The sequence below is a fragment of the Alteraurantiacibacter aestuarii genome, assembly GCF_039523595.1.
Taxonomy (GTDB): Bacteria; Pseudomonadota; Alphaproteobacteria; order Sphingomonadales; family Sphingomonadaceae; genus Alteraurantiacibacter; species Alteraurantiacibacter aestuarii.
The window spans coordinates 621,280-675,500 of sequence record NZ_BAAAFP010000001.1; the positions used below are offsets into that span (position 1 = coordinate 621,280).

59 protein-coding genes (2 of these 59 only partly in view) are annotated in these 54,221 nt (G+C 62.5%); 32 read left to right on the plus strand and 27 right to left on the minus strand.

Annotated features, from left to right (window positions below):
- Nucleotides 1-1,930, minus strand: partial view of an adenylate/guanylate cyclase domain-containing protein gene (locus ABDZ98_RS02940; protein WP_237437508.1) — the 5' portion only. Its footprint begins 74 nt before the window's first position; the window shows 1,930 of its 2,004 coding nt (coding positions 1-1,930); it begins with the start codon at nt 1,928-1,930; its stop codon lies off the left edge, out of view.
- Between the two features lie 321 nt (nt 1,931-2,251).
- Between ABDZ98_RS02940 and gdhA the strand changes: the two genes are divergently transcribed.
- The 5 genes from gdhA to ABDZ98_RS02965 all read left to right on the plus strand — a co-directional run bounded on the left by gdhA (nt 2,252) and on the right by ABDZ98_RS02965 (nt 7,512).
- A complete protein-coding gene (gene gdhA / locus ABDZ98_RS02945; RefSeq protein ID WP_160591817.1) occupies nt 2,252-3,607 on the plus strand; it encodes an NADP-specific glutamate dehydrogenase in 1,356 nt (451 codons plus the stop codon).
- Nucleotides 3,608-3,622: 15 nt separating this feature from the next.
- Nucleotides 3,623-4,408: an enoyl-CoA hydratase-related protein gene (locus ABDZ98_RS02950; protein WP_160591819.1), complete on the plus strand. Its 786-nt coding sequence runs from the start codon at nt 3,623-3,625 to the stop codon at nt 4,406-4,408.
- 94 nt (nt 4,409-4,502) lie between these two features.
- A complete protein-coding gene (locus ABDZ98_RS02955) occupies nt 4,503-6,554 on the plus strand; it encodes a pilus assembly protein TadG-related protein (protein ID WP_160591821.1) in 2,052 nt (683 codons plus the stop codon).
- 5 nt (nt 6,555-6,559) lie between these two features.
- Entirely contained in the window at nt 6,560-7,075 is a 516-nt protein-coding gene (locus ABDZ98_RS02960) for a TadE/TadG family type IV pilus assembly protein (protein WP_160591823.1), read from the plus strand.
- Complete coding sequence (locus tag ABDZ98_RS02965; RefSeq protein WP_160591825.1) at nt 7,072-7,512, plus strand: TadE/TadG family type IV pilus assembly protein; 441 nt, start codon at nt 7,072-7,074, stop codon at nt 7,510-7,512. The genes ABDZ98_RS02960 and ABDZ98_RS02965 overlap by 4 nt, the downstream gene beginning before the upstream one ends.
- A gap of 61 nt (nt 7,513-7,573) precedes the next feature.
- Here ABDZ98_RS02965 and ABDZ98_RS02970 read toward each other — a convergent pair whose 3' ends face one another.
- From ABDZ98_RS02970 to ABDZ98_RS03010, 9 genes are all read right to left on the minus strand, one after another.
- The gene (locus tag ABDZ98_RS02970) at nt 7,574-8,377 is read right to left on the minus strand and encodes a class I mannose-6-phosphate isomerase (RefSeq protein WP_160591827.1); all 804 of its coding nucleotides are present in this window, start codon (nt 8,375-8,377) and stop codon (nt 7,574-7,576) included.
- 76 nt (nt 8,378-8,453) lie between these two features.
- The gene (locus tag ABDZ98_RS02975; RefSeq protein WP_160591829.1) at nt 8,454-9,581 is read right to left on the minus strand and encodes an oxidoreductase; all 1,128 of its coding nucleotides are present in this window, start codon (nt 9,579-9,581) and stop codon (nt 8,454-8,456) included.
- 116 nt (nt 9,582-9,697) lie between these two features.
- Nucleotides 9,698-10,915 carry an APC family permease gene (locus ABDZ98_RS02980; protein ID WP_343805624.1) on the minus strand — a complete coding sequence of 406 codons (1,218 nt, stop codon included), beginning with the start codon at nt 10,913-10,915 and terminating at the stop codon, nt 9,698-9,700.
- A gap of 94 nt (nt 10,916-11,009) precedes the next feature.
- Complete coding sequence (locus tag ABDZ98_RS02985) at nt 11,010-11,897, minus strand: TauD/TfdA dioxygenase family protein (protein ID WP_160591833.1); 888 nt, start codon at nt 11,895-11,897, stop codon at nt 11,010-11,012.
- A 45-nt stretch (nt 11,898-11,942) separates the two neighbouring features.
- On the minus strand, nt 11,943-12,140 hold the full coding sequence (locus ABDZ98_RS02990) for a helix-turn-helix transcriptional regulator (RefSeq protein WP_160591835.1): 198 nt from the start codon (nt 12,138-12,140) through the stop codon (nt 11,943-11,945).
- Nucleotides 12,140-12,562, minus strand: coding sequence for a hypothetical protein (locus ABDZ98_RS02995; protein ID WP_160591837.1), 423 nt, complete (start codon nt 12,560-12,562; stop codon nt 12,140-12,142). Before ABDZ98_RS02995 ends, ABDZ98_RS02990 begins: the two co-directional genes overlap by 1 nt.
- A complete protein-coding gene (locus ABDZ98_RS03000; RefSeq protein ID WP_160591838.1) occupies nt 12,559-13,149 on the minus strand; it encodes a hypothetical protein in 591 nt (196 codons plus the stop codon). The genes ABDZ98_RS02995 and ABDZ98_RS03000 overlap by 4 nt, the downstream gene beginning before the upstream one ends.
- Nucleotides 13,146-13,331, minus strand: a complete 186-nt coding sequence (locus tag ABDZ98_RS03005; RefSeq protein WP_160591840.1) for a hypothetical protein — start codon at nt 13,329-13,331, stop codon at nt 13,146-13,148. Before ABDZ98_RS03005 ends, ABDZ98_RS03000 begins: the two co-directional genes overlap by 4 nt.
- A 217-nt stretch (nt 13,332-13,548) precedes the next feature.
- Nucleotides 13,549-15,603 carry a TonB-dependent receptor domain-containing protein gene (locus ABDZ98_RS03010; RefSeq protein ID WP_160591842.1) on the minus strand — a complete coding sequence of 685 codons (2,055 nt, stop codon included), beginning with the start codon at nt 15,601-15,603 and terminating at the stop codon, nt 13,549-13,551.
- Nucleotides 15,604-15,801: 198 nt separating this feature from the next.
- Here ABDZ98_RS03010 and ABDZ98_RS03015 point away from each other — a divergent pair, with 198 nt between their 5' ends.
- Both ABDZ98_RS03015 and ftsH read left to right on the plus strand, forming a co-directional pair.
- Nucleotides 15,802-17,019: a helix-turn-helix domain-containing protein gene (locus tag ABDZ98_RS03015; RefSeq protein WP_160591844.1), complete on the plus strand. Its 1,218-nt coding sequence runs from the start codon at nt 15,802-15,804 to the stop codon at nt 17,017-17,019.
- A 105-nt stretch (nt 17,020-17,124) separates the two neighbouring features.
- Nucleotides 17,125-19,068: an ATP-dependent zinc metalloprotease FtsH gene (ftsH, locus tag ABDZ98_RS03020; protein WP_160591846.1), complete on the plus strand. Its 1,944-nt coding sequence runs from the start codon at nt 17,125-17,127 to the stop codon at nt 19,066-19,068.
- 66 nt (nt 19,069-19,134) lie between these two features.
- Here the strand turns inward: ftsH and ABDZ98_RS03025 are convergent, their stop codons facing one another.
- Nucleotides 19,135-20,205, minus strand: coding sequence for a DUF3667 domain-containing protein (locus tag ABDZ98_RS03025; protein WP_160591848.1), 1,071 nt, complete (start codon nt 20,203-20,205; stop codon nt 19,135-19,137).
- A gap of 172 nt (nt 20,206-20,377) precedes the next feature.
- Here ABDZ98_RS03025 and ABDZ98_RS03030 point away from each other — a divergent pair, with 172 nt between their 5' ends.
- From ABDZ98_RS03030 to ABDZ98_RS03045, 4 genes are all read left to right on the plus strand, one after another.
- The gene (locus tag ABDZ98_RS03030) at nt 20,378-20,779 is read left to right on the plus strand and encodes a hypothetical protein (RefSeq protein WP_160591850.1); all 402 of its coding nucleotides are present in this window, start codon (nt 20,378-20,380) and stop codon (nt 20,777-20,779) included.
- Complete coding sequence (locus tag ABDZ98_RS03035; RefSeq protein ID WP_160591852.1) at nt 20,779-20,982, plus strand: helix-turn-helix transcriptional regulator; 204 nt, start codon at nt 20,779-20,781, stop codon at nt 20,980-20,982. The genes ABDZ98_RS03030 and ABDZ98_RS03035 overlap by 1 nt, the downstream gene beginning before the upstream one ends.
- Before the next feature lie 107 nt (nt 20,983-21,089).
- Entirely contained in the window at nt 21,090-21,905 is an 816-nt protein-coding gene (locus tag ABDZ98_RS03040) for a hypothetical protein (RefSeq protein WP_160591854.1), read from the plus strand.
- A gap of 1 nt (nt 21,906) precedes the next feature.
- Nucleotides 21,907-22,173: a hypothetical protein gene (locus ABDZ98_RS03045; protein WP_160591857.1), complete on the plus strand. Its 267-nt coding sequence runs from the start codon at nt 21,907-21,909 to the stop codon at nt 22,171-22,173.
- A 15-nt stretch (nt 22,174-22,188) separates the two neighbouring features.
- Here ABDZ98_RS03045 and ABDZ98_RS03050 read toward each other — a convergent pair whose 3' ends face one another.
- Nucleotides 22,189-22,923, minus strand: a complete 735-nt coding sequence (locus ABDZ98_RS03050) for a ParA family protein (protein WP_160591859.1) — start codon at nt 22,921-22,923, stop codon at nt 22,189-22,191.
- Nucleotides 22,924-23,109: 186 nt separating this feature from the next.
- Nucleotides 23,110-23,454, minus strand: coding sequence for a DNA-directed RNA polymerase subunit omega (gene rpoZ / locus ABDZ98_RS03055; RefSeq protein ID WP_160591861.1), 345 nt, complete (start codon nt 23,452-23,454; stop codon nt 23,110-23,112).
- Nucleotides 23,455-23,560: 106 nt separating this feature from the next.
- On the opposite strand from rpoZ, the gene ABDZ98_RS03060 reads away from it, so the two are divergent.
- Complete coding sequence (locus tag ABDZ98_RS03060; protein WP_160591863.1) at nt 23,561-24,760, plus strand: phospholipase D-like domain-containing protein; 1,200 nt, start codon at nt 23,561-23,563, stop codon at nt 24,758-24,760.
- Between the two features lie 21 nt (nt 24,761-24,781).
- On the opposite strand, the gene ABDZ98_RS03065 is transcribed toward ABDZ98_RS03060, so the two are convergent.
- Entirely contained in the window at nt 24,782-26,299 is a 1,518-nt protein-coding gene (locus ABDZ98_RS03065; RefSeq protein WP_160591865.1) for a replicative DNA helicase, read from the minus strand.
- A 165-nt stretch (nt 26,300-26,464) separates the two neighbouring features.
- On the opposite strand from ABDZ98_RS03065, the gene ABDZ98_RS03070 reads away from it, so the two are divergent.
- The 4 genes from ABDZ98_RS03070 to ABDZ98_RS03085 all read left to right on the plus strand — a co-directional run bounded on the left by ABDZ98_RS03070 (nt 26,465) and on the right by ABDZ98_RS03085 (nt 28,591).
- Complete coding sequence (locus ABDZ98_RS03070; RefSeq protein WP_160591867.1) at nt 26,465-26,968, plus strand: UPF0262 family protein; 504 nt, start codon at nt 26,465-26,467, stop codon at nt 26,966-26,968.
- A 25-nt stretch (nt 26,969-26,993) separates the two neighbouring features.
- Nucleotides 26,994-27,692 carry a glycoside hydrolase family 25 protein gene (locus ABDZ98_RS03075; RefSeq protein ID WP_160591869.1) on the plus strand — a complete coding sequence of 233 codons (699 nt, stop codon included), beginning with the start codon at nt 26,994-26,996 and terminating at the stop codon, nt 27,690-27,692.
- A complete protein-coding gene (locus tag ABDZ98_RS03080; RefSeq protein ID WP_160591872.1) occupies nt 27,689-28,099 on the plus strand; it encodes a cytidine deaminase in 411 nt (136 codons plus the stop codon). Before ABDZ98_RS03075 ends, ABDZ98_RS03080 begins: the two co-directional genes overlap by 4 nt.
- 69 nt (nt 28,100-28,168) lie before the next feature.
- A complete protein-coding gene (locus ABDZ98_RS03085) occupies nt 28,169-28,591 on the plus strand; it encodes a hypothetical protein (RefSeq protein ID WP_160591874.1) in 423 nt (140 codons plus the stop codon).
- Nucleotides 28,592-28,619: 28 nt separating this feature from the next.
- Here ABDZ98_RS03085 and ABDZ98_RS03090 read toward each other — a convergent pair whose 3' ends face one another.
- Nucleotides 28,620-29,750: a M14 family metallopeptidase gene (locus ABDZ98_RS03090; protein WP_160591876.1), complete on the minus strand. Its 1,131-nt coding sequence runs from the start codon at nt 29,748-29,750 to the stop codon at nt 28,620-28,622.
- Nucleotides 29,747-30,358, minus strand: a complete 612-nt coding sequence (locus ABDZ98_RS03095; protein WP_160591878.1) for a DUF4136 domain-containing protein — start codon at nt 30,356-30,358, stop codon at nt 29,747-29,749. Before ABDZ98_RS03095 ends, ABDZ98_RS03090 begins: the two co-directional genes overlap by 4 nt.
- 77 nt (nt 30,359-30,435) lie before the next feature.
- On the opposite strand from ABDZ98_RS03095, the gene galE reads away from it, so the two are divergent.
- The 4 genes from galE to ABDZ98_RS03115 all read left to right on the plus strand — a co-directional run bounded on the left by galE (nt 30,436) and on the right by ABDZ98_RS03115 (nt 33,071).
- Nucleotides 30,436-31,449, plus strand: a complete 1,014-nt coding sequence (gene galE, locus ABDZ98_RS03100; protein ID WP_160591880.1) for a UDP-glucose 4-epimerase GalE — start codon at nt 30,436-30,438, stop codon at nt 31,447-31,449.
- A gap of 111 nt (nt 31,450-31,560) precedes the next feature.
- Complete coding sequence (gene ykgO / locus ABDZ98_RS03105; protein ID WP_007165381.1) at nt 31,561-31,686, plus strand: type B 50S ribosomal protein L36; 126 nt, start codon at nt 31,561-31,563, stop codon at nt 31,684-31,686.
- A gap of 75 nt (nt 31,687-31,761) precedes the next feature.
- The gene (locus ABDZ98_RS03110; RefSeq protein ID WP_160591882.1) at nt 31,762-32,379 is read left to right on the plus strand and encodes an HAD family hydrolase; all 618 of its coding nucleotides are present in this window, start codon (nt 31,762-31,764) and stop codon (nt 32,377-32,379) included.
- Nucleotides 32,380-32,594: 215 nt separating this feature from the next.
- Nucleotides 32,595-33,071, plus strand: coding sequence for a winged helix-turn-helix transcriptional regulator (locus tag ABDZ98_RS03115; protein WP_160591884.1), 477 nt, complete (start codon nt 32,595-32,597; stop codon nt 33,069-33,071).
- 23 nt (nt 33,072-33,094) lie between these two features.
- On the opposite strand, the gene ABDZ98_RS03120 is transcribed toward ABDZ98_RS03115, so the two are convergent.
- Nucleotides 33,095-33,589: a GNAT family N-acetyltransferase gene (locus ABDZ98_RS03120; protein ID WP_160592067.1), complete on the minus strand. Its 495-nt coding sequence runs from the start codon at nt 33,587-33,589 to the stop codon at nt 33,095-33,097.
- Nucleotides 33,590-33,591: 2 nt separating this feature from the next.
- On the minus strand, nt 33,592-35,088 hold the full coding sequence (locus ABDZ98_RS03125; RefSeq protein WP_160591886.1) for a YifB family Mg chelatase-like AAA ATPase: 1,497 nt from the start codon (nt 35,086-35,088) through the stop codon (nt 33,592-33,594).
- Between the two features lie 127 nt (nt 35,089-35,215).
- Between ABDZ98_RS03125 and ABDZ98_RS03130 the strand changes: the two genes are divergently transcribed.
- From ABDZ98_RS03130 to yihA, 6 genes are all read left to right on the plus strand, one after another.
- The gene (locus ABDZ98_RS03130) at nt 35,216-35,989 is read left to right on the plus strand and encodes an alpha/beta hydrolase (protein ID WP_160591888.1); all 774 of its coding nucleotides are present in this window, start codon (nt 35,216-35,218) and stop codon (nt 35,987-35,989) included.
- Nucleotides 35,990-36,056: 67 nt separating this feature from the next.
- A complete protein-coding gene (rpmH, locus tag ABDZ98_RS03135) occupies nt 36,057-36,191 on the plus strand; it encodes a 50S ribosomal protein L34 (protein WP_160591890.1) in 135 nt (44 codons plus the stop codon).
- 345 nt (nt 36,192-36,536) lie between these two features.
- Complete coding sequence (gene rnpA, locus ABDZ98_RS03140) at nt 36,537-36,917, plus strand: ribonuclease P protein component (protein ID WP_337190198.1); 381 nt, start codon at nt 36,537-36,539, stop codon at nt 36,915-36,917.
- Nucleotides 36,914-37,123, plus strand: coding sequence for a membrane protein insertion efficiency factor YidD (gene yidD / locus ABDZ98_RS03145; protein ID WP_160591892.1), 210 nt, complete (start codon nt 36,914-36,916; stop codon nt 37,121-37,123). Before rnpA ends, yidD begins: the two co-directional genes overlap by 4 nt.
- Nucleotides 37,124-37,159: 36 nt before the next feature.
- The gene (yidC, locus tag ABDZ98_RS03150) at nt 37,160-38,929 is read left to right on the plus strand and encodes a membrane protein insertase YidC (protein WP_160591894.1); all 1,770 of its coding nucleotides are present in this window, start codon (nt 37,160-37,162) and stop codon (nt 38,927-38,929) included.
- A complete protein-coding gene (gene yihA, locus ABDZ98_RS03155) occupies nt 38,926-39,567 on the plus strand; it encodes a ribosome biogenesis GTP-binding protein YihA/YsxC (RefSeq protein WP_160591896.1) in 642 nt (213 codons plus the stop codon). Before yidC ends, yihA begins: the two co-directional genes overlap by 4 nt.
- Before the next feature lie 328 nt (nt 39,568-39,895).
- Here yihA and ABDZ98_RS03160 read toward each other — a convergent pair whose 3' ends face one another.
- Nucleotides 39,896-42,184: an EAL domain-containing protein gene (locus ABDZ98_RS03160; protein WP_237437510.1), complete on the minus strand. Its 2,289-nt coding sequence runs from the start codon at nt 42,182-42,184 to the stop codon at nt 39,896-39,898.
- A gap of 246 nt (nt 42,185-42,430) precedes the next feature.
- On the opposite strand from ABDZ98_RS03160, the gene ABDZ98_RS03165 reads away from it, so the two are divergent.
- From ABDZ98_RS03165 to ABDZ98_RS03175, 3 genes are all read left to right on the plus strand, one after another.
- Nucleotides 42,431-43,096, plus strand: a complete 666-nt coding sequence (locus ABDZ98_RS03165; RefSeq protein WP_160591900.1) for a glutathione S-transferase family protein — start codon at nt 42,431-42,433, stop codon at nt 43,094-43,096.
- Between the two features lie 144 nt (nt 43,097-43,240).
- Nucleotides 43,241-44,389, plus strand: coding sequence for a succinyl-diaminopimelate desuccinylase (gene dapE / locus ABDZ98_RS03170; RefSeq protein WP_160591902.1), 1,149 nt, complete (start codon nt 43,241-43,243; stop codon nt 44,387-44,389).
- 2 nt (nt 44,390-44,391) lie between these two features.
- On the plus strand, nt 44,392-45,705 hold the full coding sequence (locus ABDZ98_RS03175) for a dicarboxylate/amino acid:cation symporter (RefSeq protein ID WP_160591904.1): 1,314 nt from the start codon (nt 44,392-44,394) through the stop codon (nt 45,703-45,705).
- Here the strand turns inward: ABDZ98_RS03175 and ABDZ98_RS03180 are convergent.
- The 3 genes from ABDZ98_RS03180 to dapB are packed head-to-tail and all read right to left on the minus strand — an operon-like array spanning nt 45,702 to nt 47,519.
- Nucleotides 45,702-46,097 (minus strand): DUF6491 family protein, encoded by a 396-nt coding sequence (locus ABDZ98_RS03180; RefSeq protein ID WP_160591906.1) that lies wholly within the window; start codon nt 46,095-46,097, stop codon nt 45,702-45,704. The genes ABDZ98_RS03175 and ABDZ98_RS03180 overlap by 4 nt on opposite strands.
- A gap of 35 nt (nt 46,098-46,132) precedes the next feature.
- Nucleotides 46,133-46,780: an endonuclease III gene (gene nth / locus ABDZ98_RS03185; protein ID WP_160591908.1), complete on the minus strand. Its 648-nt coding sequence runs from the start codon at nt 46,778-46,780 to the stop codon at nt 46,133-46,135.
- Nucleotides 46,781-46,790: 10 nt separating this feature from the next.
- The gene (gene dapB / locus ABDZ98_RS03190) at nt 46,791-47,519 is read right to left on the minus strand and encodes a 4-hydroxy-tetrahydrodipicolinate reductase (RefSeq protein ID WP_160592071.1); all 729 of its coding nucleotides are present in this window, start codon (nt 47,517-47,519) and stop codon (nt 46,791-46,793) included.
- A gap of 117 nt (nt 47,520-47,636) precedes the next feature.
- Here dapB and ABDZ98_RS03195 point away from each other — a divergent pair, with 117 nt between their 5' ends.
- Complete coding sequence (locus tag ABDZ98_RS03195) at nt 47,637-48,347, plus strand: NAD-dependent deacylase (RefSeq protein WP_160591910.1); 711 nt, start codon at nt 47,637-47,639, stop codon at nt 48,345-48,347.
- Here ABDZ98_RS03195 and ABDZ98_RS03200 read toward each other — a convergent pair.
- The gene (locus ABDZ98_RS03200; RefSeq protein ID WP_160591912.1) at nt 48,320-49,813 is read right to left on the minus strand and encodes a tetratricopeptide repeat-containing sulfotransferase family protein; all 1,494 of its coding nucleotides are present in this window, start codon (nt 49,811-49,813) and stop codon (nt 48,320-48,322) included. The two genes, ABDZ98_RS03195 and ABDZ98_RS03200, sit on opposite strands and share 28 nt — an antisense overlap.
- A gap of 329 nt (nt 49,814-50,142) precedes the next feature.
- Here ABDZ98_RS03200 and ABDZ98_RS03205 point away from each other — a divergent pair, with 329 nt between their 5' ends.
- Nucleotides 50,143-50,358, plus strand: a complete 216-nt coding sequence (locus ABDZ98_RS03205) for a hypothetical protein (protein ID WP_160592073.1) — start codon at nt 50,143-50,145, stop codon at nt 50,356-50,358.
- 82 nt (nt 50,359-50,440) lie between these two features.
- Here ABDZ98_RS03205 and ABDZ98_RS03210 read toward each other — a convergent pair whose 3' ends face one another.
- Entirely contained in the window at nt 50,441-51,307 is an 867-nt protein-coding gene (locus ABDZ98_RS03210; protein WP_160591913.1) for a dioxygenase family protein, read from the minus strand.
- Nucleotides 51,308-51,512: 205 nt separating this feature from the next.
- Between ABDZ98_RS03210 and ABDZ98_RS03215 the strand changes: the two genes are divergently transcribed.
- A complete protein-coding gene (locus tag ABDZ98_RS03215; protein WP_160591915.1) occupies nt 51,513-51,983 on the plus strand; it encodes a GreA/GreB family elongation factor in 471 nt (156 codons plus the stop codon).
- Nucleotides 51,984-51,989: 6 nt separating this feature from the next.
- Here the strand turns inward: ABDZ98_RS03215 and ABDZ98_RS03220 are convergent, their stop codons facing one another.
- From ABDZ98_RS03220 to dnaA, 3 genes are all read right to left on the minus strand, one after another.
- Entirely contained in the window at nt 51,990-52,250 is a 261-nt protein-coding gene (locus ABDZ98_RS03220) for a hypothetical protein (protein WP_160591917.1), read from the minus strand.
- Between the two features lie 48 nt (nt 52,251-52,298).
- Nucleotides 52,299-53,090, minus strand: a complete 792-nt coding sequence (locus tag ABDZ98_RS03225) for a HesA/MoeB/ThiF family protein (protein WP_160591919.1) — start codon at nt 53,088-53,090, stop codon at nt 52,299-52,301.
- A gap of 474 nt (nt 53,091-53,564) precedes the next feature.
- Nucleotides 53,565-54,221, minus strand: partial view of a chromosomal replication initiator protein DnaA gene (gene dnaA / locus ABDZ98_RS03230; protein WP_343805798.1) — the 3' end only. It continues 738 nt past the right edge of the window; only the last 657 of its 1,395 coding nucleotides appear in the window; its start codon lies off the right edge, out of view; its stop codon occupies nt 53,565-53,567.

Consider the following 54,221-nt stretch of genomic DNA (forward strand, 5'->3'; position numbering starts at 1 on the left):
CGTCATCGGGATGGCGGGCGCTGATCTCCTCCAGCATGGCAAGGCCGGCGGCCTTGCTGTCTGGCATGACGACCATTTCCAGCGCCTCGGCCAGCGCTTCCCGGTCTTCCCTGGGGAAATCGGGGGCCGGTTCAAACAGGGCCACGGGGCTGGAGCGGCCTGACAGGACCACGCTGCCCATCGGTCGCCACCAGTCGAGCGAGGTGCGGCTGGCGATTTCCTGGCTGGCCATGACCGATGTCTTGAGTGCCTTGTTGGCCGATTCGAGCCGCGCGGCGGTGTTCATGGAATCACCCAGTGCGGTATATTGAATGCGGTTCTCGCCGCCGAAATTGCCGACCACCGCTTCGCCGAAATGCATGCCCACGCGGGTCTTGCCGATCTTGGGCAGGTCCGGGTCCATCGCCGCCACTTCCTGGCGGAAAGTCTCGCCAGCCTGCCACATCGCATAGCCGGCCTGTGCGGCGCGGTCCGCATCGTCCGGGCGGGCGATCGGCGCACCCCAGAACGCCACCACCGCATCACCCACGAACTTGTCCAGTATCCCGCCATGATCGAGCACCACGGCGCTGAGCATCTCGAGATAGCGGTTGAGCAGCTTGGCGACCATTTCCGGCTCTATCGCATGGCTCATCTTGGTGAAGCCTTCGAGGTCGGAGAAGATCACATAGATCTCCCGCTTGGCGCCGCCCAGAGCCAGCAGTTCGGGCTTTTCGATGATCTCCTCGGCAATGCTCTGCGGCAGATATTTGCCCAGCGCGCCTTGTGCGAACTTGCGCTGTACCGCGCCCGCAGCCCGGGCGGCTGATACCACGGCGGAGAACGCCAGCACCCAGCCCAGCGCCGGGCCGATGCTGGGGAACAGATAGGTGTCCACCCCGCGCGCGTGCAGGAAGAAGGGCAGGCCGATGAACAGCGCCAGCTGCGCCACCAGCAGGGGTATGAACTTCCAGCTCTTCACTTCCAGCAGCGCGGTCAGTCCGGCTGCCAGCACCACCACCCCGGCGAAGAACCACAGGAACAGCGGCGAGGGATGCGGCAGGCGCGCGCCATCCAGCATCTGGGCAATGGTGTGGGCGTGGATTTCAATTCCGGGAGGGCGCACATCGCGCGCACCGCCCGCCACCGCATCATCGTCGAAGCCGGAAAGCGGCGTCAGCGCACGGTCGTAATCGATGATGTCCCCGCCCAGCAGCACATAGGCGCCATTTACCTGCTCCTCCAGCGGAGCGCGCACTTCGGGTATGGCCAGCAGCTCATCATTGGCGAACAGGTCGATCTGCAGCGTGGTGAACACCGGCCGGTCTACCAGCGCCGGCTTGCGATAGCGGATGGCCCCTTCATAACCGGGCATCGCCAGATGCGCGTCATCGGCGTTGCTTTCCACCATCGAGCGGCCAAGCAGCGGGGGCAGGCCTTCCTCTATGGTTGGCCACACGCGGGTGACGCCCGAAGATTCGGCCAGTCGCACGCTGGCGGGGTAGGCATTGCTGCCTTCCAGCTGGGCCATGAATTCATCGAGAAACTGCTGCTGCTGATATTGGATATCGAGCGAATTCGTCGCCGTTTCGGCATAGGCGATGGACACCGGGGTGTTCATCGATCGCAGCGCGTCGATCAGTTCGCCGTCTTCATCCTGCGGCTGGTCGAACAGGATATCGATGCCGATGGCCTTGGCGCCCATGCCATCGATATTGCGCAAGGCCCGGGCCAGCAGGCCGCGATCGAGCGGGGAGCGCTTGCGCAGGTTGATCAGCGTCTGATCGTCATAAACGATCATCAGCACGCGGTCGTCCTGCTCCACCTGCTCGGCCAGGATATAGCTGCGATAGTCATACAGCGCGCGTTCGGCATTGTCGGTGAACGGCAGGTTCCAGCTGAAGCGCGCCAGTATCAGCGCGGCGATCAGCAGGAAAACCGTTATCGCCAAGCGCTGCGACCCCGCTTCGCGCACAGAGCGCCAGCCGGCAGAAAACAGATTTTTGGTAGCCTGTCTGGGCATCGCTTAGCCGCAATACCCCCGAAGCCGATCCTGGCTTGTCATTCCACCCCCTCCTGGAACGTTGCTTTGCCCTGAAAGGACGTTGGGGCATCGTCCGCTCCAAGGCAAGTGATAAGGGGATTGCACCAGCAGCCTTTATTTCACTCCCCCGAAGTGGTCTGATTGCGGCGAGTACATGTCGGCGAGTCGCATCAGGAACTGGAAAGTCCAGTTCCTGCCATTCGCCGTTACTATTGGGGGGATATACTCATGGCAGTTTCCGATCACGTTGACTTCGATACCTTTATGGCGGGGGTAAAGAAGCGCAATCCGGGGCAGACCGAATTTGTTCAGGCAGTCCACGAAGTGGCAATGGACATCTTTGATTTCATTGAAGACAAGGAACAATACCATGCCGCGCAGATCCTGCGCCGCATGGCCGAGCCGGACAGGGTGATTTCCTTCCGCGTGTGCTGGGAAGATGACAATCACAACATCCGCGTGCAGCGCGGCTGGCGGGTGCAGAACAACAACGCCATCGGCCCGTACAAGGGCGGCATTCGCTTCCACCCCAGCGTGACCGAAAGCGTGCTGAAGTTCCTGGCGTTCGAACAGACCTTCAAGAACTCGCTGACCGGCCTGCCGATGGGCGGCGGCAAGGGCGGTTCCAACTTCAACCCCAAGGGCAAGAGCGATGCCGAAGTCATGCGCTTCTGCCAGAGCTTCATGACCGAACTGTACCGTCACATCGGCCCTGAGACCGACGTGCCTGCGGGCGACATCGGCGTGGGCGGGCGTGAAATCGGCTACATGTTCGGCCAGTACAAGCGCATCACCAATCGCTGGGAAGGCGTGCTGACGGGCAAGGGCATCGAATATGGCGGCTCGCGGATGCGGCCGGAGGCGACCGGCTATGGCGCGGTCTATTTCATGCAGAACATGCTCAAGCATCAGGGCCAGGACATCGAAGGCAAGACCGCCGTCATCTCCGGTTCGGGCAATGTGGCCACGCACGCTGCGGAAAAGATCGTCCAGCTGGGCGGCAAGGTGCTGACCCTGTCCGATTCAGGCGGCTTCATCCATGATCCCGACGGCTTCACCCAGGAGAAGATCGACTGGGTCAAGCATCACAAGACGCACACACGTGGCCGGATCAGCGAATATGCCGATCACTACACCAGCGCGACTTTCCATGGTGATGGCGCCCGTCCGTGGGACGTTCCGGCCGATCTGGCGCTGCCTTGCGCAACCCAGAACGAGCTGGACGAGGACAATGCCAGGTCACTGGTCGCAAACGGCGTTATCGCTGTGTCCGAAGGCGCCAACATGCCGACCACGCTGGACGGGGTGAAGGTCTTCCACGATGCCAGGATCATGTATGGTCCGGGCAAGGCGGCCAATGCCGGCGGCGTGGCGGTTTCGGGTCTGGAGATGAGCCAGAATTCCGAACGCATCAGCTGGAACCATGAACGCCTGGGCGAAATGCTGACCGATCTGATGGAAGGCATCCACGGCAAGTGCGTCGAATATGGCGACCAGGGCGGCTATGTCGACTATGTGAAGGGCGCGAATATCGCGGGCTTCAAGAAAGTCGCCGATGCCATGCTGGCTTTCGGGGTCGTCTGATTATAAACGGTCTGCATGGCCGAATATGAAAACCTGATAGTGGAACAGCGTGGCGGGGTTACCCTCGTCACGCTGAACCGCCCGCAAGCCCTCAATGCCCTCAACTCCGCCGTGCTGGAGGAGCTGATTACTGCCTTCGCCGCTTTCGAGGCCGATGACACGCAAGGTTGCGCGGTCATAACCGGCTCTGGCGAAAAGGCCTTTGCCGCCGGGGCGGACATCAAGGAAATGGCCGACAAGCCGCTTTCCGAATTCTATTCCCAAGACATGTTCAGCCGCTGGCAGAGCCACCTGGTCTGTGCCACGCGCAAGCCGTGGATCGCCGCCGTGAACGGCTTTGCGCTGGGCGGCGGGTGCGAACTGGCGATGATGGCGGACTTCATCATCGCATCGGACAAGGCGAAGTTTGGCCAGCCCGAGATTACGCTGGGCGTCATCCCCGGCATGGGCGGATCGCAGCGCCTGACCCGCGCTGTGGGCAAGGCCAAGGCGATGGACATGGTGCTGACCGGCCGCATGATGGACGCCGCAGAGGCAGAAAGCAGCGGACTGGTGGCGCGTGTGGTCCCTGCGGATGACTTGCTGGCAGAGGCGATGAAGACCGCCGCCAAAATCGCCGCAATGCCTCCTCTGGCGGCAAAAGCAGCCAAGGAAGTGGTTAATGCTGCTTTCGAGAACACGCTGGAATCCGGCATCAGGCATGAGCGGCGGATGTTCCACATGCTGGCGGGAACGGCTGACAAGGCAGAAGGCATGGCCGCTTTCGTCGCCAAGCGGGAACCGCGCTTTTCCGGGCGATGATTCAACGCTAGAGCATTGTACTTATGGTAAAGTTTAGCCCACGTTAACCATACATCTAGAGCTTGCCTTATCTCTGATCCGGCTAACTGGGCTCATGTCCACAATCCGTTTCCTCCGACTCGGTTACAAGCGCCTCCTCCGCGATGTTTCGGGTGGCGTCACGACTATCGCGACACTGGCGCTGCCGGTCGTTATCGGAGCGGCCGGGCTCGCATTCGATCTCAACCGCGGATATCAGACGCGGGAGATCAACCAGCGTGCCGCCGATATGGCCGCCCTGGCTGCGGCCATGGCTTATTCTACCGCCGGAAACGAAGCGGTCCTCACGCCCACGGCGCGCGACATCGCGCTTGCCAATGGAGTCAGCGCGGCATCCGTAAGTGCCCAGCTGGTATCGGATTTCCCCAATGCCGGGGACCAGTCCGTGCGGGTGACGATTACCCGCGCCCTGCCATTTTCTCTTGCTTCCGTGCTCGGTTTTTCCGGGACCTTCGATGTGTCCGCCGGCTCGCTCGCCAGCCTCAGCTCCAGCGTCAATTATGCTGCGCCCTGTTACCTGGCGCTGGATGGCGGCAATGCCGCGATATCGGTGACCGGCGGCGCCTCGATCGATGCGCCCACCTGCTCGATCGCGGCCATTGGCACGGTGGAGAACAAGGGCCAGCTGATCCGCGGCGCCGATATCATATCGGGCGGCGGGGACATTACGGTGAATTACGGCACGCTGGATGCCAATACGCTGCGCTTCGCGGGTGTCTTTTCCAAGCCGGCATGGAACAATAATGTGCCGCCGGTTGAGGATCGCATCAATGAAGCCACACCGCTGGCCGATCCGTGGGCGAATGATCCCGCATTGATCAGCGCATATGGCCTGCTGGGCAATTACAGCGCGCCCGCGACCATTCCCATGCCCACCATCAGCGGTGGCAGCGATTTCAAGATCAAGCAGAACGGCGCCAGCAACAACGTCAAACCCTATCAGCAGTCCAACAGCAGCGTCTATGTCTTCCCGGCGGGCACATATAACATTGCCGAGCTGAACATTGCCGGCGGCATGAACGTCAGCTTCGCCAACGGATCAAGGATCAACGTTTCGGGCAATGTCGTGATTGGCGGCGGATCAACCGTCAATTTCGGCAACAGCGATGTTGTGGTGAAAGGCAATTTCGGCAGCGGATCGACCGGCGTCACCATTGGCGCTGGCACCTTGTGGATTGGCGGCAGCGCAAAGTTCGAAGGCACCAACACCAAGGGCAACGGCGATGTGTTCATTGTCGGCGATGTGAATTTCTGGGGCGGATCGCGCATGACCATGGGCGCGGGCCAGCATCTGTTTGGCGGTAATGTGGATGTTGGCGGCGGCGCGGATGTGCTGCTGGGCGCGGGTAATTTTCAGGCGACAAACGGCCTGAACATGAGCGGCGACAGTGAACTGGCACTGGGCGCGGGCAACGTGGTGATCGGCCCGGGCAATGGCGGCAATGCCATCAAGATGATGGGCTCTGCCCGTTTCTTCATGGGCAATGGTGCGTTTTCCGCCAATGGCGATATCGATACCGCTGGCGGCACCAGGCTGGTGTTCGGCGTTACCGGCAATCATTACATCAACGGCGATCTCAATCCCAAGGGGTCGGTGCTGTTCGGTCGCGGGCGCTATACCGTGAACGGCGATTTCGAAAATGGCACGGGCGGCACGACCTGGCCCTATTATTCCGACCTCACCGGCCAGACCTATGGCAATGTGGTTGAAGGGCAGAGCGGCAGCGGATTCGACATGGTCGGGATTGAAGTGACCTTCATCCTGAATGGCGTGATCAAGCTTGCGGGCGGTGCCAAGACCAAACTCGAAGCGCCGTTCTATAATGTCACGGGTGCACAGATTTCCGAACTGCTGGTTTCCAGCGAAAGCGCCAATGACGCAAACTGGACTGGCGGATCGGTCAATGCCTTTGCCGGCACCATCCATTTCCCCAATGCACAGGTGAAGATGGCCGGCGGCAACAGCACCGCAGGCAATGGCAAGTGCATGACGCTGATTGCAGACACCATCCGCGTGAATGGCGGTGCTGCAACGGGAACGGCCTGCAACCGGATGGACCCCAACGCCGGTGGCGGTGGCAGCGCCAGCATCAGGCTGGTCGGGTGACCGGTATGCTCAGGATTATTCGTCGACTGTCTGGCCTGAAGGCGGACAACAAGGGCGTGGCCGCGGTTGAATTCGCGCTGTGGACCACCGCATTCTTCTTTTCGGTGATGGTGGCGATCGATTTCGGCACGTTCTTCCTCGAACGCGGCAAGCTGAATGGCGCAGTGGGCGCCGCTGCCGTGTCCGGCTTCAACACCGCTGACAACGTCAATTTCGGCAGCATGCCAGGCTATGTCCGCAGCCTTACCGGTGAACCGGCAACCGCTGTCACCATATCCTGCAATGGCACCGCCAACAGCTGCACCAACCTCAATCGCACCTGCGCCTGTCTGAAATCCAACGGCACCTATGTTTCCGCGAGTTGCGGCAATACATGCACGGGCACCGGTGTGACGGCCGGGTCCACGGCGGGTTATTACATGACCATCAATGCCACCAATCCCTTCACTCCGATGATCCTGCCCAACAGCGCTCTGGCTGACACGGTCTTGTCCCAGCAGGCCACGGTGCGCCTGCAGTGAACCCTTTCAAACGCCTGAAACGCCTGCAACGCACGGGCGGCCTTATGCGCTGCGAACTGGGCGCGACGATTGTCGAATTCGCGCTGGTGGCGCCGGTGTTCTTCATATTCCTGTTCGGCACGATCGAAACCAGCCGGCTGGTGTGGATGCAGCAGACGCTGGATGAAGTGGCCTATTCCACGGCGCGCTGCATCTCTGTCAGTTCATCCTGCGATACCGCAACCGAGCAGCGCGACTATGCTGTCAGCCGGGCATCGGGATATGGCATTGGCGTGGCCAACGGCAATGTGGCGCCGCAGGTCGATGTGACCTGCCGCGGATTTCCCGGCTCCAGCAGGGTCAAGATCACCCATGCATTCGATTCGGTAATGGGCGGACTGGTGCCGGTATTCCCGTCACAGATCGTGGTTGAGGGCTGTTACCCCACGCTTTCTTGAGGTTGGGGCCCTGAAACTTGGGGGCCTGAAGCTGCGATCATAAACGGCCGGACTGGCTGGTTCAGGCCAGCGCCCGGGCAATCAGGCAATCCCCATCACGGGCCAGATGCACGTCCGCAAGCGAGGGCGCGAAGGCACATTGGCCGGGGCTGATTGCCTGTCCATCCACCGCAATATCCCCCACGCGCGGTATGGCCAGCAGCGGGCCGTCATAGCGCGCCAGCAGTTCAGGCGAAGCCAGACCATCGACCCTGTCCAGAGTGAAGAAGGGGCCGTCCACCAGCGGCACGCTGCCCGATGGCGGCAGGTGGCGACGAAGCTGCGCATCATGCGGCGTGCCGCTGGCCACCTCTATCGCCTGATCCAGATGCAGCTCACGCGGGCGCCCGTAATCATACAGGCGATAGGTCAGGTCTGAATTCTGCTGAATCTCGATAATGGCCACGCCCGGCCCGATGGCATGCACCGTATTGGCGGGGATGTAGAAGAAATCGCCCGGCTTCACCGCATGCCACACCAGCATGTCTTCGATCGATCCGTCCAGCGCGGCGGCGCGCATGGCCGCCTGATCCAGATCGCCTGCAAAACCCACGCCCAGCACCGCGCCGGGCTGTGCATCGATCACCAGCCAGCATTCCTCCTTGCCCTGCCGGCCAAGTCCGGCGGCCTGCGTCTGCTCATCCGAAGGGTGCACCTGGACAGACAGTTTCTCGCTGGTGAAGATATATTTCACCAGCAGATCGGGCAGCTGGGCGGGCGGTTCAAACCAGATCTCGCCAATCCGCTGTCCGGCAGGCACGGTGAACGGCGCAGGCAGGCTGTCACGGCCCCAGGGCTTTTCAACACTGCGTGTGGGAAGCAACATCGGCGCTCAACTCTCGCGGCAGGACAGATCGGTGCAATACAGCACAATCATCTGCGAATTATGAAACGGGCGGCGGTTATGCGCCATGCGCTTCCTCGACAATCGACAGGTCCCATTCCAGCTGGCCCAGATCGTCGCGCCGGAAGGTGCGGATGGCATCGTAATCGCGGGCCTGCACCTTGTTGACGAAATCGGGATCGCCGATCAGCGCGCGGCCTACCGCCACCATGTCAAATTCACCCGCGCTCATGCGCCGGGCCAGCTCGTCTATTGCCACTTCCACGCGCGGCCCGGGGTCCAGCCCTTCCATGAACACCGTCATCACATCGATATCCAGCCCGACAGAGCCGACGGTGATGACCGGCAATCCGCCGCCTGCCCTGGTCCATCCGGCCAGGTTCCGGCCATCGCCTGCCCATTCGGCATCCCAGAAGCGGCGGGTGGAGGCATGCAGGACATCGACGCCAGCCTTACGAAAGATGGTGGCCATCTGCGCCAGATCTTCAGGAGAAGGGGCGACCCTGGCCTCAAAATCCACTTCCTTCCATTGCGAGAAGCGCAGCGAGATGAGGAAATCCGGTCCGCATTCCGCGCGGATGGCGCTGACGATCTCCGCCGGAAAGCGCGCGCGGTGGGCGATCAGCGGGCCGCCATAGCCATCATCGCGAATGTTGGAGCCGTGCCACAGGAACTGATCGAGGAAATAGCCGTGGGCGGCATGCACCTCCACCCCGCAGGCGCCAATGTCCTGCGCAATCCGGGCCGAACGCACGAAACCATCGCGGATCTGTGCCAGCTCATCCACAGTGGCGGCGCGCCCGCTTTCCTTGCCGGGATGGGCCAGGCCACTGGCGCTGAGGGCGTGGCCATCCGTGCGCATCGCCCCTTCGTGCCACAATTGCAGCATCATCTGCCCGCCGCCCTGGCGCACCTCGTCCACGCAATGCGCCCAGGCATCGCGCGTGGCCGGGTTGATATGCGCCGATGTCGGCTGGACGGTGGCGGAAGGGTGATCGATCGCCGCGCTTTCCCCCACGATCAGCGCCGTGCCGCCTTCCGCGCGGCGGCGGTAATAGGCGGCCAGCTCCGCGCTGGGCGCGCCGTTGCTGCACATGCCGCGCTGCATGGCGGGCATAACCCAGCGATTGTGGAAGGTCACCGTGTTCAAGGTGATCGGGCTGAACAGGATATCGTGATCGCTCATCGGGCGGGCATAACACTTTTTCCGTAGCAGTTACTGGTTCCGTAGCGGTTACTGGTTCCGTGGCAGTTACTGGCCAGGCGGCAGATACTGGCAATCAGCACGCCGCGCGCAGCCTATCACCCGGCATTGGATGATTCCACGTCATTCCCGAACAATACGATCATCGCGCCCAGTGCCACCAGCAGGCAGAATCCCAGCTTCCTGTGCCATGGCGTGCCGGGGATGATGAAGGCGCGCCTTGCGGCGATGGCGGATTGCAGCGTGTAATACAGGGCAAAGGCGCGGCTGGCATAGGCGATGATCTGGAAGACATCGGCCTCCCACGTCATCACGATCCCGATGAAGACCAGCAACACATAGCCATAGCGGGCAGTCATGCGGCCGCGGGTCAGCTCCTCCACCAGCCCGCCGGAGCCGCTGGTATCGGCAATGGCCGCGCTGAACTGTGCCGCCAGCGCCGCCAGCACCAGCATCACCGTCAGCAGCGGCGTGATCAGTGCCATCAGGTCGATGATCGCGGTCTCGCTGAGCTGGAACTCGCTGCGGTCAAAGGCATAGGCGAACAGGCCGATATAGATCATGTAGATCGCCGTGCAGACCAGCTGCGCAAGGCGCATGGAGCTGATCCGGGTCTGCGGATCATATTCCTGGCCAAGATAGCGCGAAGTCTCGAAGCCCTGCACGGTGATGACCAGACCAAAGGCGAGCGTGACGGCGGGCCAGCCGGACAGCTGTGCCTCATGGAAGAACAGCTCCCCCGCGCTGGCGCGCTGATAGAAATACCACGTCAGCCCGATCAGCAGCCCGGCAATCACCGCCAGCTTGATCGTCACTGCGGCATATTCCATCCGCTCCAGCGCCTTGAAACCGTGGAACCAGCCGACCGCCAGAATCAGGATGTACACCGCCGATGTCAGCAGCCTGGCATTGACCGGATTGTCATAAGGGGTCTGGCTGATGGCGAAGGCGCCGAACAGGTTGAGGTAATATCCGACCGAAATCATGAAGGCGAAAACCAGCGCCCATGAAGCGCCCAGTTCCAGCCGTTCGACCGCCATATCCTCCACCGGTCGGGGCACGTTGCGGGCAAAGATGTTGAAGCGGATCGCCTCGCCGAACAGATAGGCGCCAATGCACAGCCCAGCCATCACCAGCGGCGCGCTTCGTCCGTATGCTGACACCAGAATGGGCGCGAGCACCAGGAATCCGCTGCCGATGATCGATGCAAGCGGCGTCACCGTTGCCCGCCAGACCGTGGACTTGGCAAAGCGCGGAGAGAGCAGCAGCAAGCCTGCCATGACAACGGACAACAGGATCGCGATATTGAGTGCCAAGGCGTTGTCCGATCAAGCGGCTGCGGGCGAGGGAGGCGCTATAGCTGGCGCGCCGCACAATGTTGCAGGCAAAATGCGCGCGCGATCCGGTTTCTCACCCCGCCAGCGCCGCTTCTCCCCTCCACAATACGTCCGAGGTGACGATGGGCGTGCCATAGAGCAGGCGGCGTTCGTCCGGGTCGAAGCTTTCGCGGCGGTGGGCGCAGGCGCGGTTGTCCCAGATGAGGATATCGCCCGCGCGCCATTGGTGCAGATAGTTGAACGCCGGCAGCGCGACATGATCGTAGATCGCGTCCAGCAAGGCGGCGCTGCCATCCTTGTCCAGCCCGGTGATGCGCGGCGCGGTATCGATGTAGGAGAGGATGCGCCGTGCCCCCAGGAACAGGAATTTTGCCCCGGTCACCGCATGGCGCTGCACCAGCGGAACCTTGCGGAACAGCGCCGGGTCTTCGATATCGGCATCGTCCAGCTCGCCTTCGAAATCATTGACCTTGAGCGGGAAATGGATCGATCGCCCCTCGATCCGCGCCAGCAGGTCTGCGGGCAGGGCGTCATAGGCGGCGACGAGGCTGGCGATCCCGGTGCGCCCGCCTGACTTGGTCACCTCCACCCCGTGCAGGGCGGTGGCGGGCGGCGGGACGGCATCGGTCCAGCGGTCCTGATGCCAGCCCATCTCGTCATTGCCGAACTGGCCGACATTCCTGCCGCCGCTCTCGATATTGGAGACCAGCCGCAGGCCCTTGAAACCGTCAATATCGATCGGTTCGTGATAGCGCGAAGTGTCGGAGGCATCGGGCTGCCCGAACTTGCGGATCAGATCGACATACTGGCGCGGCGTCAGCACCGTGCCGCGGATCACCAGCGCCAGATGCTGGTGGAACAGATCGACCAGAGCGTCTCGTGTGCCCTCATCCAGCGGGGCGGTGGTATCCAGTCCCACCACCTCAATCCCCAGCGCATCGGCCAGCCTGCGTGTCTGCATCCTTGTTCTCCCGCACCGGAGAATGCCGCAAGCCGGGGGCTTTGCCTAGGCCTCGTCGCGCAGGAAGATTTCCTCGATCGGCAGTTCGAAAACATCGGCAATGCGGAAGGCCAGCGGTAGCGAGGGATCGTATTTGCCAGTCTCGATGGCGTTCACGCTCTGGCGCGAAACACCCAGCTGTTCAGCCAGGTCCTGCTGGCTCCAGTCGCGCTCTGCCCGCATAACCTTGAGACGGTTTTTCATTATTCGCCGCCCGCCGTGCCCATGGTGAACTTGTTGTAGATCCCGCCAATCGCGGTGGCGAAGCACCAGATCGTGGGCCACCAATAGGCGGTGACATGGCCGACCAGCATATATTGTTCCAGAAATCCCCACACGGCTGCCGCAGTCAGGGCAATACCTGTGGCGACCATGATCTGGCGGACAAGCAGCAGGCGCAGGAACTCATCGGTCTGCTCGGTCACCAGCCGCACCAGAATCCAGAATATCGATGCCAGGCACAGGCCCGGAATGGCGGCGAGCAGATAGGCGAGCGGTCCAGCAACCTGTTGCTGTTCGATCAGCCAGTCGGCGCTGAACAGCGATACCAGATAGATCGCCATCGAAATGCCCATGCGCACATAATAGCGGCGCATCTCCGGCGTCTTGGTCAATGACGTGGTCATTCTTCCTCTCCCTTGGCGCGCTGGAAGCACATGCCGATCCCCAGCCCGATGGCCCACACGGGGAAAACCCACCAGCTCCAGATATGGCCGACCAGCCCGTACATCTCCAGAAAGCCCCAGATCGTCCCCAGCACCAGAATCAGCGCGAGGCCGAACAGCGCGCCGGTAGTGGCCCGGTGGCGCAGATATTCGTCATCCTCTTCCTGAAGGTAGCGATACATGGTCCAGATCATGCCCATCAGCGGCACCAGCGGGGCGATGGCCAGCGCCCACATGGCGGGCGAACCATCGGCCACCAGATGAGACAGGTTCCCGCCGCCGATCATCGCCACCATGTAGATCACCATCACGAACAGCACGCGCCGGTTATAGACGCGCAGGGCCGGGCTCATCGCGCCCTTCAGTTCCTGCCTTGCCTTGGCCGCGCGCGTCATCGGCACCAGCAGCCCCATGTTCAGCGCGATCAGGATGATCGGCACCGGCTGTTCGATCACATCGAAAATATGGGCAGCTGCGATCAGCGCCATATTGATGATGAACAGCGCCGACCACAGCAACGGGCGCGGCATCGCCTGCTGCGCGGTCATGCGTCATGGGCCTTGCTGATGCAGCGATTACCGCCGTTCCGGCCCAGTGAGAGGACCCACATCACCGGCAGCACGATCAGCAGCGTGCTGCTCATGTCCGGCGTAATCATCTGCTGTGCACCCAGCCAGGCGGCCAGCAACATGGCAGCGGCAAAGGCGAGGGCCGTGTAAATCTTCTTCATATCAAGCTCCCTTGAATTTATGTAAAGGAAGCTAGACATGGAGCCTCTTTATGTCAAGCACCATTGACATGATGATTGGGAGGCTTGACTCACGAGACCGCAAGTGCCGGAAATTAAGGAAGAAAGGCCCGGCTGTCGCCATGCACGCAGCCGGGCCTTTCATGGTCCTGGCGCTAAAGGAGGGTCGCACCAGGTCCCGCAAGATTGATGTGAGGCTTCAGAACCTCTTGGTTACGCCGACTCGCAATTGCCGGGGTTCGACGATGCGGCTGTTGCGCCCCTCGATGCCTTCTGCCGGCTCACCGGGCAGGCGCACGGCGTAGAAATAGTCGATATCGTCATCCTTGGAATCGAGCAGGTTGAGCACCTCGCCATAGAATTCGAAGCCGCTGAAATCGTCAGGGGTCCAGGCCAGCCGGGCGTTGACCAGCACGGTGGAGGCGCCGCGCTGCGAATTGTCCTCGATCAGCGGATGCGGCCCCAGATAGCGCGCGCGAATGGCGGCATTCCACTGGCGGAAGGCGGCCGAAACCCCCAGCTCGCCGGAACTTTCGAGTGCACCCGGAACGAAATTCTCGCCTTCGGGCAGGCCCGTGAAGCGGCTGTGCGATCCGGTCCACACCGCGTCCACGGCCAGCCAGTTGTTGGGCTTCCAGAAGGCGGTGAGTTCGTAACCGTGGCGCTTGCTGGGATCGCTCGGTTCCACCGCGCCGCTATCGCCGACATAGATAAGCTCGCTGTCGATGCTGCTCCACCAGTATACGCTGCTGAAGATCAGTCCGCCGCGCTCCACGCGGAAGCCGACCTCTTCGAATTCGCCCTTGACCAGGCCGGGTGCGGGATTGGTGGGATTGGTCACGCCGCGGGCATCGTTGGAATGGAAGCCCTCGCCATAATTGGCATAGAGGGCGATACCGTCGGCCACTTCGTAATTCACGCCGATCTTGGGCGCGAAGGTGTCGTCATTGGCCTTGCCGGACCACACGTCCACGCCGTCCAGCGCTTGCGTCCTGAAGCCATACCAGTCCCCGCGCATGCCCGCAGTCACGAACAGGCGGTCGAGCGGCTCCCACGTTGCCTCGGCATACAGGCCAATGGATTTTTCGTTGATGTCGAAGCTGTTGTAATTGAACTCCAGCGCGCCATCGATCGTCTCATCCAGGCCGATCGGGCCGATCTGGTCGAAGCGCGTTTCCGCCCCGGCGCGCAGGGTCAGGCGATCCGTCGGGCGCAGCGTGCGCTCCACCCGCCCGCCAAAGGTCCAGCGTTCCTCGAACTGGCGCAGCTGGTCGCCATTGACCGGGTCTTCCAGGAAATAGGTGAAATTGGACAGCAGGCTCCAGTCGTAGTGCTGGGTATAGGCTGTCAGCCGCCAGTCATCGCTTTCATAATTGGCGGTCAGCACCTGCCGCTTGGTATATCCGCGCAAGGTCGGGTCCAGCGTGCCGAAATGGTCCTCCACCAGCGTGCCGATGGCGCGTTCGGGCAATTGTTCGGTGGGTGCCCAGCTGGCATCATAGACATGCAGGGCAATCTGGAAATCGCCATCGCCAACGGGGGCGGAATATTTGACCAGCCCGGAATAGCCCTCAAAATCCTCGGGCAGCTCCCACGGTCCGTCATTCAGCTTCACCTGTCCCACGACCAGCAGGTCGCCATTGCCCAGCGGCACGGAGCCGCCTGCCACGAAGCGGCGATAGCCATAAGATCCCACCTCCGCCGTGGCGAAGGGTTGCAGCTGGTCATGGGTGGTGATGAAACTGGCGCCAACGAAGCTGAAATCGCCGGTGTCGGCACGGTAAGGACCCTTGCGGTAGTCCACCCGGCCCACCGTCTCCGGGATCAGCCCGTTCACATCCAGATAGCCCTGTCCGTGACCGTGGGTGCGAAAGTTGACCGGCATGTCATCGATATACAGCGCGTAATCGGTGCCGTGATCGAGGTTGAACCCGCGCAGGAAGAACTGGTTGGCCTTACCGCCACCCGAATGCTGGGTGGCGATAAGGCCGGGGGTGGCTTCAAGAATTTCACCGGGACGCAGCAGCGGACGGATCTCCAGATCGGCGCCGGCCACGCCGCCCTCGCTGGCGGCAATGGCTTCGCCAATGCGCTTCTCGCCGCGGCCATAGACATAGATCACATTGCCGCTGTCTTCATCGATCACCACGCCGATGTTCTCACGCTCGCTCTGCACCTGTTGTGCCGCGTTCTGGGTTGTCTGGGGTTCGACCTCAGCTGCGGCCTCCTCCTGCGCCCAGACAGGAACAGCCACGCAACCAAGCATGGCAATGGCGGTGGATAAGAGCAGGCGGGCAGCAGGATTATCGGGCTTTGGCAATGTGTAACCTTTGTCTTGTGAAGTGCTGCGACCTCTTCTGACCAAGCGGCTCTGGGCAAACCACGTAAATTACGGTAATCGGCCTGTTACATGGACGTTACAGCCGCCCGGCGCGGTATTTGAGGGGCAGGATTGGACAGCGCACGCACCAGTAACGCAGCCGGCGATGCCTATGCGGCAGAGGTTGAGCGGCTGCGCGCGGCGGGGCTTGTCGGGGCTTCGGGCCGCCTGCGCGAACTGTTCGACTTTCTCGCCGATCGCGGCGCCGAAGCGCAAAGCGCCACGCAGGCGGAGATCGCCGAGGCGGTGTTCGGCCAGAGCGAAACCGATGGCGATGATGCCACCGTGCGCGTCTATGTCCACCGCCTGCGCAAGAAGCTGGACGATCACTATCTCGCCAATCCGCCCGCACCGGGGCAGGCGGTGCTGGAGATTCCGGCGGGCGTCTATGCGTTGCAGATGGCAGAGCAACTGCCTGCGCCCTCCGCCTCAGTACCAGCACTGACCGTGCCGCCTCGCGGCCAGATGATGCGGTACTGGCCCGCGCTGGGCGTGCTGGCGCTGCTCGCCGCATTCCTGGCCGGAATGGTGCTCAACCGCGGATTTACGCCCGCCACCAATGCCATCTGGCAGCCGTTGAACACATCGCAGCGCCCGGTGCTGGTGGTGCTGGGTGACTATTACCTGTTTGGCGAAATTGATCCGGTGAACCCCGAGGACGGGCGGCTGATCCGCGATTTCCGCGTCAATTCCGCCGAAGACCTGCTGCGCATGCAGGAGGCGGAGCCGGACCGGTTTGGTTTTGCCGAGGATGTCGGGCTTAACTACCTGCCGTTCCAGACCGGCTATGCGTTGCAGGCGCTGGCGCCGCTGCTCGCTTCTGCGGACAAGCCGCTGGACGTGATCGCCGCATCGCAGCTGACCTCCGACATGCTCAACACCAATGACGTGGTCTATATCGGCCTGCTTTCGGGCATGGGCCTGCTGGAGGAAATCACCTTTGCGCAAAGCAGCCTGCGGGTGGGTGACAGCTATGACGAGATCATCGACCGGGAGACCGGCCAGCGCTGGATGAGCGATGAGGCGCGCCGCCTTGCCTCGCCCGCATTTTACCGCGACTTTGCCTATATCACCCGTTACCGCGCGCCCGGCGGGGCACTGGTGACCGTGATCGCCAGCGAGAGAGTGACCGGCTTGCGCGGGATCGGTGCGATTGTGGCCAGCGGCGATCTGCCCGATGAATTGAGCGATGCGGCGGCGCATGATGGATTTGAGGCGCTGTTCCAGATCACCGGCCAGCAGGGCGCCGATCTGTCCGACAGGCTGATCCTGGCAAGGGAGCGCGAATAGCGCCGTTCAAACCGCCCGATCGCCGCCCGAAAATACCCGCCCGCCATTAGCTTGCCATTCACCCGCGCGATCCTACATTGGCAGTGTTGAAAGGACTTATTGCGCATGAGCGAAAATCGCGAACCGGAAAACAATCCCAACCCGTGGATGAAGAGCATGGTGGTTTGGGGCGGGATTTTTCTCGCCCTGCTGCTGACTGTCTCCATGTTTGGCGGGCCGAGTGAACCTGCGGGCACGCAGATCAGCTATTCCGATTTCCGCAACAAGATTGCCGAGGGCAGTGTTGAAAGCGTGACGATCAGTCCTGATCGCATTGTCGGCACATTGAAGAACGATGGCGCCTTCACCACCACTCCGGTGACGAGCGACCCTGGCCTCACGCAATTGCTGGAAGACAATGGCGTCGAGTTTTCCGGCGCGCAGCCTGAACAGATGAGCGTCCTGTGGGTGGTGCTGATCCAGGCGCTGCCGTTCATCCTGATCCTGGGCATTGCTTTCTTTGCGCTGCGCCAGGTGCAGAAGGGCGGCGGATCGGGCGCGATGGGCTTTGGCAAATCCAAGGCCAAGCTGCTGACCGAAAAGCAGGGTCGCGTCACTTTCCAGGATGTCGCCGGCATTGATGAAGCGCGCGAAGAGCTTGAGGAAATCGTCGAATTCCTGCGTGATCCGCAGCGCTTTTCCAAGCTGGGTGGCCAGATTCCCAAGGGTGCTTTGCTGGTCGGCTCGCCCGGTACCGGCAAGACGCTGCTCGCCCGCGCCATCGCCGGCGAGGCGCGCGTGCCCTTCTTCACCATTTCAGGCTCCGACTTTGTCGAAATGTTCGTGGGTGTGGGCGCCAGCCGCGTGCGCGACATGTTCGAACAGGCCAAGAAGAACGCACCGTGCATCGTGTTTATCGACGAGATTGACGCCGTGGGCCGCCACCGTGGCAATGGCATCGGCAATTCCAATGATGAGCGCGAGCAGACGCTGAACCAGCTGCTGGTGGAGATGGATGGTTTTGAGGCCAATGAAGGCATCATCATCATCGCCGCCACCAACCGCCCCGACGTGCTCGACCCCGCGCTCCTGCGTCCGGGCCGGTTTGACCGCCAGGTGGTGGTGCCGATCCCCGATATCGACGGGCGCGAGAAGATTCTGGCCGTGCACATGAAGAAGGTGCCGCTGGCTCCCGATGTGAACCCGCGCACCATTGCGCGCGGCACGCCGGGCTTTTCCGGCGCGGATCTTGCCAACCTCGTCAACGAAGCTGCCCTGCTGGCCGCGCGTCGCAACAAGCGCCTGGTCGCCATGCAGGAATTCGAGGACGCCAAGGACAAGGTGATGATGGGGACTGAGCGCCGGTCCATGGTGATGACCGAGGATGAGAAGAAGATGACCGCCTATCATGAGGCCGGCCATGCGATCGTCTCTGTCCATGAAGAGGCATCGGACCCGATCCACAAGGCCACCATCATCCCGCGTGGCCGTGCGCTGGGCATGGTGATGCGCCTGCCGGAACGGGACAATTACTCCTATCACCGGGACAAGATGCACGCCAATCTGGCGGTTTCCATGGGTGGCCGCGTGGCGGAAGAAATCATCTTCGGCCATGACAAGGTCAGCTCTGGCGCCAGCTCCGATATCCAGTACGCCACCGATCTGGCGCGCAACATGGTCACCCGCTGGGGCATGAGCGACAAGCTCGGCCCGCTGCAATATGAGGCAAGTCAGGAAGGCTATCTGGGCATGGGCACGACCCAGCGCACAATGGCATCTGATGAGACCAACAAGCTGATCGACGCCGAAATCAAGCATCTGGTGGAAGGGGCGCACAAGCGCGCGACTGACCTGCTCAAGACGCATGAGGACCAGCTGCACCTGCTGGCACAGGCGATGCTGGAATATGAAACGCTGACCGGTGACGAGATCACCGAACTGCTCGATACCGGCAAGATCGATCGTCCCGAAGCGCCCAGCGGCCCGGCGGCGGTGGTGCCGGTCCACGGCTCCGCCATTCCCAAGGCAGGCAAGCGCTTTGGCGGAGACGGCGCACCGCAGGGCGCGTAACTCCCGCACGAATGACATGACTGAACAACAACAGGGCGGTGCAGCGATGCGCCGCCCTTTTCCTTGTCAGAAGGCGCCGAGCAGCAGCAGTGCCTGCAGGAACAGCAGCACGATCAGGAAGATCAGCAACAGCAGCGCCACCAGCCGCCAGATGGCCGAGAAGCGCGACAGGCCGTAGGCTCCGCGCAATTGCTTGTAGATGTGCAGGGGTGCCAGCGTGGCAAAGGCGGTGAACAGCCATCCGCCGCCGACGCCCAGCCACCCCAGCACCGACAGCACGACGAAGAACAGCGTCATGAAGCTGAGCGAATAGGTCACGAAAATGGCGTGATCATACCCCTTGAACCGGCGTTTCCACGCGAACAGCAGCCATACGAAGGGGATGGAGATCGGAATTAGCAGCCAGGAGAACTTGTAGCTGTTCGCCTGCAATTTGTAGAGCATCAGGCTGGGGTTCTCTCGCCACTTCTTGCCGATACCATCGTCAATGAAGGCAACACCTGTCGGCTTGATCGACATGTTGGCGCCCAGATTCTCACTGATGGTGTAACTTCTCACCAGCCGCATGGCGGCAAGCGCTTCGCTGGCTTCACTCAGCCGCGTCTCCGCAGCGGCGCGGCCGGGGTCAGTGGCGGAAAGGCGGTCAAGCTCTGTCTGCGCGGCATTCTGCGCCGCCTCAGCCTCCACCATCCCCGTCTCAATCCCGCGCTGGACGGGGTTATTGGTCTGCAGATCGGTAGGAGCGGTAATGCCCAGCATCTGGAACACGGCGAACATCAGGAAAACGGAAAACAGGAACAGCGCCATGGGTGAGACAAAGCGCGCCCGGGCCCCTTCGATATAGCGCCGCGTCAGCCTGCCCGGACGCAGCACCAGCAAGGGCAATGTGCGCCACATCTTGCCATCCAGATGCAGCGCGCCATGCATCAGATCATGCCAGAAAGCGCCGATCGTGCGGTGTACATGGCCGTGCTGGCCGCAGGCGTGGCAATAGGCACCAATCAGCGGCGTGTCGCAATTGAGGCAATTGTCCGGCTGGTGCGGGTGCTTGCCCTGCGCGCCCGAATGCGGCTCCAGCGCACGGGCGAACAGGCCGCCTTCCGCAGCCGTGCCGATACCATCGAGAATGTCGCTCATGCCCCCACCATGCGGACATTGTATCCACCAGTCCCGCGCAGGTCGAGGCCGCTCGCGCATATCTGCTGGCGCTCTGGGTCTCTGTAAAACTATTTGGACAATTGCTGTAAAAACACTTTGACAATCCTCTCGTGATTGTCCAAATGTTTTTACAGCAAGATGGAGACGCAACATGGAAATAAGCAAACATCGCAAGAAGGTTCTGGGGGCAGGGGCGCTGGCCTTTGTCGCGGCGATTGCCGCAGGGATCGCGGGCGGACAGATCCTGCGGCTGGGCGGCGGAAACCTGCCCTTTGCCGTCACCTTTGCCCTGCTGACGTTCGTCCTGATCGCGGCGCTGCTGGCCACACGCCCGTGGTGGAACAGGCTGGATGATGTGGAGCGCGATGCGCATACCAACAGCTTTTACTGGGGCGGTACCTTTGGTGCCGGAACGGCAATGCTGGGTCTGGTTGCGTGGGCCGGCACGCAAAGCGATCTGGCGCGCGGCAGCCTGATCACCTTTGCCGCGATGACAGCAGGTTACGGCGTGTTCTGGCTGGTCTGGTGGCTGCGCCGCCGGGGTGAGGCCTGATGCGCAACTGCCTGCGCCAGCTGCGGACACAAAAAGGCCTCAACCAGGGCGAGCTGGCCGACCTGATCGAAGTCTCCCGCCAGACAATCAACGCGGTGGAGGCAGACAAATATGATCCGTCGCTGCCGATGGCCTACCGGCTGGCGGCCTTCTTCAACGTTCCGGTGGAGGAGCTGTTCTTCAACCCCTTCCGCGAGTCTTAACCGGCCGCGTTTCGGGCTGCTTATCGGGGCGCAGGGCGTGCACCACCGCCGCCAATGGCTGGCCAAATTCCTTTCGATGATCTATCTTTCCCGCGCTGGGGGCAACTATGTGGGAAAAGATTCGTACAGAACTGGAGAAAACCGGAACGACATTTTCCGACGGAATGTCTTCGGTAGTTGCAAAGGCGTCCAATAATTCGATAACTATATGGCGTCTGCTGGCATGTGTGCTTGGCGCGGCCCTGTTCTTCTACTGGCCCAGTTATTTCAGTCTAATTTTCCTCACAATCGTCTTTTGTATTACCTTGTGGCTTTTCCTCAAGGACAGTTCGCACGACAGCCGACACAGCATGGAAGGGTTGGCGGCCTTCCTATCGTGTCTGGCGCTGCTGCTGGCCGGATACTGGTACTTCGTTGACCGGCGGGGAATTCCCAAACTCAACGCCGTGCCGATTGTTCAGGTTTGGCCTGTGGGGGATCACAAGGCGTTCGTCAGGGTAGAACTGCTGCTCGAAAACGTCGGCAATACCGATATCGATATCGCCCCTGATGACGATAAGTTCTTCCTGGAGATCGGCCAGGTCCTGCCCGTTACCGGATCAGATATCGAAACGTTGACCCAGGACTACCACCCGCTGGAAAAAGGCGGCGAACCGTTGATGATCATCCGGACAGACCGTTATCCATCCCGGGCACTGATTGTTGGCGGAATGGACCTGAAGATCGAATCCGGGGAGACTGAGAGGCGCTATTTCAAGGCCCTCATTCCATGTGTGGACGGGCTGGTTGCATCGGCCCGGGTGGAAGTGCCCAAACGGCTGGACCGGTTGCAGAGATTTTTCGAGGACGATCAGCGCCAGCATGTGTGGCGCGGTCAGTCTGTTTCCAAAATTATAGAAAGCTGTTCAATCGAAGGAGAGTAGGGTGAAGAAATATCTCAAGGTCTTCAACGCTGTGGTTCTGGGCGCTTCGGTGGTTGCACTGGCGGCGTGTTCGCAAGAAACGGCTGATTCAAGCGCAGAAGAAGCCATGGCCGATGTAGAGGCCAATGCTGACGCGATGCTTGCAGACGAAGGCGCGGGTCTGGACTCTGCAGACGCCATGGACGGCGCGATGGACGAAGCAGCCGAAGCCATGGAGGATATGGGCGAAAGCAGCGGGATTGGTGAAGGTCCCGGTACTGTGGAATAGCTGCGCGCTTCTGGATCACCCCTTCTGCGTCAGCTTGCGTTCTATCGCGGTCCATAGCTGGCCAAAGCTGCGGGCGGCGGGGCTGGTGGGGGCGAAGTCTCCAACTGGGCGCTGCAATACCGCGCATTGCTCCACCGCGCTGGCTTGCGGGATGGCGGGCCAGGTCCTGTTCTCCTCACGCGCCTGACGGTGCAGGTTGCGCCGCATGTCGAGCATGGAGAGGACGGGCAGGATCGGCGGATGGCTCTTGGTCTGGTCGCGGATCTCGCGCGTCACCATCTCGAACGCGCGCGCCGATAAGGGCGAGGGCGGCAGTGGCACGATCACGCAGGTCGCTGCTCGCACAACCTGCGCGCTGATTTCATTGAGCACGGGCGGGCAGTCCAGGATGATCCGCTCATACCGCCCCGCCAGCGTTTCGGTCAGCTTTGCGAGCCGCTTCTTCTTGCCGATCCGCGCGAGGATGGAATCGAGATCGCGCAGGCTTTCATCGGCGGGCAGAATGTCGAGCCGGTCAAAAGCGGTCTTGCGGATCAGATCGGCAGGGTCGGCCTCTCGGTCAAAGATCGATCCCGCCTGCGCCTTCTTGCGCGGTTCCACGCCGTACAGGAATCCCGCACCGCCGGCGGCATCCAGATCCCACAGCAGGGTCTTGCGGCATGAAATGCTGGCGGAAAACCACGCCAGGTTTGCCGCAATCGTGGTTTTGCCCACGCCGCCTTTTACGCTGTAAACCGCGATGACCGCCATTGTGTGGTGTCTTGCCCCCTCTTGCTGCGCAGATGCCAGAACATGGTGGCGGGGATCACCCGTCGTCGCAAGATGTCATGCAAAGGACATATCTTGCCAATCATCCCTGGAACGACCTCGGCGCTGCAAACAAAAAGGGCCGCGCCTTGTGAGCGCGGCCCTGTTGAAATTCACTCTGGCTGACAATCAGCCGTCGTAATCGGCACCGATCGAGGTCGAACGGGCCGGAGCCGACGCGGACAGGCGCATGGCCTCCGCCGACTGGCTCAGCGAGCCGATTTCATCGGCTTCGTCTTCTTCATCGGGCAGGAAGTTCTGCATCGACTGGACGAGCGATTCGGCCAGCTGCTTGGGCTTCACCGTCTGCTCGGCAATTTCACGCAGGGCGACAACGGGGTTCTTGTCCCGGTCACGGTCAATGGTCAGCTCCGCACCGCCGGAAATCTCACGCGCACGCTGGGCTGCCAGCAGGACGAGATCAAAACGGTTGGGGACCTTGTCGACACAATCTTCGACGGTTACGCGCGCCATGTGGCACTCCAATTCTGCAAGCTACTTGTTCGGAAAGGAGGCCAGATAGGTCAGACAGGCAAATTCGTCAAGGTTTTCCGGCGACAGAAGCCTGCTATCAGGGGCAATGCCAGAGTGCGAAAAGGCCAGTACTGACGTGCCCGAATACCGTGACCCGATTCCCTTCCATGTCGAGGCACAGGGCCTGACGCTTGGCTTCTATCCCGCCGGACCGGACCGGCTGGAGCGCCTGCTGCGGCTGATCGGCGAAGCGCAGCACACGCTGGATATCGCCTTTTACATCTTCGCGCGCGACGCCAGCGGCATCGCCGTGCGCGATGCGCTGGTCGCTGCGGCCGGTCGCGGCGTGGCGGTGACGATCATCCTGGATGGCTTTGGCGCGGTGGCCGATGCGCAGTTCTTTGCCCCGCTGGTGGCGGCGGGCGGCACCTATCATTCCTTCCTGGCCAAACCCACGCGCCGCTATCTGATCCGCAACCACCAGAAGATCGTGATTGCCGACAAGGCCAAGGCCATGCTGGGCGGCTTCAATATTGAAGACAGCTATTTCGATCCGCCCGAGAAGAATGGCTGGAATGACCTGGCCTTCACCGTGACGGGCGAAGTCGTCGAACAGCTGGCACAGTGGTTTGCGCAGATGACGATTCTGGCGGCGACCGAAAAGGGCCAGTTCGGGGCCATCCGCAAGGCCGTGCGTGAATGGCGTGGCGGCAAGGGCGCGGTGCAATTGCTGATTGGCGGGCCGATGACGGGGCTTTCCAGCTGGGCGCGCTGTGTCAGTCACGATCTGCAGGAAGGGGAGCGGCTGGACATGATGATGGCCTATTTCTCCCCGCCCCACCGCCTGCGCAAGCTGATCGAACAGATCGCCCGCAAGGGCCACACGCGGCTGGTGATGGCCGGCAAGTCCGACAATGGCGCCACCATCGGGGCCAGCCGGGCGCTGTACCGGGAATTGCTGGAAGCGGGCGCGAACATCTGGGAATTTCAGCCGTGCAAACTGCACACCAAGCTGATCGTGCTCGACGATGCGGTCTATCTGGGCAGCGCCAATTTCGACATGCGCAGCCTCTATCTCAACATGGAGATCATGCTGCGCATTGAAGACGCCCATCTGGCCGATGTGATGCGGCAGTTCATCGTGCGGCATCTGGATGCATCGCAGGAAATCACGCCGCAGCTTCACCGGCGCAATTCCACGCTGTTCAACCGCATTCGCTGGACGCTCAGCTGGTTCCTGGTGTCGGTGGTGGACTACACCGTCAGCCGCAAGCTCAACCTTGGCCTGTCTGGCGAGAGTCCCTGAAGCAGGCTCGGCAGCGGGCGATCAGTCGTAATCGCGGCCGGGATAATCGCCTTCTTCCAGATCGGTGAACTTGGTGATCTTGGCTTCGAACTTCAGCCGCACCTTGCCGGTGGAGCCGTGGCGCTGCTTGGCCACGATCAGTTCCGCCAGCCCGTGTACGCCCTCCATCTCCGCCACCCAGGCGTTATGCGCATCGTGGATCTTGGGATCGTCGGAGGCATTGGGCACCTTTGGCTCGCGCGAGAGGACGTAATAATCCTCGCGGAAGATGAACCACACCATGTCGGCATCCTGCTCGATCGATCCCGATTCGCGCAGGTCGGACAGCATCGGGCGCTTGTCCTCGCGCTGTTCCACCGCACGGCTGAGCTGGGACAGCGCGATCACCGGGACCTGCAATTCCTTGGCCAGCGTTTTCAGCCCGCGCGAAATCTCCGAAATCTCGTTCACGCGGTTGTCCTGCCCGCGGCCTGATCCTTGCAGCAATTGCAGGTAATCGACCACGATCAGGCCGATATCGTGCCGCCGCTTCAACCGCCGCGCGCGGGTGCGCAGGGCGGAGATCGAGAGCGCGGGCGTATCGTCGATATACAGCGGCAGATCGGCCAGTCGCTGGCTGGCGCGGGACAGGTGCTGGAAATCCTCGCGGCTGATCTTGCCCATGCGCAGCGCTTCGGAAGGAATGCCCGACTGCTCGGCCAGGATACGCGTGGCGAGCTGGTCCTTGCTCATTTCCAGGCTGAATACGGCCACGCCTGCACCCACGGACTTTGCAATCTCGTCCTTCATGTCGCGCTTCAGACGCGCGGCGCAATTATAGGCGATGTTCATCGCCAGCGCAGATTTGCCCATGCCGGGGCGGCCAGCCAGGATAATCAGATCCGAATCATGCAGGCCGCCACATTTGGAATTGATCGATTCGAAGCCGGTGGTCTTGCCCGCGACATGGCCGCCGGAATTGAGCGCGGTCTCGATCAGGGTCAGCGCCTGCTTGCTGGCACTGCCGAAGCTTTCCGCCTCATTGCTGCCCGATGCGCCTTCGGCCACGCGGTAGAGCGCGGCTTCGGCCTCTTCGATCTGGCGCATCGGCTCGACCTCTTCGGAGGTGTCGAGCGCGCTTTCCACCAGCTCGCGGCCAACGCTCACCAGTTCGCGCAGCAGCGCCAGGTCATAAATCTGCTGGGCCAGTTCGCGCGGGGCCAGCAGGCCCTGCCCGTCCGCCGTCAGCTGCGCCAGATAGGCGGTGCCGCCCAGCTCCTTGAGCGCCTCGTCATCCTGGAAATAGGGTTTGAGCGTGACCGGAGTGACCACCATCTGGCGGTCTGTCAGCACCATGATCCGTTCAAACACGCGGGCATGCAGCGGTACGAAGAAATGATCCGGGTGCAGCGGAACGGTCAGTTCCTCCAGCACGCGGTTATCGATCAGCACCGCGCCAAGGAAGGCCGCCTCCGCCTCCAGATTGGCGGGCAGGGCGCGGCCGACCACAGCAGTGTCGGGCTTGGTATCGGATCGGATCAGGAGGTCTTCATCGGACATGGCAGCCTGATGGGCCAGCGCGCCTGCTCCTGCAAGATGGCTGCGGTGAATGGGGCCTGTGGATAGCGGGGATGACGTGGCCGAGCGCCCGCATCCGGCCAGGACTTCGCCCGTAAGCTGTCATTCTACTTCGCAATTGCACAATGAGCGTGGACCTGCGAAAATATGTCCATCATGCTTACAACCGCGCCCCAAGACCGTATCACCTCCATCGTGCTCGACGAAGCCACGATCATCGCCCGCAATGCCGATGTGGAGAATGAGCGCGAGGTGGCCCTGCGCGATCTGGTGGAGGACAATGAGTTCCGCCCGCTGCGCGCCGTGAGCAAGGGCCACAAGGGGCCGTGGCAGCTGCACCTGTCCGTAATCGACGGCAAGCTGGCGATCCTGGTGTATGATAACAACGGCGCCGATGCCGGCACGATTGGGCTGGGAATGGCGCGTCTGCGGCGGGTGATCCGCGAATATTTCGCCATCTGCGATTCCTATTACAAGGCGCTGCGCAAGGCGACATCGGCGGAAATCGAGACGCTGGACATGACCCGCCGCGCCATCCATGATCGCGGCACGCGCCACCTGCTGGGCATATTGGAAGGCAAGATCGTTACCGATTTTGCCACCGCAAGGCGGCTGTTCACATTGATCTGCGTGCTGCATATCAAAGCCTGAGAAAGGGTGGGGTCGCAGGCAAATCATGGGCAGGAAACGGGCATTCCCCTGGCGCTGGCGCATCGCCGCCTTTGTGGCCCTGCTGCTGGCGGTGGCCGGTATTTACGGCTGGTGGCAGGCGCAGCACTGGACTCCGTCGCGCGAGGATTATCCCACCCAAGGCGTGCTGGTGAGTGCGCAGGACGGGCAGGTGGACTTTGCCGGTCTGGCCGCGATTGGCGCGGATTTCGTCTATCTGGAAGCCAGCGAAGGGGCTGACGGGCGCGATCCCATGCTGAGTGACAATCTGCGCGCGCTGGAAGGCGGCGTGCTGCCCTATGGCGCGGTCCACGCCTATGACCCATGCGTTCCGGCGGAGCGTCAGGCGGCCAATTTCGTCACCATCGTCCCGCGCGATGCGGCCATGCTGCCGCCGGTGATCGCGCTGGACAAGCTGGCCACCGACTGCTCCGACCCGATTACCGAAGCGGCGGTGGAGAGCGAGCTGACCACCTTCCTCAACCAGGTGGAGGGCCATGCCGGCCAGTCCGCCATATTGAAGGTCTCGCCTGCGTTTGAGGAGCATTACGCCATCGCCAGCCGGATCGAGCGGAACCTGTGGCTGGAAAGCTCCTTCCTCGAACCCGACTATGGCGGGCGGCCGTTTACGCTATGGACAGCCAATCCGCGGCTGTGGACGGCGGTGACGCAAGAACCGGTACATTGGGTGGTGGTGCAGGAATGAGCATTAACAGCGTAGAGCTTCTGGACGCCGCGCGCGCTGCCGCCGATCTGGCCCACGCGCCCTATTCCAACTTTCGCGTGGGCGCGGCGCTGCTGTTCGACGACGGGCAGGTGGTGACCGGCGCCAATGTCGAAAACGCCAGCTATGGCCTCTCGCTGTGCGGGGAGACGGTGGCGGTGGCCAGGGCGATGAGCGAAGGGCGCCGCGGCGGTCTGGTGGCGGTGGCCATCAGCGGCCCCGATGCGGACGAGATCAGCCCGTGCGGTCGCTGCCGTCAGGTGCTGACCGAACTGGCCGGGCTGGATGGCAGCGATCCGCTGGTGCTGGGTGAGGGGCGCAGCGGCGTGCGCGAATGGCGCCTGTCACACTTGCTGCCCGACAGTTTTGGCCCTGCCGCCCTGTCGTAATTCGTTTGCCCGCCAGCCAATGTTGGGCTTACCATCCGCTCCAGGGACTAACAGGGAGAGGATCATAACATGAAAAGCCTTCGACTTGCCGCCATGGCAATTGCCGCATCGCTTGCCGCCACGTTCACCGGCGTTCCGGCAATGGCACAGGATTCCAGCGCACTTGGCACATGGGATACGGCCATTGACGTGCAGGGAACCAAGATTGAATCGACGCTGATCCTGACGCAGGCCGATGACGGCTACGGCGTGGAAATCGTCGACGGCCCGATGCCGGGTGCCCCCGCCGATGCGCCGCCGATGGCAAGCGTGATCAGCGATGTGGCCGTGGACGGCGCCACCTTCACCTTCAAGCGCGCGCTCACCACGCCGCAGGGGCCGATGAACCTGACCTATTCGGGCACTGCCGATGGCGACACGCTGACCGGGCAGATCCTGTCCGACTTCGGGCCGATCCCGCTCACCGGCACGCGCGCCGAAGCTGCCGAGTAAATTGTCTGGAGGGCTGGCGCGCGCCGCGTCAGCCCTCCAGCCACTCCAGCAGCGCGCCCATGCAATCGCGCGCCAGCAGTTTGCAGCGCTCCGGGCTCCACCCCTGCTCGGCATCGGGCATCGGGTCATGGTCCTTGAACGGCATTTCCAGCGTCATCGCGCAGGCGCCAAAGCGCTCCGCCACCTGATTGGTGCTCATCGACAGATTGGCATTGCCCGGCCGGGCGGGCGGATAGCCCAGCCTGATCTGGAAATCGGGAGTGCGCCGCTGCAGGATCGAGCGGTAGCGATCATAAGACGCGCCCAGCTCATCGGTCCATGACGGGATACCTTCGAAACCGGCGAGGAAATTGGCCGCAATCGCCTCATCCCCGTGCACATCCATCGCAAAATCCACGCCGCTGGCGTCCATCGCATTGCGGATGGCGAGCACTTCGGGTGAGCGGTCAGCTGTTGGCGTATGCCATTCGCGGTTGAGGTTCACGCCTGCGGCATTGGTGCGCAGATGGCCGCGAAAGCTGCCATCGGGATTGCAGTTCGGCACGATGTGAAAGCGGCACAGCTGGCGCAGCCTGCGGGCGATGGGATCAGAATCATCGCACAGCATGTCCAGCGCGCCTTCGGCCCACCACTGCGCCATGCTTTCCCCCGGATGCTGGCGGGCATAGAGCCACACCTGCTTATCGCCCTCACCCAGCTCAAGGCAATCGATGCTGCGCCCGTCGAGCGAGTGGCCCAGGGTGCGGTGGCGCACGCCTTCGAAAAGGGCGGCTTCGGCCACCAGGTCATCGTGGCGTTCCATCGAATAAGGCGCAAAATATGCAAACCAGGCCAGATCGGCGGAGGGGGCAAAATGGATGGTCAGCGTGCCGCCGTCCTCACCCTTGTCATAGCTGCTATGCGCCCGGCCCCAATATTGGCGGTCTTCCGAAACGCAAGCCTGATATCCCGGCCAGCCTTGCGGATAGGCGGTGGCTTCCATGCCGGTGATCTTCAGTTCGATCTGCCGCCCGGCGCAATTGCTCACGCGGAAATGGAACCACTGGGCGAATTCGCTGTCCCTGTCCTTGCGGATCGCCAGCCTGGCGTTGGTGCCGTCTGTGGACAGGACTTCAATATTGCCGCTGTCGAAGGCGGCGTTGATGTGGATGTCGGTCATTGGTCCTCTGGGGTAATCTCTATGGTCTCGCCCGATTGTCCGGGAAAATCGGTGAACAGCGCGGCGATGGCTCGGTCTGCTGCCAGTGCCGGGTCCACATAGTCGCTATTGTCAGTGGCTGTGAACCGGGCGCGGCCTTCCCACAGGTTGGCTCCGCCCGTGGCGCGGCGGATGGAGACCGCCACCTGCGTATCGATGCGGTCCGGCGGCGAACCTGACAGGTCTATGCCCACGCCCAGTCCCACGCCCGAGCCATAGGAGCCAACGCCCGCGCCGCCGCCCACGCTGACCGGGCTGCGCCGCTCTCCCTCGGCCACAGTGCGGGCGATATCGAGCATGGCGACCTGGCTGCCCCTGCTGGCGACCACGTGGTAGCCAATCACGCTCAGCTCGCGTTCCAGCTGGTCACGGAACACGGTGAATTCGATCGATGCGCTGTCCCGCCCCGGCGCGGCCTCCACGCTGATGGTGCCCTGTCCCAGCTGGGCAGGCGCCGCGCCGGTAAAGCGCGTGACCTCCACTGGTGAGACATAGGCCGGCGTGGTGCAGGCAGACAGTGCGGCGGAGCAGGCTGCCAGGGCGAAAATGGTCTTGATGGCGTGTTTCATATTGTCCCAACGCATGAAGGGGACCACAGGTGCCAGGCTTAACGCTTGATTTGCCATATGTTGCTAGGCGGCCCTTCATGAGCACACCTCTCCCTGTTCCCGTACTTGTCACCGGCGGTGCCGGATATATTGGCAGCCACGCCGTGCTTGCGTTGCGCGATCGTGGCTGGCCGGTCACCGTGATAGACAACCTGTCCACCGGCTTTCGCTTTGCCATACCCGATGGTGTTACCTTCTACCAAGGGGACATTGCCGATGGCGATCTGCTGGCGCGCATTTTTGCCGAGCAGAAAATCGGCGCGGTGATGCATTTTGCCGGCTCCATCATCGTCCCCGAATCGGTGGACAATCCGCTCAAATATTATCGCAACAACACCGCCAACAGCCGCACCCTGCTGGAAGCGGTGGTGACTGCGGGCGTGCCGCATTTCATCTTCTCCAGCACGGCGGCGACTTATGGCGTGCCCGAAACCTCGCCCGTCAGCGAGGATCTGCCCAAGGCGCCGATCAACCCCTATGGCTGGTCCAAGCTGATGACCGAGCAGATGCTGGCCGACACCGCCGCTGCGCATGACTTCAACTATTGCGCCCTGCGCTATTTCAACGTGGCCGGGGCCGATCCGCAGGGGCGCAGCGGGCAATCGACTGCGGGCGCGACCCATCTGATCAAGGTTGCGGTGGAAGCCGCGCTGGGCAAGCGCGCCAATGTCTCCGTATTCGGCACCGATTACGATACGCCCGATGGCACTGGCGTGCGCGACTATATCCATGTCAGCGATCTGGCGGCGGCGCATGTGCTGGCGCTGGATGCGCTGATCGGCGCGCCCGCAACCTCGATGACGATGAATTGCGGCTATGGCCGGGGGTTCTCCGTGCTCGAAGTGCTGGATGCGGTGGACCGGGTGACGAACATGAAGATCGAGCGGGTGATGGGACCGCGCAGGGCCGGTGATCCCGATTCGCTGATTTCGGACCCCGCGCGCATCAAATCCACCCTGCCGTGGGTGCCGCAGCATGCCGATCTGGACGAAATCGTCCGCCATGCGCTCAATTGGGAGCGGAAACTGGCCGATATGCGCGCCGAGCCTTGACTTGGGGCGGCTTGGACCATAGTTGCGCCTCACGAAATTCCGGCACTGTGGGTTGAAGATCGCCTTTGGGGGGTCAGCTCCGGTGCCGATTATTTTTCAGGAAAAGATGTCATGAAGATCCGCAACAGCCTCAAGTCGCTGAAGAACCGCCACCGCGATTGCCGCGTTATTCGCCGTCGTGGGCGCACTTATGTGATCAACAAGACCAACCGCCGTTTCAAGGCCCGCCAGGGCTGATGATGTCGGCCGCACCGCGAAATCATCGCGGTTCGGGTCTCTTGCAAAGCCCCCGCGCAATCGGGGGCTTTTTGCATGTCTGATGCACCTTCCGCCGTGGTGTTCGATATCGGGCGCGTGCTGATCCAGTGGGATCTGCGCCACCTGTTCGAAAAGCTGATTGCCGATCCGCAGGAGCTCGACTGGTTCCTGGAAAATGTGGTGTCCGAAGCGTGGCACCACCAGCAGGACGATGGCCGCCCGCTGGCTGAAATGGTGCCTGAACGCAAAGCCCAGTTTCCCCGCTATGCGCATCTGATCGATGCCTATGCGCAGCGCTTTGATGAAACGATTCCCGGACCGATTGCGGGCACGCACGCGCTGGTGGATGCGCTGCATGCGCGCGGCGTACCGATCTTCGGCCTGTCAAACTTCGGCGCTGATTTCTGGGGTCCGTTCCGCGATGCCTGGCCGGTGTTCGACGTATTCCGCGACATTGTCGTTTCCGGCCATGAAAAATGCACCAAGCCCGACCCGGCGATCTACCAGATTGCCGAGGCGCGCTTTGGCCTGCCGCCGCAGCAATTGTTCTTCATCGATGACAAGGCCGAGAACATCGCCGCCGCCACCGCGCGCGGCTGGCATGGCCATGTCTTCACCCATGCCGATGCGCTGGAGGCCGACATGATCGCCAAGGGCCTGCTGGCGCCATAGGCCCTGCCAAAATCCGGGACCTGCAAAAATCCAGCTTTGGCCAAAAAACAGGCCCCCACGCAGACCTTGGGGGGTGCGCAGGGGCCAGTCTCGTCCCGGGATGGAGATTGATGGAGGGACGCAATAGAGTTTCTAATAACAACCTATACCAATGTCAGCAAGGGCGAATCCACGGGGAATTGGGTTTGTCCGCGCGATAGGCTAGAAGATGTCCGATGAATGACTTGCGCGAACCTCTGAAACAGCTGGCCACATGCGGATTGCCCCAGGCGCTGGAGGTGATGGGAGAGCGCTGGTCTTTCATGATCCTGCGCGCCGCCTTCAACGGGCTGGTGCATTTCGAGGAGTTTTCGGCGGAGCTGGGCATTGCCCGCAACATCCTTTCTGGCCGCCTTGGCAGGCTGGTGGAAAACGGCGTGATGGCCCGCATCCGATCGCAGGAGGATCGCCGCAAGGTGGAATACCGCCTCACCGAAAAGGGGCTGGACCTGCTGCCCGCCATGCTCGCCCTGCGCCAGTGGGGGGAGCGTTACGGCACCGGCATTGCCACCAATCCGGTGCTGGTGGATGCAAGGGACGGCCTGCCGATCGCCCGCATCACCATCCGCGCCGCCGATGGCCGCGAACTGACCTGGCAGGACCTCGCCTGGCAAGACAGCGCAAGGCTGGGCCAGAGCGTCAAGAAGGGCTGAGCGGCCAAAGCTGACCCCGCGCCTTACAGCAGGCGGTACATCACCAGCGCATCGACCAGGCCTTCGCCCGGATGGCGGAACGCCCCGGTCAACCGCCCGACTTCCTCCATACCCACAGAGCGCCACAGCTTGAGCGCGGCAGTATTGGTGGCGATCACCAGATTGAACTGCATGGCGTGGAAGCCCGCAGCCCTGGCCCTTGTGAAGGAATCCAGCGCCATCGCCCGCGCCACTCCGCGCCCACGCGCATCAGGGTGGACCATGTACCCCGCATTGGCGACATGCGCCGCAGGGCCGGTGGAATTGGGCTTGAGGTAATAGCTGCCGACGACCTCGCCGCCCAGTTCGGCCACGAACACCTGTTTGTCCGGTGCAAACCAATAGGCGAAGGCGTCTTCCCGGCTGGCCGCAGGATCGACAGGGTAGGTGGTGCCTTCGCGAATCACGGGCTCGAGAATGGACCACAGCGCGTCCTCGTCACCGGGCTGAAAGGCACGAATCTCAATATCCGGCCCCATGCTCACGCCCTCGGCGCCTGCCGACGGTAGCTGAGCGCTTCGGCCACATGGATGCGGGTCACGCCTTTGCTGCCCGCCAGATCCGCAATCGTGCGGGCCACGCGCAATATGCGGGTGTAGCTGCGGGCGGACAGGCGCATGGCATCAGCCGCCTGCATCAGCAGCTTTCGGCCAGCCTCGTCGGGCGTGGCGTATTGCTCCAGCTTGTCCCCGTCCAGCTCGGCATTGGAGCGGATGCCGCGTGCGGTCTGATGGGTGCGGGCCTGTGCCACGCGGGCGGCAACCTGCGCGCTGCCTTCGGCGGCAGGCGGAAGCGAAAGATCGGCGGCGCTCACCGCATTGACCTCCACATGCAGATCTATCCGGTCGAGCATCGGGCCGGAAACCTTGGACTGGTAATCGGCGGCGCAGCGCGGCGCGCGTGAGCAGGCGAGTGCGGCATCGCCCAGGTGGCCGCAGCGGCACGGGTTCATCGCCGCCACCAGTTGCACCCGAGCGGGGAAGGAAACATGCGCGTTGGCGCGAGCCACATCGACCTTGCCCGTCTCCAGCGGCTGGCGCAGCGAATCGAGCACGGTGCGCTGGAATTCGGGCAGTTCATCCAGGAACAGCACCCCCAGATGGGCGAGCGAGACCTCACCCGGCTTAACCTTCAGGCCGCCGCCCACCAGCGCCGCCATGCTGGCCGAATGATGCGGCGCGCGGAAGGGACGGTTGCGGCTGATGCGCCCGCCTTCCAGCGTGCCGGCGACGCTGGCGACCATGCTGGTCTCCAGCGCCTCCGCCGATGTCAGCTGCGGCAATATGCCCGGCAGGCAGGATGCGAGCAGGCTCTTGCCCGCCCCGGGCGGCCCGATCATCAAAAGGTTGTGACCACCTGCCGCTGCAATCTCCAGCGCGCGCTTGGCGGTTTCCTGTCCTTTGACGCTTTTGAGGTCCGGGCCATGATCGGGCTCGGCCACTTCTCCCGGCTCGGGATCGGGCAGGCGGCTGGTGCCTTTGAGGTGGTTGAGCAGGCTGACCAGATCGGGCGCGGCGCACAAGGGCACATCGCTGGCCCAGCGTGCCTCGGTGCCCTGCGCGGCGGGGCAGATCAGGCCCATCTCCTCCTCACTGGCGTGGATCGCGGCCAGCAGCACGCCGGGAGATGCGACGATCCGGCCATCCAGCGCCAGCTCCCCCACGGCGATGAAATCGGCCAGCTGCTCGGCATCGGTCACGCCCATGGCCGCCAGCAGCGCCAGCGCGATGGGCAGATCGTAATGGCTGCCTTCCTTGGGCAGGTCTGCGGGGGAAAGGTTGATGGTGATGCGCTTTGGCGGCAGCGCCAGACCCATGGCGGCCAGCGCGCTTTGCACCCGCTCCCGGCTTTCACCCACCGCCTTGTCCGGCAGGCCGACAATCGCGAAGCGCGGCATGCCCGGCGCAACCTGGCACTGCACCTCCACACTGCGCGCTTCCAGCCCGAGATAGGCGACCGTCGATACCAAGGCTACCAAGTGCAACTCTCCCTTTGAATTGAAAGTGATAGCGGGCCGTGTGCCGGTGTCGAGATGCACATGGTAAATTGATCGGAAACCGAACTTCTTCAGCATTGGGTAGGGCGCACGGGGCACTGATGATGCCATGCGCATTCTCGTTACCATTCTTGTCTCGCTGTCAGCCCTGCTTGCGCTGCCTGCGGCGGCGCAGACCTACGTCTATGAAGAGGTGGTGGAGCAGTGGGTGGAGACCGGCGCATCGCGCTTTGTCTCCCCGCAGCTGGCCCATGCTGAACAAAATGCAATCGCCGCCTATGGCCCGTTCCGCGTGCTGGACAATGGCCGCGCGGCGCTGGTGGGGGTGACCGATTCCTACTCTCCGGCGGAATTTGACCGCATGCTGGCCGATTACCCCGGGATCGACACGCTGGAATTCATCGAGTGCCCCGGCACGCATGATGACCGGGCAAATTTGAGGTTGGGCCGGATGATTCGCGCCCGCGGCATCGCTGCGGTGGCACCTGAAGGTGGCTCGGTCCGTTCCGGCGCGGTGGAACTGTTCCTGGCAGGCTCCACCCGCCGGATCGCCGATGGCGCGGAATTTGCCGTCCATGCGTGGCTGGATGAATATGGGCAGGGCGCGTGGGATTATGCCCCCGGCTCACCCGAGCACCTCAAGTATCTTTCCTATTATCGCGAAATGGGCATGGACGCCCAAGAGGCGGCGCGCTTCTATGCCATGACCAATTCGGTGCCTTTCGAATCGGCCATGTGGATGAGCGGCGCGGAGATGCGCGGCTGGATCGAAACAGACCGCACCACAGACCGCGTGTCAGGCCGCGTTGAAGAGCGCAGGGCAGATAGCGCAGCCGAACTTCCGCGACTGGCATATCTTGACTTGGCCGGCGCACTCAACTAACTGCGCGCCCATATGAAGGCCGCCCTTGCGGGTGGCCGTTTCTTTTTGATATTCGAGGACGTCACCCATGAAGCGCACTTTTCAGCCGAGCAATCTCGTGCGTGCTCGCCGCCACGGTTTCTTCGCCCGCAAGGCAACTGTGGGTGGCCGCAAGGTAATCCGCGCCCGCCGCGCCCGCGGCCGCAAGAAGCTGAGCGCCTGATTACTTGAGCCTCAGACGCCGGCGGGGCCATCCGGCCCCTTAGGCTTTCCTCGCGCCTTCGGCGCTGCGGGCGGCCAGTCGGCCTTTGGCTGCCGCGACCAGGAACCGGGCTCTACATTCATGGCTAGGTGACGGTCGGCGACCAGCCGACCGCAAGGGCAAATGCCCGCCCGCAGGTGCCCCGCACCCCGGACTTGATCCGGGGGGAGGGATCAGCACCGAGGACGCGCGCGCGGATGCGCGTGCGAAAGACAAACGATCCCGCCGGCGCTTGAGGCTAAAACAAGCAGGCGCGCGCAAAACAAAAGATTCGGCACTGCCCGAATCAGTTCCTATCTTGCACCAGTGACAATATCCGTTCTCACCAAGCGCGCCGATTTTCTGGCGGCGAACCGGGGCCTGCGTGTGGCGCGGCCCGGTTTTGTGCTGCTCACCCGGCCCAATCAGGGGCGGGGCAAACGGTTTGGCATCACGGTGACCAAGAAGGTTGGCAATGCCGTGGTCCGCAACCGCATCAAGCGCCGTTTTCGGGAGCTTTTGCGCGATGCCTTGCCGCAGCAGGGCCTGCCCGATCACGATCATGTGCTGATTGGCCGGGCAGGCGGGATCGAGCGGGATTTCCACCTGATGCGCGATGAGCTGACGCAGGCTCTGGAACGCGCCGCCGCGGGCAAGGGTGATCGCCCGCGCAGCCCGCGCGCAAGGTCTGGCAAAGCGCAGCGATGAAGCGCGCGCTGATCCTGGTTGCGCGGTTCTGGCAGATCGGCCCGTCGCGCATTCTGCCGCCGACTTGCCGGTACCAGCCCAGCTGCAGCGAATATGCTATTAATGCGCTGGACAAGCATGGTGCAATCAAGGGTGGATGGCTGGCCCTCAAGCGGCTATTGCGCTGCCACCCTTGGGGGGGACACGGATACGACCCGGTGCCTTGACGGGCATCGCATGGAATAGAACCGCGGGAAAAAATCTTGGACAATCAGCGTAATCTCATCCTCGCCGTCGTGCTGAGCGCAGCCCTGCTTTTCGGCTGGGACTTCGTCATGACGCGGTTCTTCCCGCAGCCGGTGGTGGCCGAACAGTCGCAAACCGCCAGTTCCGGGGCAAGTTCCGGGGTGGATACCGGCATCGATGCCAGCGGTGCGCCCGTTGCGCAGGCCGCAGGGCCGGGTGTGGAAGCCGTGCTGGCCCGCGATCTTGATGCAGAGCTGGCCGCACCGGGCCGCCTGCCGATCAACGCACCCGAAATCGTCGGCTCGATCAATCCGGTCGGCGCGCGGATCGATGACATCGAACTCAAGACCCACCGCCAGACGGTGGACAAGGACAGCGGGCCGATCCGCTGGTTCGCCCCTGCCGGCACCGATGTGCAGCAATTCGCGCAATTCGGCTGGGTGGGTGATGGCATTGCCCTGCCCGATGCCCGTACGCAGTGGAGCGGCACCGGCGAGCTGACGCAGGAAACGCCGCTGACGCTGAGCTGGGATAATGGCCAGGGCCAGACCTTCATCCTGACCTTCTCCATCGATGAGCATTACATGCTGACCGTGGAGCAGAGTGTGCGCAATGACAGCGATGGCTCGATTGCGCTGCGTCCCTATGCCTTCGTCAACCGCACCAGCCTGACCGCCAGCCACAGCACGTGGAATGTTCATTCTGGCCCAATCGCGGCGATTGACAACGAAGTCGATTTTGACTGGAATTATGACGAGGTGGCCGAGGAAGGCCCCGTCAACATGCCCGGCCGCACAGAGTGGGTCGGCTTTACCGATATCTACTGGATGTCCGCGCTGATTGCGGATGACGATTTTGCCGCCACCAGCGCGTTTCGATCCACCGGCAATGATACCTATCGTGCCGACCTGCTGTATGAGACCGTCTCCGTGCCTGCTGGCGCAACGATGACGCGCAGCACGCGGCTGTTCGCGGGCGCCAAGGAAAGCGCTGTGCTGGACGCCTATGAGGATCAGGGCGTGGAGAAGTTCGGCCTCGCCATCGACTGGGGCTGGTTCCGCTTCATCGCCTGGCCGATGTGGCAGGTGCTGATCTTCCTGTTCGGCCTGGTGGGCAATTTTGGCGTGGCGATCATCTGCCTGACCATCATCATTCGCGGCCTGATGTTCCCCATCGCGCAAAAGCAGTTTGCCTCCATGGCGCAGATGCGCGCGGTGCAGCCCAAGATGAAGGCGCTGCAGGAACGCTACAAGGATGACAAGCCGCAGCTGCAGCAGGAAATGGCCAAGCTGTACAAGGAAGAAAAGGTCAATCCGCTGGCCGGCTGCCTGCCGATCTTCATCCAGATCCCGATCTTCTTCGCGCTGTACAAGTCGCTGTTGCTGGCCATCGAGATGCGCCATGAGCCGTTCGTGCTGTGGATCAAGGATCTGTCCGCACCCGATCCGGCAACCATCCTCAACCTGTTCGGCCTGCTCGATTTCACCCCGCCCGGCTTCCTGTCGATTGGCGTGCTGGCGGTGCTGCTGGGCCTGACCATGTGGCTGCAGTTCAAGCTGAACCCGGCGGCGATGGACCCGATGCAGCAGCAGATCTTCATGATCATGCCGTGGGTGCTGATGTTCGTCATGGCGCCGTTTGCCGCAGGCCTGCTGCTGTACTGGATCACCTCCAACCTGCTCACGCTGGGGCAGCAGAAATATCTCTATTCGCGCCACCCGCAATTGCGCGCGCAGGCAGAGAAGGACGCCGCCGAAAAGGCGCGCAACGCAGAGCGCAAGGGGTGACGGACGACGAACAGGATCTGGCGGAAGAGGCGCGCAAGCTGTTTTCAGGCCGCGTCGAATTCCTGCTGTCGGCACCGCAGCTGAAGTTCATCCCGGGGGCGGATTTCCCCGAGGTGGCCTTTTGCGGGCGCAGTAATGTGGGCAAGAGCTCGCTGCTCAATGCGCTGACCGGGCGCAAGGCGATTGCCCGCACATCGGTTACGCCGGGCCGCACGCAGGAGCTCAACTTCTTCGAAGTGGGGGAGCCCACGCAGTTCCGGCTGGTGGACATGCCCGGCTATGGCTTTGCCAAGGCACCGGTGAAAGTGGTCGAGAAATGGCGCAGCCTGGTGCGCACCTTCCTGCGCGGGCGGGTGGTGCTCAAACGCACGCTGGTGCTGATCGATGCGCGCCATGGCATCAAGCCGGTCGACGAAGAGATGATGAAGATGCTCGACGAGGCAGCGGTCGGCTATCGGCTGGTGCTGACCAAGGCGGACAAGATCAAGGCATCGGAGCTGGAGGCAACGGCGGACAAGGTCCGGGCCGAAGCGCGCAAGCACCCCGCGGCCCATCCGCACCTGCACATCACCAGTTCCGAAAAAGGAATGGGCATCGCCGAATTGCGCGCTGCCGTTCTCGCCGACCTGAGGACCTGACGCCTGAGGACCTGACGCCTGAGGACCTGACGCCTGAGCGCCGCACCTGTCGGTCGCCCAGCTTGCCAGTATTCCAGCGATCCACTCAGTGACGAGATGACCTCGGGAAGAGGCATGATTCCCTAGGGAAGCTGGCGTCCGCGAAACGCGTAATCGGCTGCGGACAGCAGACGAAAAAAAGGGCACCCGAAAGCACCCTTTTCTATCTGAATTTTTTGAGGATTAGCCCCGGCGACCGCCGAAAAGCCAATCATAAATGCTGCCACCCATGGTTAGTCTCCTTGCTTGGACACCTTCCATATGGGTTAACCATTTATATTTGTAAAGTTTAAACCATTTTTCTTAATTCTTCTGGAATACTAAACCTCTGAAATTTAAGGATTTCATCGAATGAAATGGGTCTCGAAATTGCGAAACCCTGAGCCACAAGACACCCCGAATCGCGCAATAAGGTTAACGTTGATCCGTCTTCCACCCCTTCCGCTACCACTATGATTCGCAATTCTTTTCCGAGTCGCAGCACGTGGCGAACGATGCCCGCGGCCTTGGCATCGGTATTCATGGCCGACGTGAACATGCGGTCGATCTTCAGTTCGGAAAATGGCAGGCGCTGCAGCGCTTCAAGGCTGGCCGCACCGACGCCGAAATCATCCATCGATATCTTCGGACCAAGCGCTGCCAGCTCGCTCAGCACATCGTGTGCCGCTTCGAAATTGGATATGCGATAGGTCTCGGTAATCTCCAGCGTCAGGCGAAGCGGATCGAAGCCGGTCTCATCCAGCACTTCGCGCACCATCCGCACAATATCGCGTTCATGGACCAGCGTGGCCGAGATGTTGACAGCGATCGGCAGCTTGAGGCCGCGGTCCTCGAATGCATTGCCGGCCAGGCAGGCCTCTTCCAGCACGTGGCGGGTGAGGTGGGTCATGCGGCCGGCATTCTCGCACTGGCGGATGAAGTGATCGGGCGGGATCAGGCCCTTCACCGGATCGCGCCAGCGCACCAGAGCCTCCACGCCCACCAGTTCCCCTGACTGGACGAGGATCTTGGGCTGATAGATCAGATATATCTCGCCGTTGGAAAGCGCGGAATCGATGCGGGCCTGCAGGGAAATGTTCCAGATCAGGTCTTCATCGCTGGCCAGTTCGGCGATCTCTATCGGTTCATATGTCTCTGTCGTGCGCTCTGCGGCGGAAACGGCGGCAGCCACGCGGCGCGTGACATTGGGGCTGGGGGTGATGTCCACGCCAAAGGTGATGCCAACGTCCACCTGGTTTTCGCCCACCAGCAATGGAGACGAGAACAGGGCTCTGAGGCCCTCGAGGTGTTCACGAATAAGTGCCGGTTCCTTCTCGGGGAAGGTCCATGCGATCAGGTGACCCTGCCCGAGATAGATGGTGGCTTCTTTCTTTGCCGCCTTCAGCCGTCCGACTATACGCAGCAGATATTCCGCATGCAGGTCTGCCGGCAGCGTCTTGCGCACTTCCTCGAACCGGTGGATCTTCGCAACGATGATGGTCGGAACCGTCTCTGCCGTTGCCTTGTCCGCTTCCAGCGCGGCAAAGGTGGGCAGGTTGGTGTCAGGATCGACCATGCGGAAGCTGCTCTTCCACTTGGTGCGGGCGCGGAACAGTCCGAAGATCAGCAATTGGGCGATGGCCGCTGCAATGCTGATTTTCGCGCCCATCTGCGCCGCAACGAAGGCGCTGGCCAGCAGGCCAATGAACATGGCCGCATAATAGGAATGGCGCAGGCGCGAATTTTGCGTCTGGCTGAGAATACACAGCACCAGAAAGGCAAACAGCAGTACAAGATAACCGCTAATTACCTTGGTAAGGCCAGCCATCAGCGTTTCGGCCGCATAGATGCTGACCAGTGAGTTGGGCACGCCCATGTGACCGGGAATATTGGCGCTGTTGGTCTGGCTCCGGTTCGATACACCCAGCACCACCAGCTTGCCTGCTACGTCCGCGGCAATGCCATCGCGCTGGCCCAGAGGAGCCTTTTCAAGCTGCAGATCCTGGTATCGGTATGACGGGATGGAGGCCAGATCGAAGCTGTAGTTGATCGGGAACTGTTCGTGGCTGTTGCTGGTCAGTCCGGCCAGCGATGCCGGCAGGCTGGTGAACTGTTCATCCCTGTGGGTGACAATGAACGGCATCTGCCAGGTAAAGCCGAGGTAGTTTTCCCACCGGTTGGTGGCAACCTGGGCAACATTGCGGGATACGCTGCTGGCCGATCGTTCCAGCCTGTCTTCACCGTTGAGGCCGGTGGCATAATTCTGCACCAGTACGATATTTTCGCCACCTGCACGCATCGCAGCATTCAGCACTTCATCGGCCTTGACCGTGGACGGGCGATTGAAAACCATGTCGATGTAGACGCGGCTGACGCCTTCTTCCCGCAGCCGGTCGAGCGTTTCTGCCAGTTCAACGCGGCGCTGGGGGTAGCCGGGATCGGTCAGGTCCTCATCCGTGCCGACATAGACGATGTCGCCCGACGCCTCGAACGTGGCGAGGCGCGACTGGGCAACCCAGGTTAGCTGGTCGAAGACGTCGAAGACGGTAAGGAACGACAGGACGAGCGCAATGAGGCCGGCCCAGAAGGCGTGCCGCATGCGTTCACTCGCACTGTTTCGTTCCTTGCTTGTCGGCATATGCACGACCCTCGTTCACCATTTTTCCGGCGCATTCGCCGCTGTGGATGGGTTTCCTTAGCAACACGATGGTAAACAAACCCCTGACAACGGCGAGATGAGTGAGCATGCTGAATCAAGGTGCCTAACACCGGCTTCACATCTGTTCAGGCTCGACAGGCTTTGTCTGAATCCCTAGGGCTGCGCCAAGGCAGACAGGGACCCCACATGAAGCTGATCATCGGTAACAAGAATTACTCCAGCTGGTCCTTGCGCGGATGGCTGGCTGCCAAGCAATCGGGCATCTCCTTCGAGGAACTGACGGTTCATATCGATGGCGATGACTGGCAGGCGATGAAGCGCCAGCAGGATGAATTCCAGCCTTCGGCGGGCAAGGTGCCGGTGCTGTGGGATGGCGACGTGGTGGTGTGGGATTCCATGGCGATCATGGAATATCTGGCAGACAAGGTCGGCCGCGACCGCTTCTGGCCCAAGGATGACGCAGCGCGCGGCATGGCCCGTGCCATGGTGGCCGAAATGCACTCCTCCTACTTGCCGCTGCGGCGTCTGTGTCCGATGAATATCCGCCGCTCGATACCCATTGAGCTGACCGATGACGCCAAGGCGGACATCATTCGCATTCTGGGCCTGTGGGCAGAGGCGCGCGCGCGTTTTGGCAAGGGTGGCCCGTTCCTGTTCGGCACATTTGGCGCAGCGGACATCTTCTACGCCCCTATCGTCAGCCGCTTCATCACCTATGGCATTGGCGTGCCCGGCTTTGCCCAGGCCTATATGCAGGCGATCTGGGAGCATGAATGGATGCAGGCGTGGATTGCCGCCGCCGAAGCGGAAGAATGGACGATCTCCGCCTTCGAAGTGCCAGTGGACGCCTGATTTTCTGACGCCTGATCTCAGTGCGACCGTCCGGGCGGATCAACAGGGCGTGCCGTCTGTGGGCGGGACCGCTTCAAGATCAGGCTTGGGCATTTCTTCCTCCCTGTCTGGAAAGCTGCGCGGCTCTGGTATAGCGCATGCGCCATGATCAACTCCAGCAATCCGGCACAGATCGCGCACGCGCTGATCGCCTGTGACAGTGTGACCCCCGCCACCGGCGCGGTGTTTGACCTCATGCAGCAGATGCTGGAGCCGCTCGGCTTCGAAGTCGTCCGCTTCCTGGCAGGCGAGGGACCGGAAGGCAGTGACGAGGCGCCGGTGGAGAACCTGTTCGCCATCCGCCGCGGGCCCACCGGATCGCGCCACTTCGCCTTTGCCGGCCATGTCGATGTGGTGCCGCCCGGCGCGGGCTGGGCCTCCGATGCCTTTGCTCCTGAAATTCGCGGCGGCCTGCTGTACGGGCGCGGCGCGGTGGACATGAAGGGGTCGATCGCCTGCATGCTGGCGGCGCTGGTCGATATTCCCGCAGATGCCGGCACCATCAGCCTGATCATCACCGGGGACGAGGAAGGCCCGGCGCTCAACGGCACGCGCGCGCTGATCGATCTGATGCGTGAGCGCGGAGATATTCCGGACCTGTGCCTGGTGGGCGAACCCACCAGCGTCAACCGGCTGGGCGATACGATGAAGATCGGCCGGCGCGGATCGGTCAACATCCTGCTGGAAGTGGAAGGCGTGCAGGGCCACGTCGCCTATCCGCACCTGGCCCGCAACCCGCTGCCGCCGATGATCGCCATGCTGGCCGAACTGGATGCGCTGGTGCTGGATGAGGGGACCGACTGGTTCCAGCCGAGCAATCTGGAAATAACCGAGATCGATGCCACCAACCGCGCACACAATGTCATTCCGGCGATGGCCAAGGCACGGATTTCCATTCGTTTCAACGATTTGCATACAGGCGCGGAACTGTCCGAGCGTGTGTGCACCATTGCCGGAAAACATGGCGGACGGGCGTTGCCAATCGTTTCAGGAGAGGCTTTCCTGACCCCGCCGGGTGAATTCTCGCAGCTTATCGCCAAGGCGGTAGAGGCCGAGATCGGCATCGTCCCCGAAGCATCCACCAGTGGCGGCACCTCCGATGCGCGCTTCCTGAAGGACCTGTGCCCGGTGATCGAATTTGGCCTTGTCAACGCAACCATGCATAAGACCGATGAAGCAGTGGCGCTGGATGATCTGGACGCGCTGGTGAGGATCTATCGGCGCGTCGTCACAGATGCGCTGAAGGGGGGATAGCGATGACAGCCGAAGCCGAAGATATCGCCCGCGAAGCTGCGCCCATCGGGCATGGCAAACTGCAATTGCGCATCTTGATCGGCTTCATCGCCGGCCTCACAGCGGGCCTGCTGACCTATACATTCGCGCCCGGCGCAGACTGGGTGAACACCGTGGTGACATATGTCACCGGCCCCATCGGACAGGTTTTCCTGCGGCTGCTGTTCATGCTGGTGATCCCGCTGCTGTTCAGCGCTCTGGTGGTGGGCATTGCCGAAATGGGCGAGATTCGCGCGCTCAAGCAGATCGGCATTCGCACGCTGGTCTATACCATCATCGTCTCCAGCATCGCGGTGGCGATCTCCATCGCGCTGGTGAACCTGATCCGTCCGGGAGACGGCGTGGACCCCGCAGCCGCGGCAGACCTGCTGGCACAGGGTGCGGGCGGCGCTGCCAGCATTGTCGAGGCATCGGCCAACAGCGATGCGGGTGTGAACCAGCTGATCAATATCGTGCCCAGCAACATCATCTCGGCCATGTCGAGCAACGATATTCTGGCGGTTATGTTCTTCGCGCTGTTCTTCGGCATCGGCATGCTGCTGGTGCAGACCACGCGCACAGAAGTGCTGAAGGACGCGATAGAGGGTATTTTCGAAGTGGCGATGAAGCTGATCGGCATCGTCATCCAGCTGGCGCCGATTGCCATCTTCTGCTTCATGTTCAACCTGTCCGCGCAGTTCGGCTGGGACCTGCTGTTCAAGCTGGCGGCTTTCGTGGCGGTGGTGCTGCTGGCGCTGGGCCTGCAGATGTTCGGCGTGTTCCCGCTGCTGCTGAAATTCGTGGCCAGGAAAAGCCCCGTCGCCTTCTTCAAGGAAACGCGTGAGGCGAGCCTGATGGCTTTCTCCACCGCCAGTTCCAACGCCACTCTGCCCACCGCGCTGCGGGTGGCCGATACCGAGCTGAAACTGCCGCGCCGGATCGCCCGCTTCGTGCTCACCATCGGCGCCACCGCCAACCAGAACGGCACCGCCATGTTCGAAGGCGTGACGGTGCTGTTCCTGGCGCAGTTCTTCGGCGTGGAGCTGGGGCTGAGCGATCAGATCTTCGTGATGGTGGTGTGCATTCTGGCGGGCATCGGTACGGCGGGCGTGCCCGGCGGATCGCTGCCGGTGATCGCGCTCATATTGGCCGGCGTTGGCGTGCCGCCCGAAGGTATCGGCCTGATCCTGGGCGTGGACCGCTTCCTCGACATGTGCCGCACCACGCTCAACGTGGTGGGTGATCTCGTCGCGGCGCAGGTAATCGCCGCGACGAGTTCGGAAACCGTGGGGACCTAGTTGCCCGCTGCCAGCTCGACCGGCAGGAATGTACCCAGCCCGCAGGTGGTTACGCGCGCACCATCGGGATTGATCACGTCGATCGTATCCTGGCTGCACAGGCGGCCGGTGGTGGCGGTGTAGGCAATGCGCTTTTCGATGCCCAGCGTATGGCACCGCGCGGGCAGCGTGTTGCGATAGCGGGTGTTGTCCAGCATCACGAAATCGATCGTGTAATCGTCATGCACGACGGTGCGATCGATCTGGCTCAGCGTGACGCAGCTTACAGCTTCGCCAACGGCTGTGGCCTGCGGAGCGCGGACTTGCTGTTCGCGGTCCATCTGGGCGGAGCAGGCGGCCAGCGGCAGCAGCACACCAAGCGCCAGGGCAGGTCGGAGGGGGTTTTTGAGCATTATTGTTCTCCCGGTCACTCATTGAATGAAGCGGATCACTTGCGCGGCTGTTCCAGTACCTTGTTCCTGAAACTGCACAGGTCCGCCACATTGCAGCGCCAGCACTCCGGCGTCCGCGCCTTGCATATATACCTTCCGTGCAGAATCAGCCAGTGGTGCGCGTGCAGGCGAAACGGTTGGGGCACGCGTTTTTCCAGCTTGGCTTCCACCGCTTCGGGAGTCTTGCCCTTGGCCAGGCCCGTGCGGTTGCCCACGCGGAAGATATGGGTGTCGACCGCAAAGGTTTCCTGCCCAAACCAGCAATTGAGGACGACGTTGGCGGTCTTGCGGCCCACACCGGGCAGGCGGACAAGGTCTTCAAGCGTGCCGGGCACTTCGCCGCCATATTCGTCCACCAGCAACCGCGACATGGCGATCACGTTCTTCGCCTTGGAATTGAACAGGCCGATGGTCTTGATGTGCTCCTTCAGCCCCTCCTCCCCCAGGTCGAGCATCTGCTGCGGAGTCTTCACCCTGGCAAACAGCTCCCGCGTGGCCTTGTTGACGCCAACATCGGTGGATTGTGCGCTCAGCGCCACGGCCACCACCAGCTGAAAGGCATTGCCATATTCCAGCTCGGTCTCGGGCGCGGGATTTTCCTCGGCCAGACGGCGGAAGAATTCGAAGATCTGGTCCCTGGTCATCTGCTGAGGGTCAAATGCCGAGCACGTCCTGCATGGTATAGCGGCCCGCATCCCTGCCGATCAGCCAGTCGGCACCCCTGATGGCGCCATTGGCGAAGATGGCGCGGTTTTCGGCGCTGTGGGACAGGGTGATGCGCTCCTGATCGCCTGCCAGGATCACCGAATGCTCGCCCGCCACCGTGCCGCCGCGAAGGGCCGCAAAGCCGATTGCGCCGGGCTTGCGCGCGCCGGTGTGGCCGTCCCGCCCGCTTTCTGTGTGGCTGGCGAGGTCTATCCCGCGCGCTGCCGCTGCGGCTTCGCCCAGCAGGATGGCGGTGCCCGATGGCGCATCCACCTTGTTGCGGTGATGCATCTCGACAATTTCGATATCCCAGTCCGTGCCCAGCCGCGCCGCCGCCTCTGCCACCAGATGCGACAGCAGCGTCACGCCCAGCGAGGTATTGCCGGTTTGCAGCACGGCAATCGCGCGCGCGGCATTGTCTATCGCCAGATGATGTTCGCCAGATATGCCGGTGGTGCCGATCAATATCGGAATGCCCGCACCAATCGCCGCGTGGAGGTTGTCCTTCAGCGCGCCGGGCACGGAGAAATCCACCAGCACATCGCTGGCATCGGCCAGGTTGGCCACATCGTCGCCCCTGTCCACGCCGCCGGCACATTCATGTCCGGCCGCCGCAATGGCTTCCAACAGCACATGGCCCATGCGCCCCTCGCTGCCGATGATTCCAATTCTGGCCACGTCTTTCCCCATTTCGTCATGCTGAACTTGTTTCAGCATCCATTCGACCGCACACTCCATAGTGCATGGGACGAAATGGACCCTGAAACAAGTTCAGGGTGACAGCAGGTGAGGGCAATGAACGAAATCGGCAACATCGTGATCCTGACCGGCGCGGGGATCAGCGCCGAATCCGGCCTGCGCACCTTTCGCGCGGAGGATGGATTGTGGGAGGATCATCCGGTGGAGCAGGTGGCCACGCCGCAAGGCTTCGCCCATGATCCCGGCCTTGTGCAGCGCTTTTACGATGAGCGGCGGGCGAATGTGCGCGGGGCCAGTCCCAACGCCGCGCATCTGGCGCTGGGACGGCTCGATGCGCAATGGAAGGGCGAGTTGCTGATCGTCACCCAGAACATCGATGATCTGCATGAGCGCGGCGGTGCGGCCCGTGTGCTGCACATGCATGGCGAGGCGCTGAGCGTGTGGTGTGTTGCCTGCGATGCGCGCCACCACTGGACAGGCACGCTCAGCGATGGTCCGCCATGCCCGGCCTGCGGGCAGGTGGCGATGCGGCCCGATATCGTGTGGTTTGGTGAAATGCCCTATCGCATGGAGGAGATTTTCGCCGCCATCGCGCGCGCGGACCTGTTCGTTTCCATCGGCACATCGGGCGCGGTCTATCCGGCGGCGGGGTTTGTGCAGCAGGCCAGCGCCAGCGGCGCGCGAACGCTGGAGCTGAACCTGGAAGAAAGTCTGGGCAGCCGCCTGTTCGATGAAACGCGGCTGGGTATGGCGAGCGAACTGGTGCCCGCATGGGTCGATCAGCTGCTGGGCGCGCCCTTGCCGTAATAGGCATCGCTGAAGGGCGTGAGGAACTGCGCATAGGGCTGCGCTGAGCCGATGGCGCTGCGACTGATCGGCTGGCGCACCTGCATCACGCTGCTGGTGGCGACCACGTGGCGGTTTTCATGCGGAGCGAAGGCCTGGCTTTCCGGCGCCAGATCGCAATGCGCCAGCAGGCGCGCGATGGCGGTGGCAGGCTCACTCACCAGCGTTTCGTAATCCATCACCAGCAGCCGGTCGCCCAGCAGGTCCTGCCACTGGCGCAACAAGGCGTCCTCCAGCGCGAAATGATGGGCGATGTCCTCCAGGTCATGGCTCCACGGATAGGACCCGTTGAAGCGCGTGCGGAAGCACGACCATGCGCAGTCCAGCGGGTCACGCCGCAGCCAGACCAGCGGTGCCTGCGGCAACAGCGATGCAGCAATGCCCAGCAGGCGGCTGGTGCCGATGGTCTTGTCGACGATGCGGCCTTGCGCCCCGAACCGCTCTGCCAGCCAGTGGTCCCACAGCCGGGCGAGGGCGGGCGCGCCTTCCCGTGCCACATGGCGCTCCAGCGCTTCGAATGAATTGCCGCCCATGTCGCTTGCCAGCAGGCCCAGCCGGTTGATCTCCCCGCCGTCTGCAACCTCGCTGTGGGCGGTGAGGATCTGTTCCACCAGCGTGGTGCCCGATCGCGGCAGGCCGGTGACGAAGATCGTGCGCCCGGTCGGCTCGCCCTGCTGCGCGGCGATCTGCGCCATGCGCCGGGGGTCATATCCGTCGATGGCATCGCGGGCGATCCGGCTGTCGCGATCCGGGTCATAGCCGCCCGCCGGACGGGTCAGCCGTGCCCCGCGCGAAAATGCCGCGAAGGCGCGTTCATGCTCGCCGCGGTCGGCGTGCATCTTGCCCAGCGCATAGAGGTAAATCCCGAAGTCGGTCTGCGAGGCGAAGGCCATCTGCCGCTCCGCCGCCAGCAGCCGGTCCGCCTCCTGCGGCTCCTGTACATAGTCGATCATGGTCGACAGCGAATGCCAGGTGGGGCCGGAAGCGGGGCGCAGTCGGGTCGCTTCCTCCAACATGCGGCGGGCCTCTGCCGTGTCACCCACGGCCAGCGCGGCGGTGCCGCTGCTGTGCGCCAGCGCCGCCGGTTCGGGCTGACCAGCGGGCAGGGCGCTCAGGATCGCGCGCGCATCGTTCCACAGGCCCAGCTGCGCCAGCACGGCGGCCTGCTGGTACAGCGCCATGGCGCTGCGCCCGGAAAAATCGACGAACAGCTCCAGCGCCGCGCGCGCGCTGGTGATCTCCCCGCGGTCGCCCGCCAGCTTCGCCAGCGCCAGCCACTGCTCACCCATCGGTGCGCGCAGAGCCAGCAATTTTGCGATGATGCCGACCACTTCCGCGCGGTCATGGCGTTCGATTGCCGGACGCAGGCCGTCAACCAGTCCAAGGACCGCAGCCTGTTCGCTATCCGATTTGCGGTGAATATCCATTGGGGGTTGTTGCGAATACTTCTCACTGGGATCCAATGGCGCGTCTGTGCCTGCTGTGTGAGGGCGGCAACGTCATAAATGTCGCAAATTGTCTCAAAACGTCGCAGAATCGTCTTGCGCCCTCTGGAGCCGGGGTCCATGTTCGAAATTGAGGATGGGTCGCGTGCCATGCCGAAATAACGGCAGGCCGCAAACTGGGGGGTGCCGGGGCTATCGCCAATCGGGTCGACAGGGACGATACGCGCATTGCGCGGATTCAGATCAGGTCACAGGCATTGCGGGAAACGCAATTGCTGGCGCGTTTGGGCGATACGCCAGGCTTCGAGCTTATGCCGAACAAAGACAAACAACCCGAAGTGGGGTGCGCGCAAGGCCAAGGTGTGTTCACGCAAGTGGATGTGCAGCGTGCCATTTCAGCCGCGCGCGATGCCGGGCTGAGGGATTACCGGGTGGAAATTGCACCTGATGGCACCATCGCCATCGTGGTCGGTGCCGCAGCAAGGGCCGCCGATGGAACCACCGTTTTTGACAGTTCCGCCGACTAGCTGATCCGCCTGGCCGATCTGCCCTGGCCGGTCGCGCCGTTGCGCTGCTCACTCCTTTTCGCCGCTCACTCCTTTTCGCTGCTCACTGGCCTTCCAGCACAAAGTCCAGCGTCAGCACCTTGAATGGTCGGTCCACCGCCTCTCCATTGGGGGCGGTGCCAGCGGGATGATCCACCAGATCGACGACCAGTTCAGGCCGTGTGCCGAACACCACATCGCTCTCGATCTTCGGTGAGGTGCTGTCGAACACGTGGGTGGTCAGCGGCTTGCAGCCATCGGCGCGGACGATGAAATGGATATGCGCGGGGCGAAATTCGCTGATCGTGGTCCGGGCGATCAGATCGCCCACCGGGCCGTCCACCGGGATCGCATAATCCACCGGCGCAACCGTGCGGAACAGATATGATCCGTCTGCCCGCGTGGCCACCAGCCCGCGGTGGCGCGCATCGCTGCCGATCAGCTGCGCCTCGTAAATGCCTTCCTGATCGTTCTGCCACACATCCAGCACCGCGCCCGCCAGCGGGCGGCCGTCCTGATCGCTCACTCGCCCCTGCACGAACAGCGGCGCGCCATCTTCGTCGGCGATGCCGGGAAGCCGTTCGCCAAAGGGGATCTCGGGCGAGTCCGGAATATAGAACGGGCCGAGCAAGGTCGGCTTGGTGGCGGCATCGCCCACCTGGTTGTTCATCAGCGTGACCAGCATGGACAGGCCCAGCGTATCCGACAGCAGGATGAATTCCTTGCGCTTGTCATTGGACATCTGCCCCACGCGGCTGAGGAATTCGGTCGCCTCGAACCATTCGCCCTCGGTCAGCTCATTCTCGCGCGCGAAAGCGTGCAGGTGGCGGATCAGCGATGCCATCAGCTGGCCCAGCCGCGGGTCCCTGGCGCCCTTCTCCCACCGCTCGGCAGCGATATCGGTAATGGTATCAACGGTTGCAAATGGCATGTGCTGGTTCGCCCTCTTCCCGGTTGCGGCTTTGGCGTGAGTGTCAGCGTGCTTTTTGCCAGAGTCAATCCGCGGCGCATTCACAGCGGCGGCAGGGTGGCGGCAGGGTGGTGGCAGGGCCGTTGTGCATTGGGCGGCGGATGGGCAAAGAGGGAAAGACGCATGGAGATTTGCAGATGAACGGTCCGCGATTGAGAGAAACCAGATGAGCGTGGCCTTTCGCCGGGAAGGCGATGAGGAACATCTTGAACCCAAGTTCGAGATTCCCATCCCCACCGGTCCCAATCTGGTGACTGCGCGCGGGCTGGCGCTGATTGCGCAGCGGGTGGCCGATCTGGAAGCGCAGCTGGTGCCGGGCGGCGATGAGACGACGGTAAAGGCGCTCAAGCGAGACCTGCGGTACTGGCAGACGCGGCAGATCACCGCCGAAGTGGTCCCTGCTGCCAGCGGCGAGACGGTGGAATTCGGCACCACGGTGACGTTCAGGCTCAACGGCAAGGAAAACACCCTGCAACTGGTGGGCGATGACGAGGCCGATCCGGCGCAGGGCCTGATATCCTTTTCCGCCCCGCTGGCGCGCGCGCTGATCGGTGCCGAGGCCGGGGAGTTCCTGCCATTCGGCGGCAGGGAAGATGCTATTGAAGTGGTTTCGGTAAAGGTGTCGCCAACAGAGTAGCGCGCGTCACTCGGGCGCAGCACGCTCCAGCAATTCCATCAGGTTGCGGGCGCTGTTGCGGTCTTCCTCATTATCGAACGCCACGTCCAGATCGGGCGCGGCGCCGAACATGTGCAGCATCGCCCACAGCGCAAAACGCCGCTCACCATCCTGTGCCAGACCGAAATCGACGCGCATGTGCTCGATCCCGGACGCAAGCACATCGGGGGTGACGCTCATCAGGTCATCGGTGGCGAAATAGCGCCGCAGCTGGTCGTCAAAATCCATCGCAAGTTCCTTCGTAAACCAGCCTTGCGGTTTTGCCCGCACGGCCCATCAGCCAGCGCCGCTCCCGCAGGCCTTGCAGCCGGGGTCCTTGGCGATTCTCATCGTGCGCATTTCGGGTTTCAGCCCGTCCATCAGGTGAAGCTTGCCCCACCCTGGCTCGCCCATGCCGCCGGTGCCGGCGATGAGGATGCGGATGGCCTGCATGGCGGCGAAGCTGGCGGTCCAGCCAGCCATCGCGCCCAGCATGCCGTCTTCGGCGCAGGTGTCGCAATCCTCGGCATCGAAGGCATCGCCGACATAGCAGCGATAGCACGGGCTGGAGACCATGTGCCCGGCAAAGGCGCCAACCTGTCCCTGAAACCGTCCCACGGCGGCGGACAGCAGCGGCACGCGCTCGGCCACGCAGGCATCGGACACGGCGAGGCGGGTGGCGAAATTGTCGGTCCCGTCCAGCACCAGGTCCACGCCTTCGAGCAGGTCCGGCGCGGTTTGCGGCGTTACGCGGCGGTCGGAAATGGTGACCGCCAGCTTCTCATCGAAATTGCTCACCCAGCGGCGCGCGGCCACTGCCTTGCCGTGGCCAATGTCGCGCGTGGTGTAGATGGTCTGGCGTTGCAGGTTGCTGATATCGACCACGTCGTCATCCACCAGCGTCAGCGTGCCGATCCCGGCGGCGGCCAGATATTGCAGCGCTGGCGCGCCGATGCCGCCAAGGCCCAGCAGCAGCACATGACTTGCCGCCAGCGCGGCCTGTCCTGAGCCGCCCACTTCGGGCAGCACGATATGGCGCGCGAAGCGGGAAAGCCGTTCGGGAGACATGTGGACAGGCGGTTGATCCATCGCAGCATCCCTAGCCGCAAAAGCCGCGCGGTAAAGCTGTTCACGCCTTTCCTACAGATTGTGGACCGTGCAAGCAGGGCGCCAGCTCTTTGAAACAGGTGGAACTTGCCTATGCGTGCGGCAGATTTTGTGCGCGGTCCCGGCCAGGTGTCACCTTGTTTGATTTCAAATAAGATATTGGAAATACAACGATTAACTTCGCACCATCAAGGTGACAGCGTGTCACCTTTGTCACCTTCGGGGCTTATGCGCGCTTGTGCACATGACTGTGGGCAGAGCTGTGGACAGGCTGCGCACAAGCCTGTGCACCGCGCCGGGACAAGTCCCGGGCGGTGCACATGTTGGCAGGTTTGTGGAAATTCTGTGAACACAGACGGGACCGCGAGGTCCCGCAAGGCCGACCGGCCGCCGCGCCTTATGGCGCGTAAGCCAAAGCCGCGGATGCGGCTGCCGGCGCCTGAGGCTCAAAAAAAATCAGCTTTCCAACTGGCGCANCACGTCACCGTCCATATCGGCATCGCGGGTGCGCAGGTCCTCGATCAGGCGCACGGCGTGAATCACCGTGGAATGATCGCGGCCACCGAACTTGCGGCCGATTTCCGGATAGGAGCGCGGCGTCAGCACCTTGGCCAGATACATCGCCACCTGGCGCGGACGCACCACCGCGCGGGCGCGGCGCTTGGATGACATCTCGCTGCGATCGATGCGGTAGAACTGGCAAACCGTGCGCTGGATCTCGTCAATCGTGATCCGGCGGCGGTTGGCCGAGAGGATATCGGTCAGCTGTTCCTCGGCCAGCTGCAAGGTCACTTCCTGACCGGTCAGCTGGGCATAGGCGATCAGCTTGTTCAGGCCGCCCACCAGTTCGCGCACATTGCGGTTGATCGTGCGGGCGAGGAAATCGATCACGTCGCCGGGCACGTCCAGCGGGGCAAAGCGGGTCAGCTTGCTCTCCAGGATCAGGCGGCGCAGTTCGATGTCGGCGGACTGGATGTCAGCCACCAGCCCCATCGACAGGCGGCTGAGCAGGCGCGGTTCAACGCCGTCCAGTGCCTGCGGCGCGCGGTCGGCGGCAAACACCAGACGCTTGCCCTCGGCCAGCAGCGCGTCGATCGTGTAGAGAAGCTCCTC

What these genes read in the sequence shown, in the direction of transcription:
- ABDZ98_RS03205 (WP_160592073.1), top strand. Translation starts at nt 50,143, where the DNA reads ATGCCGAACAAAGACAAACAACCCGAAGTGGGGTGCGCGCAAGGCCAA.
- ABDZ98_RS03085 (WP_160591874.1), top strand. Translation starts at nt 28,169, where the DNA reads ATGAAAAGCCTTCGACTTGCCGCCATGGCAATTGCCGCATCGCTTGCC.
- ABDZ98_RS03070 (WP_160591867.1), top strand. Translation starts at nt 26,465, where the DNA reads ATGTCCATCATGCTTACAACCGCGCCCCAAGACCGTATCACCTCCATC.
- yidD (WP_160591892.1), top strand. Translation starts at nt 36,914, where the DNA reads ATGAAGCGCGCGCTGATCCTGGTTGCGCGGTTCTGGCAGATCGGCCCG.
- ABDZ98_RS03075 (WP_160591869.1), top strand. Translation starts at nt 26,994, where the DNA reads ATGGGCAGGAAACGGGCATTCCCCTGGCGCTGGCGCATCGCCGCCTTT.
- gdhA (WP_160591817.1), top strand. Translation starts at nt 2,252, where the DNA reads ATGGCAGTTTCCGATCACGTTGACTTCGATACCTTTATGGCGGGGGTA.
- ABDZ98_RS03200 (WP_160591912.1), bottom strand. Translation starts at nt 49,813, where the DNA reads ATGGATATTCACCGCAAATCGGATAGCGAACAGGCTGCGGTCCTTGGA.
- galE (WP_160591880.1), top strand. Translation starts at nt 30,436, where the DNA reads ATGAGCACACCTCTCCCTGTTCCCGTACTTGTCACCGGCGGTGCCGGA.
- ABDZ98_RS02960 (WP_160591823.1), top strand. Translation starts at nt 6,560, where the DNA reads ATGCTCAGGATTATTCGTCGACTGTCTGGCCTGAAGGCGGACAACAAG.
- ABDZ98_RS02950 (WP_160591819.1), top strand. Translation starts at nt 3,623, where the DNA reads ATGGCCGAATATGAAAACCTGATAGTGGAACAGCGTGGCGGGGTTACC.
- ABDZ98_RS03030 (WP_160591850.1), top strand. Translation starts at nt 20,378, where the DNA reads ATGGAAATAAGCAAACATCGCAAGAAGGTTCTGGGGGCAGGGGCGCTG.
- ftsH (WP_160591846.1), top strand. Translation starts at nt 17,125, where the DNA reads ATGAGCGAAAATCGCGAACCGGAAAACAATCCCAACCCGTGGATGAAG.
- ABDZ98_RS02975 (WP_160591829.1), bottom strand. Translation starts at nt 9,581, where the DNA reads ATGAGCGATCACGATATCCTGTTCAGCCCGATCACCTTGAACACGGTG.
- ABDZ98_RS03005 (WP_160591840.1), bottom strand. Translation starts at nt 13,331, where the DNA reads ATGAAGAAGATTTACACGGCCCTCGCCTTTGCCGCTGCCATGTTGCTG.
- rpoZ (WP_160591861.1), bottom strand. Translation starts at nt 23,454, where the DNA reads ATGGCGCGCGTAACCGTCGAAGATTGTGTCGACAAGGTCCCCAACCGT.
- ABDZ98_RS03165 (WP_160591900.1), top strand. Translation starts at nt 42,431, where the DNA reads ATGAAGCTGATCATCGGTAACAAGAATTACTCCAGCTGGTCCTTGCGC.
- ABDZ98_RS03180 (WP_160591906.1), bottom strand. Translation starts at nt 46,097, where the DNA reads ATGCTCAAAAACCCCCTCCGACCTGCCCTGGCGCTTGGTGTGCTGCTG.
- ABDZ98_RS02985 (WP_160591833.1), bottom strand. Translation starts at nt 11,897, where the DNA reads ATGCAGACACGCAGGCTGGCCGATGCGCTGGGGATTGAGGTGGTGGGA.
- ABDZ98_RS03090 (WP_160591876.1), bottom strand. Translation starts at nt 29,750, where the DNA reads ATGACCGACATCCACATCAACGCCGCCTTCGACAGCGGCAATATTGAA.
- ABDZ98_RS03210 (WP_160591913.1), bottom strand. Translation starts at nt 51,307, where the DNA reads ATGCCATTTGCAACCGTTGATACCATTACCGATATCGCTGCCGAGCGG.
- ABDZ98_RS03110 (WP_160591882.1), top strand. Translation starts at nt 31,762, where the DNA reads ATGTCTGATGCACCTTCCGCCGTGGTGTTCGATATCGGGCGCGTGCTG.
- ABDZ98_RS03060 (WP_160591863.1), top strand. Translation starts at nt 23,561, where the DNA reads ATGCCAGAGTGCGAAAAGGCCAGTACTGACGTGCCCGAATACCGTGAC.
- ABDZ98_RS02990 (WP_160591835.1), bottom strand. Translation starts at nt 12,140, where the DNA reads ATGAAAAACCGTCTCAAGGTTATGCGGGCAGAGCGCGACTGGAGCCAG.
- ABDZ98_RS03120 (WP_160592067.1), bottom strand. Translation starts at nt 33,589, where the DNA reads ATGGGGCCGGATATTGAGATTCGTGCCTTTCAGCCCGGTGACGAGGAC.
- ABDZ98_RS03220 (WP_160591917.1), bottom strand. Translation starts at nt 52,250, where the DNA reads ATGGATTTTGACGACCAGCTGCGGCGCTATTTCGCCACCGATGACCTG.
- ABDZ98_RS03195 (WP_160591910.1), top strand. Translation starts at nt 47,637, where the DNA reads ATGAACGAAATCGGCAACATCGTGATCCTGACCGGCGCGGGGATCAGC.
- ABDZ98_RS03080 (WP_160591872.1), top strand. Translation starts at nt 27,689, where the DNA reads ATGAGCATTAACAGCGTAGAGCTTCTGGACGCCGCGCGCGCTGCCGCC.
- ABDZ98_RS03025 (WP_160591848.1), bottom strand. Translation starts at nt 20,205, where the DNA reads ATGAGCGACATTCTCGATGGTATCGGCACGGCTGCGGAAGGCGGCCTG.
- ykgO (WP_007165381.1), top strand. Translation starts at nt 31,561, where the DNA reads ATGAAGATCCGCAACAGCCTCAAGTCGCTGAAGAACCGCCACCGCGAT.
- dapE (WP_160591902.1), top strand. Translation starts at nt 43,241, where the DNA reads ATGATCAACTCCAGCAATCCGGCACAGATCGCGCACGCGCTGATCGCC.
- ABDZ98_RS03065 (WP_160591865.1), bottom strand. Translation starts at nt 26,299, where the DNA reads ATGTCCGATGAAGACCTCCTGATCCGATCCGATACCAAGCCCGACACT.
- ABDZ98_RS03050 (WP_160591859.1), bottom strand. Translation starts at nt 22,923, where the DNA reads ATGGCGGTCATCGCGGTTTACAGCGTAAAAGGCGGCGTGGGCAAAACC.
- ABDZ98_RS03175 (WP_160591904.1), top strand. Translation starts at nt 44,392, where the DNA reads ATGACAGCCGAAGCCGAAGATATCGCCCGCGAAGCTGCGCCCATCGGG.
- ABDZ98_RS03225 (WP_160591919.1), bottom strand. Translation starts at nt 53,090, where the DNA reads ATGGATCAACCGCCTGTCCACATGTCTCCCGAACGGCTTTCCCGCTTC.
- ABDZ98_RS02955 (WP_160591821.1), top strand. Translation starts at nt 4,503, where the DNA reads ATGTCCACAATCCGTTTCCTCCGACTCGGTTACAAGCGCCTCCTCCGC.
- ABDZ98_RS03095 (WP_160591878.1), bottom strand. Translation starts at nt 30,358, where the DNA reads ATGAAACACGCCATCAAGACCATTTTCGCCCTGGCAGCCTGCTCCGCC.
- ABDZ98_RS03000 (WP_160591838.1), bottom strand. Translation starts at nt 13,149, where the DNA reads ATGACCGCGCAGCAGGCGATGCCGCGCCCGTTGCTGTGGTCGGCGCTG.
- ABDZ98_RS03130 (WP_160591888.1), top strand. Translation starts at nt 35,216, where the DNA reads ATGCGCATTCTCGTTACCATTCTTGTCTCGCTGTCAGCCCTGCTTGCG.
- ABDZ98_RS03040 (WP_160591854.1), top strand. Translation starts at nt 21,090, where the DNA reads ATGTGGGAAAAGATTCGTACAGAACTGGAGAAAACCGGAACGACATTT.
- ABDZ98_RS02995 (WP_160591837.1), bottom strand. Translation starts at nt 12,562, where the DNA reads ATGACCACGTCATTGACCAAGACGCCGGAGATGCGCCGCTATTATGTG.
- ABDZ98_RS03035 (WP_160591852.1), top strand. Translation starts at nt 20,779, where the DNA reads ATGCGCAACTGCCTGCGCCAGCTGCGGACACAAAAAGGCCTCAACCAG.
- ABDZ98_RS03215 (WP_160591915.1), top strand. Translation starts at nt 51,513, where the DNA reads ATGAGCGTGGCCTTTCGCCGGGAAGGCGATGAGGAACATCTTGAACCC.
- ABDZ98_RS03160 (WP_237437510.1), bottom strand. Translation starts at nt 42,184, where the DNA reads ATGCGGCACGCCTTCTGGGCCGGCCTCATTGCGCTCGTCCTGTCGTTC.
- ABDZ98_RS03115 (WP_160591884.1), top strand. Translation starts at nt 32,595, where the DNA reads ATGAATGACTTGCGCGAACCTCTGAAACAGCTGGCCACATGCGGATTG.
- nth (WP_160591908.1), bottom strand. Translation starts at nt 46,780, where the DNA reads ATGACCAGGGACCAGATCTTCGAATTCTTCCGCCGTCTGGCCGAGGAA.
- ABDZ98_RS02970 (WP_160591827.1), bottom strand. Translation starts at nt 8,377, where the DNA reads ATGTTGCTTCCCACACGCAGTGTTGAAAAGCCCTGGGGCCGTGACAGC.
- rpmH (WP_160591890.1), top strand. Translation starts at nt 36,057, where the DNA reads ATGAAGCGCACTTTTCAGCCGAGCAATCTCGTGCGTGCTCGCCGCCAC.